47 protein-coding genes (2 of these 47 cut by a window edge) are annotated in these 57,671 nt (G+C 66.3%); 28 read left to right on the top strand and 19 right to left on the bottom strand.

The genetic code is table 11. From position 1 onward, the window contains the following. The 5 genes from accD to GGD82_RS02380 all read right to left on the bottom strand — a co-directional run. On the bottom strand, window positions 1-1,004 hold the 5' portion of the coding sequence (gene accD / locus GGD82_RS02400) for an acetyl-CoA carboxylase, carboxyltransferase subunit beta (protein WP_150060369.1). It extends 88 nt beyond the left edge of the window; the window shows 1,004 of its 1,092 coding nt (coding positions 1-1,004); the start codon lies at window positions 1,002-1,004; its stop codon lies beyond the left edge, outside the window. Window positions 1,005-1,019: 15 nt separating this feature from the next. Further along, window positions 1,020-1,850: a tryptophan synthase subunit alpha gene (gene trpA / locus GGD82_RS02395; protein ID WP_150060370.1), complete on the bottom strand. Its 831-nt coding sequence runs from the start codon at window positions 1,848-1,850 to the stop codon at window positions 1,020-1,022. Then, on the bottom strand, window positions 1,850-3,076 hold the full coding sequence (gene trpB / locus GGD82_RS02390) for a tryptophan synthase subunit beta (protein ID WP_150060371.1): 1,227 nt from the start codon (window positions 3,074-3,076) through the stop codon (window positions 1,850-1,852). The genes trpA and trpB overlap by 1 nt, the downstream gene beginning before the upstream one ends. Window positions 3,077-3,212: 136 nt before the next feature. Beyond that, entirely contained in the window at window positions 3,213-4,760 is a 1,548-nt protein-coding gene (gene ubiB, locus GGD82_RS02385) for a 2-polyprenylphenol 6-hydroxylase (RefSeq protein WP_150060372.1), read from the bottom strand. 32 nt (window positions 4,761-4,792) lie between these two features. Then, a complete protein-coding gene (locus GGD82_RS02380; protein WP_150060373.1) occupies window positions 4,793-5,680 on the bottom strand; it encodes a class I SAM-dependent methyltransferase in 888 nt (295 codons plus the stop codon). 104 nt (window positions 5,681-5,784) lie between these two features. On the opposite strand from GGD82_RS02380, the gene mutM reads away from it, so the two are divergent. The 4 genes from mutM to rpsT all read left to right on the top strand — a co-directional run bounded on the left by mutM (window position 5,785) and on the right by rpsT (window position 8,480). Further along, entirely contained in the window at window positions 5,785-6,621 is an 837-nt protein-coding gene (mutM, locus tag GGD82_RS02375) for a bifunctional DNA-formamidopyrimidine glycosylase/DNA-(apurinic or apyrimidinic site) lyase (RefSeq protein WP_150060374.1), read from the top strand. A gap of 14 nt (window positions 6,622-6,635) precedes the next feature. Further along, a complete protein-coding gene (locus GGD82_RS02370; protein WP_150060375.1) occupies window positions 6,636-7,082 on the top strand; it encodes a hypothetical protein in 447 nt (148 codons plus the stop codon). Window positions 7,083-7,211: 129 nt separating this feature from the next. Beyond that, a complete protein-coding gene (locus GGD82_RS02365; protein WP_150060376.1) occupies window positions 7,212-7,988 on the top strand; it encodes an enoyl-CoA hydratase in 777 nt (258 codons plus the stop codon). Between the two features lie 225 nt (window positions 7,989-8,213). After that, window positions 8,214-8,480: a 30S ribosomal protein S20 gene (rpsT, locus tag GGD82_RS02360; protein WP_150060377.1), complete on the top strand. Its 267-nt coding sequence runs from the start codon at window positions 8,214-8,216 to the stop codon at window positions 8,478-8,480. Here rpsT and GGD82_RS21520 read toward each other — a convergent pair. Then, window positions 8,387-9,451, bottom strand: coding sequence for an ISAs1 family transposase (locus GGD82_RS21520; protein WP_375782111.1), 1,065 nt, complete (start codon window positions 9,449-9,451; stop codon window positions 8,387-8,389). The genes rpsT and GGD82_RS21520 overlap by 94 nt on opposite strands. A 229-nt stretch (window positions 9,452-9,680) precedes the next feature. Here GGD82_RS21520 and GGD82_RS02350 point away from each other — a divergent pair, with 229 nt between their 5' ends. The 13 genes from GGD82_RS02350 (at window position 9,681) to GGD82_RS02290 (ending at window position 25,549) form a co-directional block, all read left to right on the top strand. Beyond that, window positions 9,681-10,904 carry an LL-diaminopimelate aminotransferase gene (locus tag GGD82_RS02350; protein WP_150060379.1) on the top strand — a complete coding sequence of 408 codons (1,224 nt, stop codon included), beginning with the start codon at window positions 9,681-9,683 and terminating at the stop codon, window positions 10,902-10,904. Between the two features lie 5 nt (window positions 10,905-10,909). After that, window positions 10,910-12,202 (top strand): homoserine dehydrogenase, encoded by a 1,293-nt coding sequence (locus GGD82_RS02345; RefSeq protein ID WP_150060380.1) that lies wholly within the window; start codon window positions 10,910-10,912, stop codon window positions 12,200-12,202. Between the two features lie 168 nt (window positions 12,203-12,370). After that, the gene (locus GGD82_RS02340; RefSeq protein WP_150060381.1) at window positions 12,371-13,396 is read left to right on the top strand and encodes a fructose-bisphosphatase class II family protein; all 1,026 of its coding nucleotides are present in this window, start codon (window positions 12,371-12,373) and stop codon (window positions 13,394-13,396) included. Beyond that, on the top strand, window positions 13,393-15,195 hold the full coding sequence (gene recJ / locus GGD82_RS02335) for a single-stranded-DNA-specific exonuclease RecJ (RefSeq protein ID WP_150060382.1): 1,803 nt from the start codon (window positions 13,393-13,395) through the stop codon (window positions 15,193-15,195). Before GGD82_RS02340 ends, recJ begins: the two co-directional genes overlap by 4 nt. Before the next feature lie 177 nt (window positions 15,196-15,372). Then, on the top strand, window positions 15,373-16,596 hold the full coding sequence (locus tag GGD82_RS02330; protein ID WP_150060383.1) for a hypothetical protein: 1,224 nt from the start codon (window positions 15,373-15,375) through the stop codon (window positions 16,594-16,596). Window positions 16,597-16,699: 103 nt separating this feature from the next. Further along, the gene (locus tag GGD82_RS02325) at window positions 16,700-17,992 is read left to right on the top strand and encodes a lytic murein transglycosylase (RefSeq protein WP_150060384.1); all 1,293 of its coding nucleotides are present in this window, start codon (window positions 16,700-16,702) and stop codon (window positions 17,990-17,992) included. Window positions 17,993-18,201: 209 nt separating this feature from the next. Further along, the gene (locus GGD82_RS02320; protein ID WP_150060385.1) at window positions 18,202-19,089 is read left to right on the top strand and encodes a septal ring lytic transglycosylase RlpA family protein; all 888 of its coding nucleotides are present in this window, start codon (window positions 18,202-18,204) and stop codon (window positions 19,087-19,089) included. 84 nt (window positions 19,090-19,173) lie between these two features. Continuing rightward, the gene (locus tag GGD82_RS02315; RefSeq protein WP_150060386.1) at window positions 19,174-20,430 is read left to right on the top strand and encodes a D-alanyl-D-alanine carboxypeptidase family protein; all 1,257 of its coding nucleotides are present in this window, start codon (window positions 19,174-19,176) and stop codon (window positions 20,428-20,430) included. A 12-nt stretch (window positions 20,431-20,442) separates the two neighbouring features. Then, window positions 20,443-21,117, top strand: coding sequence for a dTMP kinase (gene tmk, locus GGD82_RS02310; protein ID WP_150060387.1), 675 nt, complete (start codon window positions 20,443-20,445; stop codon window positions 21,115-21,117). Between the two features lie 7 nt (window positions 21,118-21,124). Then, window positions 21,125-22,306, top strand: a complete 1,182-nt coding sequence (locus tag GGD82_RS02305; RefSeq protein ID WP_246163657.1) for a DNA polymerase III subunit delta' — start codon at window positions 21,125-21,127, stop codon at window positions 22,304-22,306. Between the two features lie 50 nt (window positions 22,307-22,356). After that, a complete protein-coding gene (gene metG, locus GGD82_RS02300) occupies window positions 22,357-23,913 on the top strand; it encodes a methionine--tRNA ligase (RefSeq protein ID WP_150060389.1) in 1,557 nt (518 codons plus the stop codon). A gap of 3 nt (window positions 23,914-23,916) precedes the next feature. Then, window positions 23,917-24,717, top strand: a complete 801-nt coding sequence (locus GGD82_RS02295) for a TatD family hydrolase (RefSeq protein ID WP_150060390.1) — start codon at window positions 23,917-23,919, stop codon at window positions 24,715-24,717. Between the two features lie 10 nt (window positions 24,718-24,727). Next, window positions 24,728-25,549, top strand: a complete 822-nt coding sequence (locus GGD82_RS02290; protein ID WP_150060391.1) for an MBL fold metallo-hydrolase — start codon at window positions 24,728-24,730, stop codon at window positions 25,547-25,549. 239 nt (window positions 25,550-25,788) lie between these two features. On the opposite strand, the gene GGD82_RS02285 is transcribed toward GGD82_RS02290, so the two are convergent. Continuing rightward, entirely contained in the window at window positions 25,789-27,300 is a 1,512-nt protein-coding gene (locus GGD82_RS02285) for a hypothetical protein (protein ID WP_150060392.1), read from the bottom strand. Window positions 27,301-27,345: 45 nt separating this feature from the next. Between GGD82_RS02285 and dnaE the strand changes: the two genes are divergently transcribed. Continuing rightward, a complete protein-coding gene (gene dnaE / locus GGD82_RS02280) occupies window positions 27,346-30,819 on the top strand; it encodes a DNA polymerase III subunit alpha (RefSeq protein ID WP_150060393.1) in 3,474 nt (1,157 codons plus the stop codon). Between the two features lie 6 nt (window positions 30,820-30,825). On the opposite strand, the gene ctrA is transcribed toward dnaE, so the two are convergent. Then, window positions 30,826-31,527, bottom strand: coding sequence for a response regulator transcription factor CtrA (gene ctrA, locus GGD82_RS02275; protein ID WP_150060394.1), 702 nt, complete (start codon window positions 31,525-31,527; stop codon window positions 30,826-30,828). A 340-nt stretch (window positions 31,528-31,867) separates the two neighbouring features. Here ctrA and fliI point away from each other — a divergent pair, with 340 nt between their 5' ends. The 4 genes from fliI to GGD82_RS02255 all read left to right on the top strand — a co-directional run bounded on the left by fliI (window position 31,868) and on the right by GGD82_RS02255 (window position 37,881). Then, window positions 31,868-33,220: a flagellar protein export ATPase FliI gene (gene fliI / locus GGD82_RS02270; protein WP_150060395.1), complete on the top strand. Its 1,353-nt coding sequence runs from the start codon at window positions 31,868-31,870 to the stop codon at window positions 33,218-33,220. Window positions 33,221-33,559: 339 nt separating this feature from the next. Next, complete coding sequence (locus GGD82_RS02265) at window positions 33,560-34,915, top strand: glycine cleavage T C-terminal barrel domain-containing protein (protein WP_150060396.1); 1,356 nt, start codon at window positions 33,560-33,562, stop codon at window positions 34,913-34,915. A 207-nt stretch (window positions 34,916-35,122) separates the two neighbouring features. Further along, window positions 35,123-36,070, top strand: a complete 948-nt coding sequence (locus tag GGD82_RS02260) for a methylenetetrahydrofolate reductase (RefSeq protein ID WP_150060397.1) — start codon at window positions 35,123-35,125, stop codon at window positions 36,068-36,070. 29 nt (window positions 36,071-36,099) lie between these two features. Continuing rightward, the gene (locus tag GGD82_RS02255) at window positions 36,100-37,881 is read left to right on the top strand and encodes a formate--tetrahydrofolate ligase (protein WP_150060398.1); all 1,782 of its coding nucleotides are present in this window, start codon (window positions 36,100-36,102) and stop codon (window positions 37,879-37,881) included. Window positions 37,882-38,049: 168 nt separating this feature from the next. Here GGD82_RS02255 and dapB read toward each other — a convergent pair whose 3' ends face one another. From dapB to GGD82_RS02240, 3 genes are all read right to left on the bottom strand, one after another. After that, window positions 38,050-38,850 carry a 4-hydroxy-tetrahydrodipicolinate reductase gene (gene dapB, locus GGD82_RS02250; protein ID WP_150060800.1) on the bottom strand — a complete coding sequence of 267 codons (801 nt, stop codon included), beginning with the start codon at window positions 38,848-38,850 and terminating at the stop codon, window positions 38,050-38,052. 70 nt (window positions 38,851-38,920) lie between these two features. Further along, window positions 38,921-40,297, bottom strand: a complete 1,377-nt coding sequence (locus GGD82_RS02245; RefSeq protein ID WP_170284085.1) for an HlyD family type I secretion periplasmic adaptor subunit — start codon at window positions 40,295-40,297, stop codon at window positions 38,921-38,923. A 76-nt stretch (window positions 40,298-40,373) separates the two neighbouring features. Then, on the bottom strand, window positions 40,374-42,143 hold the full coding sequence (locus tag GGD82_RS02240; protein WP_246163658.1) for a type I secretion system permease/ATPase: 1,770 nt from the start codon (window positions 42,141-42,143) through the stop codon (window positions 40,374-40,376). A gap of 646 nt (window positions 42,144-42,789) precedes the next feature. Here GGD82_RS02240 and GGD82_RS02235 point away from each other — a divergent pair. Continuing rightward, on the top strand, window positions 42,790-43,182 hold the full coding sequence (locus tag GGD82_RS02235) for a helix-turn-helix domain-containing protein (protein WP_150060401.1): 393 nt from the start codon (window positions 42,790-42,792) through the stop codon (window positions 43,180-43,182). A gap of 131 nt (window positions 43,183-43,313) precedes the next feature. Here GGD82_RS02235 and GGD82_RS02230 read toward each other — a convergent pair whose 3' ends face one another. From GGD82_RS02230 to epmA, 4 genes are all read right to left on the bottom strand, one after another. Further along, entirely contained in the window at window positions 43,314-44,699 is a 1,386-nt protein-coding gene (locus GGD82_RS02230) for a pyruvate dehydrogenase complex dihydrolipoamide acetyltransferase (RefSeq protein WP_150060402.1), read from the bottom strand. Between the two features lie 15 nt (window positions 44,700-44,714). Next, entirely contained in the window at window positions 44,715-46,157 is a 1,443-nt protein-coding gene (locus GGD82_RS02225) for a pyruvate dehydrogenase complex E1 component subunit beta (protein WP_150060403.1), read from the bottom strand. A 20-nt stretch (window positions 46,158-46,177) separates the two neighbouring features. Then, complete coding sequence (pdhA, locus tag GGD82_RS02220; protein WP_150060404.1) at window positions 46,178-47,206, bottom strand: pyruvate dehydrogenase (acetyl-transferring) E1 component subunit alpha; 1,029 nt, start codon at window positions 47,204-47,206, stop codon at window positions 46,178-46,180. 254 nt (window positions 47,207-47,460) lie between these two features. Further along, on the bottom strand, window positions 47,461-48,534 hold the full coding sequence (gene epmA, locus GGD82_RS02215) for an EF-P lysine aminoacylase EpmA (RefSeq protein ID WP_150060405.1): 1,074 nt from the start codon (window positions 48,532-48,534) through the stop codon (window positions 47,461-47,463). Window positions 48,535-48,635: 101 nt separating this feature from the next. On the opposite strand from epmA, the gene efp reads away from it, so the two are divergent. The 5 genes from efp (at window position 48,636) to GGD82_RS02190 (ending at window position 54,511) form a co-directional block, all read left to right on the top strand. Next, complete coding sequence (efp, locus tag GGD82_RS02210; protein WP_150060406.1) at window positions 48,636-49,202, top strand: elongation factor P; 567 nt, start codon at window positions 48,636-48,638, stop codon at window positions 49,200-49,202. A 1-nt stretch (window position 49,203) separates the two neighbouring features. Further along, window positions 49,204-50,055 carry an inositol monophosphatase family protein gene (locus GGD82_RS02205; protein ID WP_150060407.1) on the top strand — a complete coding sequence of 284 codons (852 nt, stop codon included), beginning with the start codon at window positions 49,204-49,206 and terminating at the stop codon, window positions 50,053-50,055. A 1,469-nt stretch (window positions 50,056-51,524) separates the two neighbouring features. Then, window positions 51,525-51,818, top strand: a complete 294-nt coding sequence (locus GGD82_RS21315) for an OmpA family protein (RefSeq protein ID WP_170284086.1) — start codon at window positions 51,525-51,527, stop codon at window positions 51,816-51,818. 35 nt (window positions 51,819-51,853) lie between these two features. After that, on the top strand, window positions 51,854-53,047 hold the full coding sequence (locus tag GGD82_RS02195; protein WP_150060409.1) for a flagellar motor protein MotA: 1,194 nt from the start codon (window positions 51,854-51,856) through the stop codon (window positions 53,045-53,047). Window positions 53,048-53,095: 48 nt separating this feature from the next. Beyond that, on the top strand, window positions 53,096-54,511 hold the full coding sequence (locus tag GGD82_RS02190) for a peptidoglycan -binding protein (protein ID WP_246163659.1): 1,416 nt from the start codon (window positions 53,096-53,098) through the stop codon (window positions 54,509-54,511). A 27-nt stretch (window positions 54,512-54,538) separates the two neighbouring features. Here GGD82_RS02190 and GGD82_RS02185 read toward each other — a convergent pair whose 3' ends face one another. The 4 genes from GGD82_RS02185 to cbbX form a co-directional block, all read right to left on the bottom strand. Continuing rightward, window positions 54,539-55,012 carry a DUF3429 domain-containing protein gene (locus GGD82_RS02185; protein ID WP_150060410.1) on the bottom strand — a complete coding sequence of 158 codons (474 nt, stop codon included), beginning with the start codon at window positions 55,010-55,012 and terminating at the stop codon, window positions 54,539-54,541. Between the two features lie 245 nt (window positions 55,013-55,257). Then, window positions 55,258-56,289 (bottom strand): hypothetical protein, encoded by a 1,032-nt coding sequence (locus GGD82_RS02180; RefSeq protein WP_150060411.1) that lies wholly within the window; start codon window positions 56,287-56,289, stop codon window positions 55,258-55,260. Between the two features lie 105 nt (window positions 56,290-56,394). Then, complete coding sequence (gene rpe, locus GGD82_RS02175; protein WP_246163660.1) at window positions 56,395-57,111, bottom strand: ribulose-phosphate 3-epimerase; 717 nt, start codon at window positions 57,109-57,111, stop codon at window positions 56,395-56,397. Further along, window positions 57,108-57,671 carry the 3' portion of a CbbX protein gene (gene cbbX / locus GGD82_RS02170; RefSeq protein WP_150060412.1) on the bottom strand. The gene runs 414 nt beyond the window's last position, so 564 of the gene's 978 nt are visible here — the last part of the coding sequence; its start codon lies off the right edge, out of view; the stop codon is at window positions 57,108-57,110. Before cbbX ends, rpe begins: the two co-directional genes overlap by 4 nt.

Below are 57,671 nucleotides of genomic sequence, written 5' to 3'. Positions count from 1 at the left end.
GCCTTGTCATCCTCCGAAGCCGACGCGAGGACCTCCACATCCGGATGCGGATCGTCGGTGTCGTCGACCGGTCCGGTGGGCTCGGTCTCGCGGTGCCCCTCGCCGTGATCGTTGGCAACGACGGTGGGCAGGTTCGGGTGGGCGATCGGCCCGACCGGAACCGTCAGCAGCCGAATGACGCGGGCCAGCGTGCCTTTCAACGCGTCACGCGGCACCACCATGTCGACCATGCCGTGTTCCAGCAGATACTCGGACCGCTGGAACCCCTTTGGCAGCTTCTCGTGGATGGTCTGTTCGATCACGCGGGCACCCGCGAAGCCTATGATCGCGCCGGGCTCGGCCATCGCCACATCCCCCAGCATGGCGAGCGACGCGGTCACGCCGCCGGTCGTGGGGTCGGTGAGGATGACGATGTAGGGCAGGCCGGCGTCCTTGACCATGTCCACGGCCACGGTGACCCGGGCCATCTGCATGAGGGACAGAATGCCCTCCTGCATGCGGGCACCGCCGGAGGAGGGGATCGCGACCAGGGGTGCGTTCAGCTCCACGGCCTTTTCGGCGGCCACCACGAAGCTCTCGCCGACCGCCATGCCCATGGAGCCGCCCATGAAATCGAAGTCGAATGCCGCCACGACCACCGTACGTCCCTCGATGGGACCGCTGGCCACGATCAGCGCGTCGGATTCACCGTTGCGCGCCTGTGCGTCCTTCAGGCGGTCGGTATAGCGCTTGACGTCGCGGAACTTCAGCGGATCGGCGGCCACCTTGGGCGTGGGGGCACGTTCATAGACCCCGTCATCGAACAGCATCGCCAAGCGGTGCTTGACCGGCAGGCGCATGTGCTGGCCGCACTGGGTGCAGACCCGGCGCGCCTTGTCCAGCTCCTTGTGAAAGATCATGTGCCCGCATTCGGAGCACTTGTGCCACAGGTTGTCTGGAACCTCGCGGGAACTGCCCACGAGGTTGCGGAACTTCGGGCGGACGTAGTCGGACAGCCAGTTCATCAGGGCATCTCGTTGTCAGGCGCGGGCGCCGCGCACACCGTCGGCAAGGGCGGAGACGTAGGCCAGGGCATCTTCGCCCTTGGCGATACGCTCAACCAGGGCAGATCCCACGACGGCAGCGTCGGCGACGCGGGCGATGCCGGCCGCCTGCTCCGGCGTGCGGATGCCGAAGCCGACAGCTATGGGAAGGTCCGTCTGTTGGCGAAGCCGCGCAACGGCCTCGGCCACCTGGGCTTCGTCGGCGGAGCGTGTGCCGGTGACGCCCGCGATGGAGACGTAGTAGACGAAGCCGCCCGCGTGGGACAGAACCACGGACAGCCGGGCCGCGTCGGTCGTCGGCGCGGTCAGCATGATGAGGTGCAGGCCCTGGGCGTTGAGAGCACCGGTCAGCTCCGGCGCCTCTTCCGGCGGCATGTCGACGATGATCAGCCCATCGGCACCAGCGGCGGCGGCATCGGCGGCGAAGCGTTCAACACCCCGGTTGTGGATGGGATTGAAGTACCCCATTAGCACCACCGGCGTTTCGGTATCGGTCTCGCGAAAGCGGGCCAGCATGTTCAGGGTGCCCTGGAGCGTCTGGCCGGCCGCCAACGCCCGGTGCCCGGCCGCCTCGATCGTCGGACCATCGGCCATCGGGTCGGAAAACGGCATGCCCAGTTCGATGACGTCGGCCCCGGCGGCGGGCAGACCGTTCAGGATCGCTTGGCTCGCCTCGCGGTCGGGATCGCCCGCCATGATGTAGGTCACCAGTCCCGCGCGCCCCTCCGCCTTCAACGCGGCGAAGCGCGTCTGGAGCCGGCCCGTGCGAGACGTGGTAGCGACCGTATTCACCGTGGCGGTTTCCATTACAGCGGCCCCCCCATGTCGACGCCCAACTCGCGGGCGACGGTGTTCACGTCCTTGTCGCCACGGCCGGACATGTTCACGACCATGACGTGGTCCCGGGGCAAGGTCGGCGCCAGCTTGATCACCTGGGCGACAGCGTGCGCGCTTTCGAGGGCGGGAATGATGCCTTCGAGGCGCGTTGTTTCCTGGAACGCGGCGATCGCCTCGGCGTCGGTGATGGGCACGTACTCCACCCGGCCGGTGTCCTTCAGCCAGCTGTGCTCGGGCCCGACGCCCGGGTAGTCCAGCCCGGCGGAAATGGAATGCGCCTCGGTCACCTGCCCATCGTCGGTTTGCAGCAGGTACATCCGGTTGCCATGCAGAACGCCGGGGCGGCCGCCCGTCATGGAGGCGGCATGGCGGCCGGTCTGGATGCCGTCGCCGGCGGCTTCCACGCCGACGATGCGCACATCCGGGTCGTCCAGGAATGGGTGGAACAGTCCCATCGCGTTGGAGCCGCCGCCGATGCAGGCCACCAAACTGTCGGGCAGGCGACCCTCCAGCTCCAGGATCTGCTCGCGGGTTTCGTTGCCGATGACGGTCTGGAAATCGCGCACCATGGATGGGTAGGGGTGGGGGCCGGCCACGGTACCGATGAGGTAGTACGTGTCCTCGACGTTGGCGACCCAGTCGCGCATGGCATCGTTCATGGCGTCCTTGAGCGTCGCGGAGCCGCTGGTCACGGACTTTACTTCCGCGCCCAGCAGCTTCATGCGGAAGACGTTCGGCGCCTGCCGCTCGATGTCCGTCTGGCCCATGTAGATGACGCATTTGAGCCCGAAGCGCGCACAGACCGTCGCGGTGGCGACGCCGTGCTGGCCGGCGCCGGTTTCCGCGATGATGCGGGTCTTCCCCATGCGCTGCGCCAGCAGGATCTGGCCCATGCACGAGTTCACCTTGTGGGCGCCCGTGTGGTTCAGATCCTCGCGTTTGAAGTAGATCTTCGCGCCACCCAGGTGCTCTGTGAGGCGCCGCGCGTAGTACAGCGGACTCGGCCGACCGACGAAGTGCTTCAGGTAGCCGTCTAGTTCGGTCTGGAACGCCGGATCGGCCTTGGCCGCCTGATAGGCCTCGTCCACGGCCAGGATCAGGGGCATCAGGGTTTCGGCCACATAGCGGCCGCCATAGATGCCGAAGTGGCCGTTTTCGTCGGCGCCACTCCGATACGTATTGAGTGCCTTGGTCATTGCTCGCCCATGTCCGTTCGCCCCGGCCTTATAACGCGCCGCCACGGGTCGGGCCTAGGGTAAATTCTCAGATGCGGGGCCGGCTCGACGACGCTCCGAACCCGGTATACGCGCACGGTCACACCGTCGGACGGCTCTATTTCACGAAGAGCAGGGTCGCCAGCACGATGACCAGACCCCAGGGCAGGACCTGAAGCAGCGGATTGCGGCGCGGCCGCATGGCCTTCAGCGTGTCGGGATGCAGGCGCAGGCCGTCGGCGCCCATCAGGGAGGCTGCGCGGTCGGCGTGCTCCAGAATGCGGGGCAGGCGCTCTGCGGCCTGACTCGCGGTTTCGAAGTGTTCGCGCAGCCGGCCGAGCGGCCCCAGGTTGCGCACCATCCAATCCTCGATAAGCGGGCGCGCCAGCTCCCACATGTTCACGGTGGGGGCCACGGTGCGCCCGACGCCTTCGGTGACCAGCATGCTCTTTTGCAGCATCAGAAGCTGCGGCTGCGCTTCCATCTGGAAGGTCTCGGTCACCTGGAAGAGCTGCCCCAGGAGTCGCGCGATGGAAATCTCGGCCAGCGGTTTGCCCATGATGGGTTCTGCGATTGAGCGGCAGGCCTGCGTGAACATCTCCACCGACTGATCGGCCGGAACCCAGCCGGCGACGAAGTGGGCCTCCGCCACGCGCCGGTACTCCCCGTTCAGGAAGCCCAGCAGCATCTCCCCTAGATAGCGGCGTGTGGCCTCGTCGATGCGGCCCATAATGCCGAAATCAACCGCGACCAGGGTGCCGTTCGGCTCCACGAACAGGTTGCCCGGGTGCATATCAGCGTGAAAGAAGCCGTCACGGAACACCATATTGAAGAACGCGTTGGCGGCGCGGCGAATGACCTCCAGCGGATCGAGACCGGCGGCGACAAGACGGTCGATTTCGTCGACGGGCACGCCGACGATCCGCTCCAACGTCATGACGCGCTGGCTGGTGCGGCCCCAATCGACCTCCGGCACCCGGAAGGTCGTATCGCCGGCAAAATTTTCCGCCATTTCGCCGGCGGCCGCCGCCTCGAACCGCAAATCCATCTCCATGTTAACGGAGTCTTCGAACATGCGGATGGTTTCGACCGGCTTCAGGCGTCGCAAAGAGGGTTGAGCGGCTTCCGCGATTTCTGCCAGCCAGTACAGGACGGCAATGTCGCGGCGAAACGCGGCCTCGACCCCGGGGCGCAGAATCTTGACCGCAACCTTGCGGCCCTTGGGATGTGCTGCGTCCGGCGGCGTGATCGCGAAATGCACCTGGGCGATCGACGCGGCCGCGACCGGCGTCTCGCTGAACTCGGTGAACAGCGATTCGAGCGGCTGGTCCAGCTCCGATTCGACGATGCGCCGAGCCTCGGCGAACGGGAAGGGTGGCAACTGGTCCTGAAGCTCAGACAGGTCGGACGCAACATCCTCGCCAAGAAGGTCGGAGCGGATCGACAGCGCCTGGCCGAACTTGATGGCTGTGGGGCCGAGCTCCGCCAGCGCGCGGGCCAGACGCTGGCCGGGGCGCCCCGGCGCGTGGCGGTTGACGAACAGGCGGGCGGCCGCCACGACGGGCGCGGCCACTCCCACCCGCTCCATCAGGAACAGGGCGTTGTGACGCGCCAGCACGCGGGCGATGACCCACAGACGGAGCAGAATACGACTGAGGCGAACCATAAGACCGGGCCGGATGCGGGGCGCGCGTTCGGTTAGAGACGCACGCCGGAATGGACGGCGGCGATACCGGCCGAAAGATTACGGTGCCGGGCGCGCTGCAAACCGGCCGCACTCATACGCTGGCACAGTTCGCGCTGCGACGGGAACCGGCGGATGCTCTCGGCGAGATACTCATAGGACTCGCGGTCGCCCGCGACGAACTGCCCCAACGTCGGCAGGACAGAAAACGAGTACGCGTCGTACAGCTTATCGAACCCTGGGAGGACGACCTTGCTGAACTCCAGACAGAAGAAGCGGCCGCCCGGCTTCAGAACCCGGCGCGCCTCAGCCAGCGCCGCGTCGATGCGGGTGACGTTCCGCAGGCAAAACGCGATGGTGTAGACATCGACGCTGTCGTCCTCGATCGGCAGTTTTTCCGCGTCCCCAACCATCCAGTCGAGGCCGTCGACCATGCCCCGGTCGAGGGCGCGGTCCCGCCCCACGGAGATCATGTTGGCGTTGATGTCGCAGACCATCACGCGGCCACCGCCGGCGGATGGCACGGTGATGGGCGCCGTGTCGCCGTCCGCATCCGCGCCGCTCATACGGGCACGCTGGCGGGCACGCGCTTCGGCCCGCTTGGTCATCTGGTCCATCAGGCGAAAGGCGATGTCGCCCGTCCCGCCCCCGACGTCCAGACAGACCATGCCGGGGCGCGGCGCGACCTGAGCCACGAACGAATCCTTCCACAGGCGGTGAACGCCGCCGCTCATCAGATCGTTCATCAGGTCGTAGCGCGAGGCCACGGAATCAAAAACGCCCCGCACCATCCCCGCCTTCTCGGCGGCGCGAACGGTGCGGTATCCGAAGTGTGTGGTGTCCGGGTCGGCCGCCGTCGCGGACGCGCCGGACTCCGGAAAGGCGGAGCGGTGCTGTGTCATGCGCGGCACCTTAGCCGAATGTGTCGGGTGGTGCTAGACATGTTGCACCGCCTCTTCGCACCCTTTTTTGTGCCGTTTGCCCGTGCCCGGAGACATACCCCGTCATGCCTGAACTGCCCGAGGTCGAAACCGTACGCCGGGGCTTGATTCCCATCCTCGGTGATCGTGTGCTGACGCGGGTTCTCGTTCGCCAGCCGATGCTGCGCTGGCCGGTGCCGCGCGACTTCGCGCAGGCGCTGACGGGGCGGCGTGTGGTCGCATTGGGTCGGCGGGCCAAGTACCTGCTGATGTATCTCGATGACGGCAGCGTGGTCATCGCGCACCTGGGCATGTCCGGCTCCCTGGCGGTGCGACCGGAGGGGCCGCCGGAGCCTCACGACCATGTTCTGTTCGACACGGACGAGGGGCGGCGCGTCACCTACCACGACCCACGCCGATTCGGCTCGCTTCATCTGACCACGGCGGCGGCGCTGCCCGAGCACCCGCTGCTGGCGCACCTTGGGCCGGAGCCGCTCGACCCGGACCTGGACGGGAACGCTCTCGCGGCGCGGCTGGCGGGCAAGCGGTGCACGATCAAGGCCGCGCTCCTCGATCAGCGCGTCGTTGCGGGTCTCGGCAATATCTATGTGTGCGAAAGCCTGTTTCACGCCGGTCTGTCGCCACGCCGTCTGGCCGGAACGGTGAGCGGGGAACGGGCGGACCGGCTCGCCACGGCCATCAAAACGGTGCTGCTGGCGGCCCTGGAGTCGGGTGGGTCCACGCTGCGGGATCACCGGCAGCCGAATGGCAAACTCGGCTATTTCCAGCACACGTTTTCGGTCTACGGAAAAGAGGGGAAACCATGCCCCGGGTGCGCCTGCGATCTCGCGCGGACGGGTGGTGTTCAGCGCCTTGTGCAGACCGGACGGTCCACATTTTACTGTGCCCACCGGCAGCGGTGATGTAGCGTTCGCCCATGCGGCATGTGTTCCTGCACTCGAAAGGCCTGATCGGCACGCTTCTGGTCCTGGTCCTCGCGGCCGGGCCTATCGGTGCGAGTCTGTCCAGGGCGGCGGATACAGCCGCGAACCGTCCCAACGGTGCGGTTCATCACGCGACGGCAGACGGTGCGGCTTTCGTGCGGGGCACGGAGGACGTGCCTCTCATGGCCGGCTTGCGCGAGGTGCCGGAACGCGGCGTGGTCTTTGAAAGCCCGGGGGGGCGGATCGTCGAAGCCTGGGCGGTTGGTTATCTGCCGCCGGACACCGTGCGGCAGTTCTACCGCGACAGCCTGCCGCAACTGGGATGGCAGGTCAGCGGGGATCTGATCTTCCGGCGCGAAGGCGAGGTTCTCACACTGGACTTTCCAGCCGGCCCCGACAGCCCCCTGACGGTGCGGTTCCGCATCGCTCCGGGTCGGTGAGGACGCGCGCGACGCCCGGGCACCCATCCGTCGGGTCGGATTCGGACCGGCCCACCCCATTCCTCGACACTCTACGATAGCCCTGATCGCCGCGCCGAGCGCGCGGACCAGAACGCGGAGCAAGACCCCATGGCCTACGAAAACATCCTGGTCGAGACCCACGGCAAGGTTGGCGTCATTATTCTGAACCGACCCAAGGCCCTGAACGCTCTGTCCCGGGGCCTGATGCGGGAGCTGACGCAGGCGCTCGACGCGTTCGAGGCGAACACGGACATCGGTGCCATCGTCCTGACGGGCAGCGAAAAGGCCTTCGCCGCCGGCGCCGACATCAAGGAGATGGCGAACAAGTCCTACATGGATGCGTACATGGAGGATTTCATCACCGCCGACTGGGAGCGCGCCACCACCTGCCGCAAGCCCGTCATCGCCGCTGTGTCCGGGTATGCCCTGGGCGGAGGCTGCGAACTCGCGATGATGTGCGACTTCATCCTCGCCGCCGAGAACGCCAAGTTCGGGCAGCCCGAAATCACCATCGGGACCATGCCGGGCGCCGGCGGCACCCAACGCCTGACCCGCTTCGTCGGCAAGGCGAAGGCCATGGAAATGTGCCTGACCGGCCGCATGATGGACGCGACCGAGGCCGAGCGGTCGGGCCTGGTCAGCCGCGTCGTACCGGTGGACGATCTGAAGGACGAGGCCATCAAGGTGGCCGGACGTATTGCCGATCTCTCCCTGCCGCTCGTGATGATGGTCAAGGAGTCGGTCAATCGGTCCTACGAGACCACCCTGCGGGAAGGAGTCCGGTTTGAGCGCCGGCTGTTCCACTCCACCTTCGCGACCACCGATCAAAAAGAAGGCATGGCCGCGTTTGTCGAGAAACGCCAACCCGACTTCAAGAACAAGTGAATCGGGGTGTTTGAGGGCGCCGTGTTTGTTGGCGGTTGACGGCATCCGTCCCCGCGCTTATAAAACGCGCCTTCCGATTTCACGCCAGCGTTGCCCCGGGGGCGTCGCGGAGACGGTCTGACGGACCGGCGCGGCGCGGAGGCGACGCCACCCCTGCCCAAAGGCGGCAGTGCCGTGCGGCAACACTGACATCAACCCGGACCTAGCCGAGGGAAACGAGTATCCATGGCGAACCATCAGTCGGCCAAAAAGCGCATCCGCCGCAACGAACGCCGTTATGCGATGAACCACGCGCGTATCGGCCGTATCCGTACCTACATCAAGAAGGTCGAGGTCGCGCTGGCCACCGGCAATGCCGAAGAGGCCCGCACCGCCTTCCGCGTCGCCCAACCGGAAATTCAGCGTGGCGTGACCAAGGGTGTGCTGCACCGCAACACGGCCGCTCGCAAGATTTCGCGTCTGGCCGCCCGTGTGAAGTCCCTGGACGCCTGATCCAAGAGGACCCCGTCCGGGTTGTTCTCGGCCTGCGGCCCGCGCCCCATACAACGGGGCGACGGGCCGTTGTCGTACGCGCGTGATCGGGACATACAGAAGATCCTGTTCGGGCCCCGCCGGGTCCGGGCTTGCCGTGCTCGTCCTTGACGAGCGAAGGCCCTGTCAGGTTTTCTCGTGCCAAGGCGCCAGCGGAGGTACGGTTTACGGGCGCCGCACCGAGGAGCGACAGGATGTCGGATCCTTCCCCCGGGTCCGTCATGTGGGTGCCCGATACTCACCCCAACGTGCCGGACAATGGACCCCGATCCGATATTCGTCGCGGCCTCGAAGCGAGGTCGAAGGCCGTCGCCAGTCGGTACTACGCCCTCTGCGGGCAGCGTGTGACGCGCCTTCAGCAGCTTTTGAATCAGAACGTGACGTGGGGGTACACGCACAACGGCTCCAGTTGGGCCGTGGACGTGGTCGTCGACGTCACCGGGGACGAGATCAGTTCCGATACCTGGATTTGGTTTATCGAGAACCCAGTATCCCTGAACAAGAGCATCCAGGCGCTGTGCCGAGGCCCAGGCCGAGACCACTTGAAGCGGTTTCTGGCCGCTCGCGCTGTCACCGCTGCGCCGTAGGGTTTTGCCATCCAGGGCAATCAGGGTCGGGGCGTCGGGACGAAAAGACGTGGCCCAGGCCATGAAGCAGGCCTCGAACCGCGTCGGGTCTATGCGATTGAGGACGGTTCGAAGCCAGTCTTCCTTGGGAGTGCCGAAGTAGTATTCTCCGTAGGTTCGGAGGAAATCCAGGTGATGAACGCCCCATTCCGCGATCTCGTCATAGTCTTCACACCCCGAAATGCTGGCGCGTGTTACGAGAAACAGAACCTCCCGCATCGGATACATCACTTTGGCAGGATCGTGCGGGTCCGTCACGTCACCGAAGTGCTTGAGAAGAAGGCGAAGGCGATCCTTAACGAACATTTCTTCCATGGGCGTCCGGCTCCGGGTGAGGGCAAGGCACCTGTTGAATCATCCCCGAATCCGGCACGCCACTGAAATCAGCCCCAGCCGTTAACCTGACCCCGTTGCCCTGGCTGTGGCGCCCCAATGCTTGACCCCGGGCACCGCCTGCGCCACTGTCTCGCGCTTCGCGTCCGCGCATGCCGCGTGGGCGCCGAGTCGTCCGCTGTTCCCCTGGGACCCCGCCATCATGCTCGAAACGGAATTTTACCGCGTTAAGCGGCTGCCGCCCTATGTGTTCGCTGAAGTCAACGCCATGAAAGCACGAGCGCGTGCCGCCGGCGATGACATCATCGACCTGGGTATGGGCAACCCCGACCAGCCCACGCCGCAACACATCGTCGATAAATTGGCGGAGGCGGCCGCGAACCCGCGCGCCCATCGCTATTCGGCATCGCGCGGTATTCCGGGGCTGCGGCGAGCGTTGGCGGCATATTACGAGCGCCGGTTCAACGTGACGGTGGACCCGGACACGGAGACCATCGTCACCCTGGGCTCGAAGGAAGGTCTCGCCAACCTCGCCCAGGCGATCACCAGCCCCGGCGACATCGTGCTGGCGCCGAACCCCAGCTATCCGATCCACGCCTTCGGCTTCATCATCGCCGGGGGCTCGGTGCGCCACATTCCGTGCGAGCCCAATCAGGCGTTCCTGGATGCCTTGGAGCGGGGCGTGCGCCACTCGGTGCCGAAGCCGATCGCGGTGCTGCTGAACTACCCGTCGAATCCGACCGCACTGCTTGCGAACCTGGATTTCTATGGGCAGGTGGTGGACTTCTGCCGGTACCACGGCATCTGGATCCTGTCCGACATGGCGTACTCCGAAATTTACTTCGGGGACGAACCGCCGCCGTCCATTCTTCAGGTGCCGGGCGCGCGCGAGGTGGCCGTTGAGTTCACGTCGCTGTCCAAGAGCTACAACATGCCCGGCTGGCGCATCGGCTTCGCCGCCGGCAACCGGCACCTGATTGGGGCGCTGACGCGCATCAAGTCCTACTTGGATTATGGCGCCTTCACGCCGGTACAGGTCGCGGCCACGGCGGCGCTGAATGGTCCACAGGACTGCGTGGCCGAGATCCGCAGCCTGTATAAAGACCGGCGCGACGCCATGGTCGAGGCCTTCGATCAGACGGGCTGGTCCATTCCGTCGCCGCCCGCGACCATGTTCGCCTGGGCGCCCTTGCCGCCGGCGTTTGCCCACCTGGGCTCGCTGGAGTTCTCCAAGCTGTTGCTTCAGGAGGCCAAGGTGGCCGTGTCCCCCGGCATCGGCTTTGGCGAGCACGGGGACCAGCATGTCCGCATTGCCTTGGTGGAAAACCGGCAGCGGATCCGGCAGGCCGCACGGAATATCAAAACGTTCTTGTCGAATTATGACAAGGTTCTTGAAGACTCTGAACGTAAACGCACGGAGGTTTGAGGATTATGGGCGCGCCGCTGAGGATAGCCATCGCTGGTTTGGGTACGGTCGGGGTCGGAACGGTCCAGTTGCTCCAGGAGCACGCCCAGACTATTGCGATGCGCTGCGGGCGCCCGGTTGAAGTGACCGCCGTCAGCGCGCGGGATCGTTGCAAGAACCGGGGCTGCGATGTGTCGGGCGCCGTCTGGTACGACGATCCCGTGGCGATGGCGCGCGAGGCTGAGGCCGACGTGATCGTCGAACTGATCGGTGGTTCGGATGGCGTGGCCCGCGACATGGTGGCGGCCGCGCTCAAGGCCGGTCGCGACGTGGTGACGGCGAACAAGGCGTTGCTCGCCATCCACGGGACCGAATTGGCCCGCGCGGCGGAGGCCTCCAACGTTCATTTGACTTATGAGGCCGCCGTTGCGGGTGGGATTCCCATCGTCAAGGCGTTGCGGGAGGGCCTCGGTGGGAACCACATTCGGCGCGTCTACGGCATTCTGAACGGCACGTGCAATTACATCCTCACGACAATGGAGGACACGGGCCGCGACTTCGACGATGTCTTGGAAGAGGCGCAGGAGCTGGGCTACGCTGAAGCCGACCCGTCGTTCGACGTGGACGGGATCGACACCGGGCACAAGCTCGCCCTGCTGACCAGCATGGCGTTCGGCTGCCCGGTCGATTTCGAGGCTGTTTCCATGGAGGGGATCCGCCATGTGACGGCCATGGATATCCAGCATGCCGACGAACTCGGCTACCGGATCAAGCTGCTGGGCGTGGCCGAGGAGACGGAGCATGGGATCCTGCAGCGCGTCCATCCGTGCATGGTGCCGAAGAACGGTCCCATCGCCTCGGTCGAGGGCGTGTTCAACGCGGTCGTGGTCGAGGGGGACTTCGTCGGACGCTCCAAGTTGGAGGGGCGCGGCGCCGGGGCCGGCCCAACCGCGTCGGCCGTTGTGGCGGACATTATGGACTTGGCCGCCAAGCGAGGTGCGCCGACCTTCGGGGTCCCCGTGGATGGCTTGGTCGAGCGACCGACCGCCACGATCGATACGCATGTTGGCGCGTATTACGTGCGGCTTATGGTTCTCGACCGCCCCGGTGTGTTTGCCGAAATCGCGGCGGCGTTGCGCGATGCTCAGGTCTCCATGGAGTCGATCCTTCAGCGTGGGCACGATCCGGGTGCCGTGGTGACCGTCGTGATGACGTTGCACTCGACTGTCGAGGCGGCCACGACCCGGGCTTTGGAACGGATCGGGGGGATCGACGCGGTGGTCGAACCGCCATGCATGATCCGCATTGAAGATCTTTGACAACGGCAGTCCGCTCGGACGGGTCGTTCCGACCAAGCTGTGGTACGATCGTGGCAGAGAGGAGAGGGGGCATCGTGCGATGCGGCCTCCTCGGGCGTCGGCGGAGCATGATGCCGTTGATGTTGCGTCTCCGCCGAGGCCTTTTGTGATGGTCGAGGCTTGAGGTCAATGACTCCCGAAGACAAGTATCACGTGTTCGAACGCAATCTGGCGCTCGAAATGGCCCGCGTGACGGAAGCGTCCGCGCTGGCCGCCGCCATGCACCTGGGACGCGGGGACGAGCGCGCCGCGGCCCGGGCGGCCAGTCGTGCGATGCGAACCGCACTGAATGGGGTCGGGATCACCGGACGGGTGATCTTCGGCGATCACGACCCCGGTCTGGATGAGGAGGACGACGACGGCGGCCTGGGCGATGGCGTGTCCGTCGGCACCCAGGATGGACCCGAGGTGGAAGTCGCGGCCCACCCGTTGGAAGGCGCCACGATTTGCGCCACGGGAATGCCGAACTCGCTATCGCTGCTGGCGATGGCCGAATCCGGTGGCTTCATCGACATGCCGCCCGACCTGTACATGGAAAAAATCGCGGTCGGTCCCCGCGTTCCGGACGGCGTGCTCAGCCTGGAGCAAACCCCAGCCGAGAACGTGCAGGCGCTGGCGCGGTTGCGTCAGGCCGATCCCAGCGACCTTGTGGTCTGCATTCTGGATCGCCCACGGAACGAGAATCTTATCGGCGCAGTGCGAACCGCCGGGGCACGCATCCAGCTCATTCAGGACGGCGACGTTTCGGGTATCATGGCGACCACCGACCCGCGCAGCGGCGTCGACATGCTGATGGGATCCGGCGGGGCCCGCGAGGGAGTGCTGTCGGCTGCCGCGCTGGCCTGCATGGGCGGTTGGATGCAGGGTCGGCTGATCGTGCGGTCCGAGGCCGACAGGGCCGCCCTCCGCGCCACGGATTTTGGTGATCCGGACCGGATTCTGGCGCTTCCCGATATGGTGAAGGGCGATGTCATGTTCGCCGCGACGGGGGTGACCGACGGGGCGATTCTGCGGGGCGTGCGGGTTTGGCCCGGCGGCGCAAGCACCCATTCTATGGTCGCGCGGTCCACGTCAGGCACGGTGCGGCGGATTGAATCCCGCCACGACCTGCGCCGCAAGGCTGCCCTGGCGCGGTCAACGGCGGGGGCCGAATGACGACGGCCGAAGCGGCACCGCCGACCGGTCTTTTCGACGATCAACGATCCGTTCTCGGTCGACGGTGGCGCTTGCGCCCAGTGGACGAGCGTCTTGCCCTGACTCTGGCGCAGCGGCATGACCTGCCGGATGTGGTTGCCCGCCTCATGGCGTCGCGCGGCATTGATCTGGATGCGGCGCCCGGGTTCCTGTGCCCCACCATGCGCGATCAGCTTCCCGATCCCAGCCACCTGCGGGATCTGGATACGGCGGTCGCACGCCTGGTCTCGGCGGTGCAGGGCGGCGATACGATTGCCCTGTTCGGGGACTACGATGTCGACGGTGCCACGTCCAGCGCTCTGCTGATGCGCTATCTGCGGGCGGTCGGGGCGCCGCCAGTGCGCGTGCACATCCCCGACCGGCTGGAGGAGGGGTACGGCCCCAATGCGCCCGCCCTGCTGGGGTTGCAAGAGGCGGGCGCGAGTGTCTGCGTGTGTGTGGATTGCGGCATGACCGCGTTCGAGCCCTTGGCGGCCGCACGCGAGGTGGGGCTTGATGTGGTCGTGGTCGATCACCACGCGCCGGGGGATCGCCTACCGGATGCCGTCGCCGTCATCAATCCGAAGCGGCGCGATGAGTCCACACCGCATCGGGATCTCGCGGCGGTCGGCGTGACGTTCTTGCTCACGGTCGGCCTGAACCGGGCGTTGCGCGCAGCAGGGTGGTTCACGGCGGAGCGGCCGGAGCCCGATCTGAAGGGTCTGCTCGACCTGGTCGCGCTCGGCACTGTGTGCGACGTCATGCCGCTGACGGGCCTCAATCGGGCGTTCGTGACGCAGGGTTTGAAGGTCATGGCCCGGCGGCAGAACGTCGGGATTGCCGCTCTTGCCGACGTGGCCGGCCTGACCGAGGCGCCGACGGCGTTTCATCTGGGGTATATTCTCGGGCCACGGGTGAACGCGGGCGGGCGCGTGGGCGAAGCGCCGATGGGCACGCGGTTGCTCAGCACGGACGACCCGGACGACGCCCGGCGGATGGCCGAGGCGCTGGACGGCTTCAACGCCGACCGCAAGGAGATCGAGGCGCAGGTCCTGCTGGAGGCGCTGGAGCAGGTCGAGGGCCGGACGACGCCGCTGGCGGGGCCGATGGTCCTGGCGGCGGGCGAGGGGTGGCACCCGGGCGTGATCGGAATTGTCGCCAGTCGCCTGCGGGAGCGATTCGATCTTCCGGCGTGCGTCCTGGCCATCGAGGGCAATCAGGCGAAAGGCTCCGGTCGGTCGATCCCGGGACTCGATCTTGGCGCGGCGGTCATCGCGGCGCGGGAGGCGGGCATTCTCACGCTCGGCGGGGGCCACGCGATGGCGGCGGGCTTCAGCCTCCACCCCGATCGGATCACGGATCTGGAGGGCTTTTTGTCCCGCCATCTGGCTGATCAAGTGGGGGACGATGGGGCGCTGGACCCCGTTCTTGACCTGGACGGCGCGCTCGCCGTTGAGGGAGCGTCCCTGGACCTCCTCGGACACCTCGACCATATCGCGCCCTTCGGCGCCGGAAATCCGGAGCCCGCGTTCGTGTTGACCGACGCCAGAGTACTGCGCGCCGATATCGTCGGCATGGGGCATGTGCGGTGCCAGCTTGGCGGATCGGCGGGCGGGCGCTTGAAAGCCATCGCCTTTAAGGTCGCGGACGGCGACCTCGGGCAGGCGCTTCTGACGGGCCAAGGGCGCACGATGCATATCGCGGGAACGTTGCGGGTCGACCGGTGGCAAGGCCGGACGACGCCGCAGTTCGTCATCGACGACGCCATTCTGGCCGGATAACTTACGTCTCCTCCCTCAAAATAATACTGTTCTCGAAACAAATGGGCCTGGGGCGCCCTTTTCCGGGACGACCGCAATCGGATAGACTCGCCGATGAGGTCCCGGGGCGCGCCCCGGGGCGCCGGCACGGAGGGCGCGGCTGGCGCGAGCACGGACCCTGGGAGCAGAGGACAGGCCATGACCGCGACATCCAAGGCACGCCAAAGCACGGCCCGCCAGGGTAAATCGCCCTCCGGTCAGGGAGGCGGGGCACGTGCCCAGAACAACGCCATTCGGGCGATCAACGAACAGTTGAGCGGTCCGGTTCTGGACGTCTACAGATCCCTTTTGCCCGACCTCGCGTCCCGCAGCTACGACGACATCCTGGCGTCGCCGGAGCTGGTCAATGGGTGCCTGCTGATCTTTGAAAAACAGCGGTCGCTGTTCGACGCGCTCTTGAAGGATTCGGATGGGGCGCCGGTGCCGAGCGATGAGGCGCCGTTATGGTGTGGGCGCTCCGTCAACGACGTCCGCGTCCTTGTGATTCGCACGACAGCCAAGAAGTATTTCCGGACCCACGGCGACCACGCAACCGACGTGTCCGAGCACACCGGAAAAGCGGATACCAGGGTCAACACATCGCTGCTGGCGCGCTTGTTCGAGCTCGTGGCCAGCTTGTGGCATGGCGAATCCGCCCACGTTTCCGGCGGCAAGGGCCAGAAGGCAAAGCGTCACAAACGGGCCGATGCCTTCTATGAGACGATCGCACCGCATCTGTTGTACCGCTGGCAAGTGCCCCTGATCCCGTACTACGCCACCTTGCCACGCTCCCTCGTGACGGAGATGGGCGAGGGGTTGCTGAAATTGAGCCGTCCCGAGGATCTTGAGTTTCTGCTGAAGATCGGCCGCGACAGCTTCAACGAGGCCCAGCACATCGCCGGCGACCTGACTCGCGAAATGCTGGATACCGATCCGCGGGCGGCGGTGGGGGTCTCACACGCCGGACGCTCGGAATATGAACGCCTTCTCGAGGGCCTGCACCAGACTATGGGCGCTCGGTTCTGGACGGTGTTTACGTCGCCCGCGCTGCTGGACAGCCTTGAGAACAAGAGCACGGGCGATATCGTCGAGATGGCCGGTCATCTCGATCGCATGGGGCCGGAGGCGGTCGACAGTCTTGTGGAGTTTCTGCAACGGCCTCAGATCGCGCCGTTCCTTCGGACAGCCGAATCCAACTTGGATACCAAGACGTTCGAGGACATTTTTGGCATTCCAGGTCAACCGAGGCTGGCACGCCAGTTTGCGCAGAAGGCCGCGCAGCTCCGTCCGGAGGGGGACGACGTGGCGGAGTTTGAAAAGCGTTTGTCGTTCGTGTTCAAGGCGTACACGACGGCTCCACAGGATTTTGCCAAAGGGCTTTAAGGGGGCGGGAGCCGCGCGTGGTCCCGGCCTGATGGCCGGGGGCCGTTGCGCACCGCGAAGGGATATGGCACATCCGGATCAATCTCAGTCTGGAGGCCATCCCATGTCCCGTTTCTTGGTGCGTCGTGATTTCTTTCGTGTTGCGCTCGGCGTGGCGGTGCTGGGGGCCGTTCCCACCCTGACGGCCTGCGCCGGGTCGTCGGCGTCGACCGCGGCGTCGCCATCGGGCGCCCCGTCCGCTCCGCCGGCGGCCGCGGAGCCGTTCGAGACCTGGCTGGCGGCTCTTCGGGTCGAAGCTCGCGGTCGGGGCATCTCAAACCGGACACTGGACCGGGCGCTGGCCAATATCCACCCCAACAGGCGGGTCATTGAACTCGACCGGCGCCAGCCGGAATTTACCAGCACGTTCTGGGGGTATTTTGATTCGGCCGCATCGGACCAGCGTGTGGCTGACGGGCGGGCGATGCTGGAGCAGCACAGCAGTCTGTTGACGGCCGTAGCGCGTGACACGGGCGTTCCCGCCCATGTGCTGGTCGCGTTCTGGGGCCTGGAAACCAACTACGGCCGAAACATGGGCGGCTTCAACGTCATTGAGGCGCTGGCTACACTGGCGTGGGAGGGGCGTCGGGGGGCGTTCTTCCGGCAGGAATTGCTGACCGCGCTCACCATTGTGGAGGAGGGCCACATTGCGCCGGAGGCCATGGACGGATCCTGGGCCGGCGCCATGGGGCACATGCAGTTCATGCCGAGCACCTTTGTCGGCTATGCGACCGACCGGAATGGCGACGGCCGCAAGGACATCTGGGGCTCGCTTCCAGACGCCTTCGGGTCGGCGGGCCGCTTCCTGGCCGCCATGGGCTGGCATAGCGATGAGCTCTGGGGGCGGCAGGTGCGCCTGCCCGCCGGGTTCGACTACGCGCAATCGGACCTGGACCTTCGTAAGTCGTTGGCGGAGTGGGCGGCGCTCGGCCTGCGCCGGGCCGATGGCGGCGCGTTGCCGGTGGTGGCCGGCATGACGGCGTCGCTTCTTTTGCCGGCGGGCCATGAAGGTCCCGCGTTCCTGGTCTACGACAATTTCCGCGTCATCATGCGGTGGAACAATTCGAGCTTCTACGCCCTGGCCATCGGCCATCTGTCGGATCGCATCGCGGGGCATGGGGACCTGGTCGGGACCTTCGATCACACACCGCACCCGCTGCGCCGGACCGAGGTCGAGGCCATGCAGGGCCTCCTCAACCGGCTCGGGTACGACGCCGGCCCCGTTGATGGGCTGGTCGGACCCAGCACGCGCGCCGCGATCCGAGGCTTTCAGGCTGCTCAGGGGCTTCCTGCCGACGGGTATGCCGACCCGGCGCTGTATGCGCGCTTGCGCCGCGCGGCCGGAATGGCGAACTGACGCGCGGCGGCGCCGACGGTAGCACGACCGGTGGCGGGTACCGCGTGCTTGCGAGCGGTCGACGACGCGGGTACAGTCCCGCCGCCGGCTCAATATTTCGGACCCGTTCGGTCGGGGTCCACACGATCTTGGAGGCTTGGCGTCGTGCGTGTTCCCGAACTACGACCTCGACGCGGCCGACCGGGACATAGCACGGAGAACGACAGCCGATGGACAGAGCGCAGGTCGCCCGCGCGATTGGCTTGGTCTGTACCCTTATGGGTGCGTTGGTCCTGAGTGGATGCGCCGAGACGGCGCTGACGGCCAACACAGCGAAATCCCTTAACGACGCGCTGTCGGACCCCTGGCAAGGGGGGCACTACAAAGTCGGATCTGCGTATCAGGTATCGGGGCGGTGGTACACGCCGCACGAGGACTTTGAATACGACGAGGTGGGTGTTGCCTCGTGGTACGGTCCCAACTTTCACGGCGGGCGGACCGCCAATGGCGAGCGCTTTGATCAGAACGGTCTGAGCGCGGCGCATCGAACCTTGCCCCTGCCGTCGTTGGTGCGGGTCACGAATCTGGAGAACGGTCGTGCCGTGACGTTGCGCGTGAACGATCGCGGGCCGTTTGCTAACGACCGCATTTTGGATGTCTCGAAGAAGGCGGCCGAGCTGCTCGGGTTTCGCAACAAGGGCACCGCGCGCGTGCGCGTCGTGATCCTCCCCGAGGAAAGCCTCGCCTTGCGAGCCGGTCTGGAGCCGTCCTTCTCACGGGCGACCACCGTCCGGCTGGCTTCAGCCGTTCCGGCCCAGGCTCCCATGCTGATGCCGCCCACCATGCCACCGAACCGGGCCGCCGTGATGCCAGCGTTGGTGGCCGGCACGCGGGGATGGTTCGTGCAGGCCGGGGCCTTTTCGGACGCCGAAAACGCCCAGCGGGTCGCGTCCGATCTGGCCGGTATTGGTCCGACGCGGGTGTCCGCCGTCGTCCGAAACGGCCGTGATTTGGTGCGGGTCCGCCTCGGGCCGGTGACGGAAGGCCGCGACGCCGCCCGATTGTTGCAGCGGGTTCAGGCGTCGGGGTATCCTGACGCCCGTCTTGTGGCCAACTGATCCACCGCCTAAGGGCCGGTCCGTCCAGGACCATTCGCGGGTCAACGTGGCCCGTGTCGTGTCACTCCCCAAAGCAGGTTCCCGATGCTGATAAACACCCGACGCGACGCCGCACATGGGTTTGTCGGTCTGTTCCAGTCGGTTCGGGCCGTGGCCTTCTTGGTTGCTCTTGTGGCGGTTTTCGTTCCCCGGCTGCCTGCGCACGCGATCGAAACCAGCGCGCGCGAAGCCTTGCTGCTGGATTTCGATACCGGGACGGTGCTGCTCGACAAGGACTCCGACGTCTCGATGCCGCCGTCGTCCATGAGCAAGCTGATGACCGTGTTCATGGTCTTCGAGCAGCTCAAGGCCGGCCGTCTGTCGTTGGACGACACGTTCACGGTCAGCGAGAATGCTTGGCAGAAGGGTGGGGCGGCCAGCGGCGGCTCGACGATGTTCCTGGAGCCGCATTCGACGGTGCGGCTGGAGGACCTGCTGCGGGGCATCATCGTGCAATCCGGCAACGACGCCTGCATCGTGCTGGCCGAGCATCTGGCCGGGACGGAGGACGCCTTTGCCGACGCCATGACCCGACGAGCGCATGAAATCGGGTTGACCCACAGCAACTTCCGGAACGCCACCGGCCTACCCCATCCAGATCATGTCATGACCGCGCGCGATCTTTCGACGTTGGCACGACGGATCATCACTGATTTTCCCGAGTATTACCCGTACTACTCCGAGAAAGAATTCACGTACAACGGCATCACCCAGCACAACCGCAACCCCCTTCTGTACAAGAACATCGGGGCCGATGGCCTGAAGACCGGGCACACGTCCGTGGCCGGGTACGGCCTGACCGCATCGGCGATGCAGAACGGACGCCGCCTGATCCTGGTACTGAACGGCCTGGAGAGCACACGCGCCCGCACGGAGGAGGCGGATCGCCTGATGTCGTGGGGGTTCCGGACCTTCGAAAACGTCGAGATGTTCCGGCCCGGCGCCACGGTGACGGAGGCCTCGGTCTGGCTGGGGCAGACGGAGACCGTGCCGTTGGTGCTGCCGGAGGGGCTGACCGTAACGCTGCCTCGCAATGCGCGTCGGACCATGACGGTGACGGTGCGGTATGATGGCCCAATCCCGGCGCCCATTTCGCGCGGCGACCAGATCGCCACGCTGGCGATCGAGGCGCCGGACATGCAAGCCCTGACGTTCCCGCTGGAGGCGGGCACCAATGTTGAGCGCATGGGCGTGGTCAACCGCATGTTCGCGGCGCTGCGCCACATCATCGTCGGGCTCGCGTTGCCCGATCCGGCCGCCGAGGCGGCCGGCGATGTGCCGGTTCCGGCCGACAGCGAGTAGGGACAGCCCACCATGACCCGAGGCCGGTTCATCACCCTGGAAGGCGGCGAGGGCGCCGGCAAATCGACACAGGCCAAGCGTCTTGCCGAAACCTTGCGGCGGCGGGGCCTTGAGGTGATCGAGACGCGGGAGCCAGGCGGAGCGGACGGGGCGGAGCGGCTGCGCGACGTGCTGCTCGATGCGCCGAAGGAGTGGTGGGACCCGGTGGGCGAGGCGCTTCTGCTCGCGGCGGCCCGGCGCAATCACCTTCAGCACACGATCCGGCCGGCGCTCGACCGGGGTGCCTGGGTCATCTGCGACCGGTTTGCGGACTCCACCATGGCCTATCAGGGTCACGGCCACGGTGTGCCGGAGGGCACGCTGGAAACCCTGTATGATGTGGCCGCCGGCCCGTTCGGCCCGGACCTCACGCTCATCCTGGACGTGCCGGCCGAGACGGGGCTGGCGCGGGCCGCCTCGCGGGGTACGGTGAATCGCTTCGAGGCCCTGGATCGCGCGTTTCACCTGAGGGTCCACCTCGGCTTTCACGACATTGCCGCCCGGGAGCCGGAGCGTTGCATGCTGATCGATGCGCTGGCCGACCAAGACACCGTGGCAAGCCGCGTTCTCGCCGCCGTGGACGCGCGCATCGCAGAGTGGGCGGCCGACGCGGACGCCGTCGACGGCAGCCAGCCGGTCGTGGAGTAGGGCGGTCGTGGCGCGTGCCGCCAGTGGCGGGTCCCGGGTGCGGGCCGCACCCGATCCGGGCGACGCGGTCCCCCGTCCGCGCGGCAATCCACACCTGATCGGCCAGGAGGCTGCTGAGGCTGAGATCCTCGGCGCGTGGCGTACCGGTCGGATGAGTCACGCGTGGCTGCTGACCGGCCCGGAGGGCATCGGAAAAGCGACCCTAGCCTATCGGATCGCCCGCTTTGTTCTGTCTCAGGATGCGGCGGAAAGCGGGGCGCCAGGGCTGTTCGGCGCCCCCGTCGCGGAGCCGGTGGCGGACAGCCTCTCGCTGCCCCCCGAACATCCCGTGTTCCAGCGCGTCCATGCCGGCAGCCATGCCGACCTTCGGGTTATCGAACCCGGCTTTTCCGACGCGAAACAGGCCGCACGCGAGATCGAGGCCGGGCGGACGCCGCGTCGCCGCGCTGAAATCGTCGTGGACGATGTGCGCGGCCTCGGCCAATTCCTGTCCCTGACTCCAGCGGAAGGCGGCTGGCGTGTGGTCGTCATCGACTCCGCCGATATCATGAACCGCAACGCCGCCAACGCCGTGTTGAAGGTGGTGGAGGAACCTCCGCGTCGCGCCTTGCTTCTGCTGGTCTCGCACAATCCTGCCCGATTGCCGGCCACGATCCCGTCCCGGTGTCGCCGGTTGCCGCTCCGTCCTTTGGCCCCCGACGCCATGGACGGCTTGCTCGAGCGCTATCGGCCCGATCTGGAACCGGAGGCGCGGGCGACCCTGACCGGGTTGTCGCGGGGCAGCATCGGGCGGGCGCTGGCGCTGGCCCGCGCGGGCGGGTTGGATCTGTATCGGGACCTGATCGATCTGCTCGGCCAGACACCCCGCATGGATGTGGCGCGCTGCCACGCCCTGGGCGACCGGGCGGCCCGCGATGACGAGGTCTGGCGTTTTTTCCGCGACATGATGCCCGGGCTGCTGGCGCGGATCGCGCGGCTCGGGGCGATCGCGAACGGTCCGGCGGACCCGGCCGCCACCGACAGTGCCGTGCTGGCTCGGCTGGCCCGATCCGCGCCCCTTGATCGCTGGGTCGCGGTGTGGGAAAAGACGAGCCACCTGCTGGGCCGGACCGAGGCCGTACACCTGGATCGCAAACAGGCGGTTCTGGCGACGCTGCTGTTGTTGGAGCGGGCCGCCGGGCGGACCTGACGAGTCCCTCGGTCCCTTCGCCCGCTTCCTCTGTTCCGGAGCACGTCCCCATGTCGGGCCGCCCCCCGTTCTACATCACGACGCCGATTTACTATGTGAACGACAGTCCGCACATCGGGCACGCTTACACGACACTCGCGTGTGACGTGACGGCCCGGTTCAAGCGGCTGGACGGCTTCGACGTCAAGTTCCTGACCGGCACCGACGAGCACGGCCAGAAGGTGGAGAAGTCCGCCCACGCACGCGGCATGGACCCGCAGGCGTTCACAGACATGGTATCGAAGAACTTCTTCGATCTGGCGAAGGCGCTGAACTTCTCCAACGATGATTTCATCCGCACCACGGAAGCCCGGCACGTCACATCCTGTCAGGCGCTGTGGGACGAGTTGATCAAGCGGGATGAGATCTATCTCGGCAGCTACGCCGGCTGGTATGCGGTGCGGGACGAGGCGTTCTACGGCGAAAACGAACTGACGGTCGGGACGGATGGCGTGCGCCGGGCGCCGAGCGGCGCCGAGGTCGAGTGGGTGGAAGAACCCAGCTACTTCTTCCGCTTGTCCCAGTGGGGCGATCGCCTGTTGGCGTTCTATGACAGCCACCCGGACTTCATCGCGCCGGACAGCCGCCGCAACGAGGTGATCAGCTTCGTCAAAAGCGGCCTGACCGATCTGTCCGTCTCCCGCACGACGTTCTCCTGGGGCGTGCCCGTCCCGGGCGACGATGAGCACATCATGTACGTGTGGCTGGACGCGCTGACGAACTACATCACAGCCGTCGGCTATCCGAACACGCAGGATGGCCAGTACGCGACCCACTGGCCGGCCGACCTGCATATGGTCGGCAAGGACATCGTGCGCTTCCACGCGATCTATTGGCCGGCGTTCCTGATGGGGGCCGGTCTGGAGCCGCCGAAGCGCGTGTTCGCCCACGGCTGGTGGACCAACGAAGGCCAGAAGATCTCAAAGTCGCTCGGCAACGTCATTGACCCGCTCGCGCTGGTGGAGACCTATGGCCTGGATCAGGTCCGGTATTTCCTGATGCGCGAGGTGCCGTTCGGCAACGACGGCGACTTCTCCCACCGGGCGATGGTCAACCGGATGAACGGCGAACTCGCCAACGATCTGGGGAATCTAGCCCAGCGCGTGCTGTCGATGATCGGCAAAAACTGTGGGGGCGCCGTGCCGACACCCGGGCCGTTCAGCCCTGAGGACACGGCACTGCTGGCGCAGGCGCACGGACTGCTCGGGCAGGTGCGCGACGCCCTGGACCGGCAGGCCTTCCACGAGGCCCTCGAGACGATCTGGGTTGTGATCCGCGCGGCCAATGCCTACGTGGATCATCAAGCGCCCTGGGCGTTGCGTAAGACCGACCCTGATCGCATGGCCACGGTTCTCTACGTCCTGGCGGAGACCATCCGTCACGTAGCGATCCTGATGCAGCCGGTGGTGCCGGACTCGGCGGCGCGGATGCTTGACCAGCTTGCACTGGACGCTGAGACGCGCGGATTTGAGACCCTGGGCGAGGGTGGGGCGCTGGTTCCCGGCACCCCGCTGCCGAAGCCCCAGGGGATCTTTCCGCGCTACGTGGATCCCGAAACCGAGGCCTGACCCATGCTCGTCGACAGCCATTGCCATCTGGACTTCCCGGATCTCGCCGAGGACCTGGACGAGGTGGTGGCGCGCGCGCACCGGGCCGGCATTGGTCACATGGTCACCATCTGCACCCACGTGACCCGGTTCGAGCGGGTACTGGCGACGGCGCGCCGGTTCGACACGGTCGACTGTACGGTGGGCATCCATCCGCACGAGGCTGGAACGGAACCCGAGACGTCGGCCGAGACGTTGGTGGCGATGGCCGACGATCCGAAGGTGATCGGCTTTGGCGAGACCGGGTTGGACTTTTTCTACGAGCACAGCCCGCGCGCGGCGCAGGAACGGAGCTTTCGCGAGCACATTCGCGCCGCTCGCGTCGCCGATCTGCCGGTGGTGGTTCACACCCGGGAGGCCGACGACGATACCGTCCGGATCCTCCAGGATGAAGCCCGTGCAGGGGCCTTTCCGGGCCTCATACATTGCTTTAGCTCTGGCCTGGACCTCGCTGAAAAAGCTCTAGAACTTGGCTTTATGATTTCGATCTCCGGGATCGTCACGTTCAAGAAGGCGGAGGCGTTGCGCGAGACCGTGCGCGCGGTGCCGCTCGACCGTCTGCTGGTCGAAACCGATGCTCCGTATCTGGCGCCAGTGCCCAAGCGCGGCAAACGCAACGAGCCCGCGTTCACGGCCCTGACGGCCGCCGTGGTGGCCGAGGTGAAGGGCGTGACGCCGGACGAACTGGCAACCGCGACCACGGACAATTTCTATCGGCTGTTCACCAAGGCTCGGCGCCCGGCGGCGGCCGCCGCAGCGGAGTAAACCCGACCCCATGCAGGTTACCATTCTCGGCTGCGGCGCGGCACCGGGCGTGCCAAGCATCGCCGGCGGCTGGGGCGACTGCGATCCCGCCGAGCCACGGAACCGGCGCACCCGTGCGTCCATTCTGGTGACACCCAACGGAGCGGGGCAGGGCGACGCACCCGATGATGCTGTCCCGGATCCCATTCTTGTCGACACCAGCCCGGACATGCGCGACCAGCTCCTGGCCGCCGGTGTGCGGCAGTTGTCCGCTGTGATCTACACACACGCTCACGCCGATCATCTGCATGGTCTGGACGACTTACGCGAGGTCAATCGCGCGTTGCATGGACCGCTCGACATTCATGCCGACACCGCCACGCTGAATGTGATCGCGGCGCGGTTTCCGTATGCCGTGGCGCCGTTGCCCGATGAGATGCGCTGGATTTCCCGGCCGCTTCTCGTACCGCGCCTCATGGACGGGCCCTTTACCCTCGCCGGTGTCCCCGTCACACCCTTTATTCAGGACCATAAGGTCATGAAGACCCAGGGTCTGCGGTTCGGGGCCGGATTTGCGTACAGCACGGATGTCGTCTCGCTCGACGAGGCGGCGTTTGAGGTCCTTCAGGGGATCCATACCTGGGTCGTCGGCTGCATTTCGTGGAAACCGCACCCGACCCATGCCCACGTCGATCAAGTGCTGGCGTGGGCCGAACGGGTCCAGCCGCGCCGGCTTATCCTGACCCATATGGGCCTCGGCCTGGACTATGCAGCCCTTCGACGCGCGCTGCCGGCCGATGCGGAGCCGGCGTACGACGGCATGGTGCTCGACATTCCGGATACGGCAGACTGAGGGCCGCCACTGACGCGCTATCTACTAGTAGATAAATCACAGGCAGCGGCCATCCTGGCCGATGGGCTCGGCCGAACGCCCGAAATCCGGTCTTTCTAACTATTCATAATATACATTATGCGACTTTCGGATCTGACACATGGACGGGTCCACCCGACCGCCCCCTGGCTATCTCCTTGATACAGCTTAAGAACGACCGGCCACGGGCAATCCCGTGGCCGGGTCCACTTTCGTCTTTTCTAATTTATGGGCGCGATGTTACCGGCATCGAGAATGGTTTGGAGCCGGCGCGTATCGTGAAGGCGTTTCAGGCCGGCATCAAAGGCCTCGATGACGGGACCTGGAACCCGGTCGCGGGCGAACCCGACCCGCAGGACCTGATTGCGGTCCGGCACCACGCCAAGCGCCGGAACGCGGCTGCCGAACCGCCGCATGGCCTGGGTCACGACGTGATAGTTCCCATACAGTGCGATCCGGTCCGTCGGTTGCAGTCCGATCAGGCGGCGGATCAGACTGTCGAGGTCCGGTCCCAGCACTACGGCGCTCTTGTCCAGGTGGCTCACGGCCTCCGCCGCATGCTGGGCCGCCTCGGACGGACCCCGCGCCATGATGACGAATTCGGTCAGGTCCCCAACCTCGTCGATCGACGTGTCGAGGGTAAAGAACGCAAGCCGGCTGTCCACGACCGGACGGGACACCGTCATGAAGCCGCGCGTGCTGGGCGCATCCTCGACCGGAAAGATCGCGTCGCATGGGCCGACATCGAGTTGGCCGCGGGGCCGGATCCAGGGCACCAGGGAGACCCGGCACCGCAAGCCGCCGGCTTCGCAGGCTGCCTGGACCACCTCCGTCATGGGCCCACCCGCCAAGCCCTGCGGCAGCAAGGCCCGTGCGGCAGGCGTTTGGATACCGTCGAGACCGGCCAGAGGCGCCCCGGCTGCCGGCGCAATCGGGTCTGGGAGTCCGTCATCGGTGGAGGTGGCAGCCTCGTCATCCGAGGTTCCATCATCGGGGGTGTCTGGATTGGCCGCCCTCGCCTCACCCGAGGTTTCGTCCATCGGGGGGGCTGACGCAACTTCGGCCTCCAATGGATCGAGATCGACCCTTCGCGTCGTCGTCGGTCCATCGTCGCTGGAATCAGGGCGCGGTGGAACAACCGAGGCCTCCGCCCTCTGACGGTCGAAGGCGTTCGCGACGGCGATCCGGGCCATGCTCTTGGACCAGGGGGCTTCGGGCGGCAGCACCTCGACGTCCGACGCGGGACCGGCGACCTCATGAGGCAGCTCCCCGGCATCGGACGCCGTGGGACGATCGGGCACGGGCGGAGGGTCCTGGGCGTCACCCGCCCCTGCCCCATCCGCGTCCGCCACCTCGACCTGTTCGGCGGCGGGATCAACCTCCGCTGGTATCGCCGTGTCGCCAGCGTCGGTCTGCGACGGTTGGCCGAAACCGAGGTTGGCGGGATCAGGCTTCGCGCCGGGCGGCACTGGAGGCGCCGGGGGTTCCGGCAGCGGCAAGGCGACCACGAACGGCGGCCACGGCGCGGTGCACAGGGTCACCGCCGGGCGCTCATCGGCCGTGGCGTCGACGTCTGATCCGGGATCGTCCGTGCTGGCAAGCGCGGGCGCGCCGAGCACAAGGACGGCAGCCCAAAGGCCCCATGCGGCCCACCGCACGGACCGCGTCCGCACATCGCTGTATCGCACTTCCTTGCGGGGATGGGCGACACGGCCGTTTGGGTTCGATACCATGCGCCGTCCTTCGTCCGCTGCACCGGTCGCTCCACGAGGAACCCCATGGCCCGTACCGATTTTGTCCATCTGCGCGTTCATACGGCCTATTCCATGTCCGAGGGGGCGATCCAGGTCAAGGATCTGGTCCGTCGGTGCGCGGAAAGCGCCATGCCGGCGGTGGCCATCACGGATACGGGGAACGTGTTCGGTGCCCTGGAATTCTCCACGGCCTGCGCGGATGCCGGCGTTCAGCCCATCGTGGGCTGTCAAATGGCGGTGCGGAACACCGACGAGCCGCGCCGTCGGGGTGTCGGCCCGCGCGATCTGCGGCGGCCCGAACCGGACTCGGTGGTCCTGCTGGCGCAGTCGGAAAGCGGGCTCACGCGCTTGCAGGCCCTCATCAGCAAAGCGTTCCTGGAAACACCGTCCGGGGAGCGGCCCCAGGTGGATTTCGCGGACCTCCAAGCCTCCAATGAAGGGCTGATCTTGCTGACGGGCGGAGTCGGGGGGCCGGTCGGGCGCCTTCTTTTGGAGGACCGACCGGAGGACGCGGCGGCCGCCCTCGCCCGACAAGCGGCGGCCTTCGATGGGCGCTGCTACGTCGAGATTCAACGCCACGGCATGGCCACCGAGGACCAGATCGAGTCGGCGCTCATCGATCTGGCCTATGCCCAGAACATCCCCCTGGTCGCAACCAACGAGCCGTTCTTTCCCGGCCGGGACATGTTCGAGGCGCACGATGTTCTGATCTGCATGGCGGAAAAGACCTTCGTGGATGAGTCGGATCGGCGCCGGTTGACCCCCGAGCACTATTTCAAGACCGCCGACGAGATGCGGGAGCTGTTCGCCGATCTGCCCGAAGCCTGCGACAACACGCTGACCATCGCCCGCCGGTGCGCCGTCATGGCGGTGCGGCGCAAGCCCATCCTGCCGCATGCGCATCAGGCCAGCGGCCGGACCGAGGCGGAGGCCTTGCGCGCTCTGGCCGATGATGGGCTCGCCAAGCGCCTGCACAAACACGTGTTCACGGACGACATGACCGAGGAAGCGCGGGAAACGACCGCCCGCCCCTACCGCGAGCGCCTCGATTATGAACTCGGCATCATCGAGTCGATGGGCTTTCCCGGGTATTTCCTGATCGTTGCGGACTTCATCCAGTGGGCGAAGGAGCACGACATTCCCGTGGGTCCCGGGCGTGGCTCCGGCGCGGGATCGGTCGTCGCCTGGGCGCTGACCATCACCGACCTGGATCCGATCCGCTTCAACCTGCTGTTCGAGCGGTTCCTGAATCCCGAACGTGTGTCCATGCCGGACTTTGATATCGACTTCTGCCAGGACCGGCGCGGTGAAGTCATCCACTACGTCCAGGGCGTCTACGGCGACGACAAGGTCGCCCAGATCATCACCTTCGGGAAGCTTCAGGCCCGCGCCGTGCTGCGCTCCGTCGGCCGCGTGCTGCAAATGCCGCTCGGGTTCGTGGACAAGATCTGCAAGATGGTCCCGAACAACCCGGCCAAGCCGTGCACTCTGCCCGAGGCGATCCGGGGTGAGCCGCGCCTTCAGGAACTGCAGCGCGAGAACGAGCAGGTGGCCCGCATGCTCGATATCGGCGTCAAGCTGGAGGGCCTGTACAGCCACGCCTCGACTCACGCCGCCGGCGTGGTGATCGGCGACCGACCGCTGTCGGAGCTGGTGGCGCTGTACCGCGATCCCAACGCCGACATGCCGGTGACCCAGTACAATATGAAGTGGGTCGAGCAGGCCGGTCTGGTGAAGTTCGACTTCCTCGGCCTGAAGACGCTCACGGTGCTGGACCGCGCCGTGAAACTGCTGCGGCCCCGCAACATCACCGTGGACCTGTCCGCCCTGCCCCTGGACGACCGGGACAGCTACGCCATGCTCGGGCGCGGCGAAACCGCCGGCGTGTTCCAGTTGGAAAGCACGGGCATGCGCGACGTGCTGCGGAACATGAAGCCGGACTCCCTGGAGGATATCATCGCCGTCGTGGCTCTGTACCGCCCCGGTCCGATGGACAACATCCCCAGCTACATCCGCCGCAAACAGGGTCTGGAGCCCGTGCACTACATGCACGAGAAGCTGGAGCCAATCTTGCGCGAAACCTACGGCATCATGATCTACCAGGAGCAGGTCATGCAGGCCGCGCAGTTCCTGGCGGGATACACCCTGGGCGGCGCCGATCTGCTGCGCCGCGCGATGGGCAAGAAGATCCAGGCCGAGATGGACAAACAACGATCCATGTTCTGCCAGGGCGCGGAGGCCGAGGGCATCTCGGCGGCAAACGCGTCGGAAATCTTCGACCAGATCGCCAAGTTCGCCGGTTACGGCTTCAACAAGTCGCACGCAGCAGCCTATGCCCTGGTGGCCTATCAGACCGCCTATATGAAGGCGAACTATCCGGTCGAGTTCATGGCCGCGACCATGACCTACGACATGCACAACACCGACAAGCTGGGCGCGTTCAAGACGGAGCTGCAACGGCTGGGCATCGCCTTGCTCGGTCCCGATATCAACCGGTCGGAGGTGGCGTTCTCGGTCGAGGACGGCGCCGTCCGCTACGCCCTCGCTGCGATCAAGAACGTGGGCGAGGCTGCCATGGCCGCCCTGGTGGAGGAGCGCGAGCGGGGCGGCCCCTTCAAGGATCTCAGTGACTTTGCCCGCCGGCTCGACACCCGAGCCGTCAACAAGCGCTTGCTGGAAAATCTGGTCAAGGCGGGTGCGTTCGACAGCCTGGACGGCAACCGCGCGCGCGTGTTCGACGCCATCGACACCATCCTGCGCCATGCCCAGAGTGCGGCGGAAGAGCGGACCTCCAATCAGGTGAACCTGTTCGGCGGTGCTGACCAGACTCCTGCCCTGCCCTTGCCGAAACGGTCCGACTGGCCGCCGATGGAACGGCTGGCGATGGAACGCGATGCGGTAGGCTTTTATCTGTCGGCCCACCCGCTGGACAGCTACGCCACGGGGTTGGAGCGTCTGGGCGTGGTGCCGCTGGCCGCCCTCGCCCGTCACGTCCGACGCGGCGAGACGCGCGGCGCGATCAAGGTGGCCGTCATCGCTGGTGCCAAGAAGGAACGCACCGGCAAGACCGGCAAACGCTATGCCTTCGTGGAGCTTTCGGACGCCAGTGCCACGCTTGAAGCCGTCGTGTTCTCCGAGGTCCTGAATACCGCCCGCGATATGCTGGAATCCCAGCAGCCGCTTCTGGTCGGGGTCGATGCGCGGGTGGAAGGGGAAGGCGACGACGTCCGCCTGATGGTCCAGTCCGTGGACAGCCTCGACGTTGCCGTGGCGAAGACCGTGGCGCAGCTCAAAATCTACTTTGGCGAGTCCGGCCCGCTAAGCCGAGTGAAGGAGATCCTCGACACGGATCCGCCCGGGAAGAAGCGCGTGTTTCTGGTGCCGCGCTCTCCAGAACGGGATGTCGAGATCGAAGTGCCCCGGCGCCACGGACTGGCGCCCGAAACGCTGATCGCCTTGCGGTCCGTGCCCGGGATCCTGGACGTCCGAGAGGTGTAGCGGCCGTCACGCGGACTGCGCGGCGGCCTCCTCCATGGGTTCGCACAGGCGGTAGCCCCGGCCCCAGACCGTTTCGACGTAGGTGTCGCCGCCGGTGGCCTTGGCGATTTTCTTGCGCAGCTTGCAGATGAAGACGTCGATGATCTTCAGTTCCGGCTCGTCCATCCCACCGTAGAGGTGGTTCAGGAACTGCTCCTTGGTCAGCGTGTTGCCACGCCGCATCGCCAGCAGTTCAAGGATGCCGTATTCCTTGCCGGTCAAGTGGAGGGGCTGACCATCCACATCGGCGGCCCGCGTCTCCAGATTCACGGCCAGACGGCCAACCTGCACCACGGGCTGCGCATGGCCCCGCGATCGCCGCACGATCGCCTGGATCCGTGCGAGCAGCTCGCCACGGTCAAAGGGCTTTGTCAGGTAGTCGTCGGCCCCGATGCCCAGACCTTTGACCTTGCGCGAGGCCTCGTCGATGCCCGACAGGATCAGCACCGGCGTTTCGACACGCGCGGCCCGCAACCCACGGATCACGTCCAGGCCATCCATGTCCGGGAGCATCAGGTCCAGCAGTATGATGTCGTATTCATACAGCTTGCCGATCTCCAGGCCATCCTCGCCCAGATCCGTTTTGTCGGAAACCCACCCCTCGCGCCGAAGGATAACTGCCAGCGCTTCGGCCGTAACCGGGTCGTCTTCAATAATAAGAACCCGCATGTTGCGCGGTCCTCTTTCCGTGAGACCAGTGCCCCCCAGCCCCTCCGAATAACATTCTCGACACGGTCTCTGGTCTTCCCCCGCGCCCCCCATCAGACCCCGAGCTTTACGACCCTTGATCCGAAAAGCGACCCTGAGAGAGGCCATGTCCCGCGCCCATGCTGGGTTCGGTGCGCCACCCGGTGTCCCGCACCCTACCTCTTCACCCAGCTTTAACCATTCTTAATCACTATCACGCCGGTACGCGGCACGTCAACGCGACCGGATGTGTTGTGCGTGTGCTTGGATGCGTTAAGAGTTTGGGAACGGTTCCGGCGGATGCAAGGGGGCGGTAGGACGTATGTCCAACCTGATGGCCACTCTGATCGGTGAAATCGAACGTCTTCCGACCGAACGCCTGTTCGGCCGGGTCGCTAGCGTGCGCGGCCTCGTGATCGAAATCGGCGGGGTTCAGGGCAACCTGTCGGTCGGCGATCGCTGCCAGATCATGGCCCGGGACGGGCGGACGGTGCCCTGCGAGGTGGTGGGGTTTCGATCGGGCTGCGCTTTGCTTCTTCCGTTCGGCGGGTTGGATGGGATTGGCCTGGGGTGCCGGGCTGAACTGACCGAGAGTGCACCCATGCTGCGGCCCTCGGACGAATGGCTGGGGCGCGTCATTAATGCGTTCGGCGAGGCCGTCGACGGCGAGGGCCCGATCCCCCTGGGGGACCGGGCCTATCCCGTGCGCGCCCAGCCACCGCCCGCCCATCAGCGCCAGCGTGTCGGCGGCAAGCTGGACCTGGGTGTGCGCGCGCTCAACACCTTCCTGACCTGCTGCCAGGGCCAGCGCATGGGCATCTTCGCAGGGTCGGGCGTCGGCAAGTCCACGATCCTGTCGATGCTGATCCGACACTCGCACGCCGAAGTCGTCGTCATCGGGCTGGTCGGGGAGCGCGGCCGTGAGGCCCGCGAGTTCATTGAGGACGACCTCGGCGAAGCCGGCATGGCACGCAGCGTCGTGGTCCTGGCCACGTCGGACGAAAGCCCGCTGATGCGCCGTCAGGCCGCCTACGCCACCCTAACCGTCGCTGAGTACTTTCGCGACCAGGGCAAGAACGTCCTGTGTCTGATGGATTCCATCACCCGCTTCGCGATGGCACAGCGCGAGATCAGTCTCTCGGCCGGCGAACCCCCAGCCAGCAAGGGCTATACGCCAACGGTATTCGCGGAACTGCCGCGCCTGCTTGAACGCGCGGGACCGGGCGTTGCCGGAAGTGGATCCATCACCGGGCTGTTCACCGTGCTGGTCGAGGGCGACGACCACAACGAACCGATTTCCGATGCCGTGCGCGGCATTCTCGATGGTCATATCGTGCTGGATCGGTCCATTGCCGAGCGCAACCGCTACCCGGCGGTGAACATCCTGCGGTCGGTCTCCCGGACCATGCCCATGTGCAATACGGACGAACAGAACGCGCTGGTCAACACGGCGCGTCAGATCATCACGACCTACGAGGACATGGCGGAACTGATCCGCCTGGGCGCCTACCGCCAGGGCTCCAACGCGGACGTCGATGCCGCGATCCACTATTACCCGGCCATCGAAAATTTCCTGGCCCAGCGCAAGGACGAGGCCACCGATCTGGACGCCGGCTATGCCAAGCTGCGATCCATCCTCCAGACGCGCCCGCCCGACGCTTCAGAGTCGGGCTGAGGGCCCCTCCCCGACCACCGAAGCGACGAAAAGCCGACGCCCCGGCGCGGATATGGGGGTCCGAAACGCCGCATTGGCGACCATGAGCCGATCGTCTCCGTGCGTCTTGAGAGTCCGACGGGATCGCTCGGCAATTCCTCTCGAACCCAGTATGTCCCGCCGTGGCTCCGCCGTTCCGCCCTTCGATAGGCGGCGGACTTCCGCTGCACCTGCGAAATCGGTCGCTCTCTGTTCCGCGATGACGGAACTGAGACAATGTACGTCGGATTTGGGCGATCGCGGCCGGAATGAACGCGGCAACCTTCCAGGGTCAAGCCCAACGCAGTGGAGCACGGACCCATGGACACACCGCTTGCCCCCGGAGCCGCCCTTGCCGCGACCACCGACCTTACCAACCGCCAGTGCCTGACCGTTGACCAGTCGGACCGGACGGTTCCGATCAACCTGCGTCAGAGCGGCCCGACGCCGGTGCAGATGCTGATTTCCACGCGCGTCCGAAAGTCGCCCTATTGGCACCTGGCCCACCAGGCCGGATGCTGGCGCGCGACCGTTTATAATCGCATGTATCACCCGCGCGGCTACGTCCGGCCCGAGGACGGGGGCGCCATGGTCGAGTATGACGCGCTGGTCAATCATGTGACCATGTGGAACGTCGCCGTTGAGCGACAGATTCAGGTCAAGGGGCCGGACGCCGAGGCGTTCGTGAACTACGTCGTGACCCGCGACGTCACTCGTATCCAGCCGATGAACGGCAAGTACGTGATCCTCTGCAACGAGGCGGGCGGCATCCTCAACGATCCGGTGCTGTTGCGGATCGCCGAGGACGAGTTCTGGTTCTCGCTGTCGGACAGTGACCTGGAGCAATGGCTGTGCGGTGTGAACGTCGGCCTGAAGATGAATGTGTCCATTCGGGAAATCGACGTCGCCCCGGTCCAGATCCAGGGACCGAAGTCGCTGGCCCTCATGGAGGATCTGGTCGGTCCGGCCATTCGGGATGTGCCGTATTACGGCCTGCTCGCGGCCCGGGTCGGGGGGCGCGACGTGGTCATCTCCCAGACTGGGTTCTCGGGCGAGGCCGGCTACGAAATCTATCTTCGCGACGCGACCCTGTACGCCGATGACATGTGGAATGCGGTCCTGGAGGCCGGCGCAAAGCATAACCTGATGGTCATCGCCCCAGCCCACCACCGCCGGATTGCGGCCGGTATCCTGTCTTGGGGTCAGGACCTGGACCAGGAAACCCTGCCCTTCCAGTGCAACCTTGGCTATCAGGTGCCGCGCAAGAAAACGGCCGACTACATCGGCAAAGCCCGCCTGGAGGCGGTACGCGCGGACCTGGAGAGTGGGGGCGCGCCCTATGCGCTTCAGCTCGTGGGTATCGTTCTTGGCGGGGAACCGATCACGGACTACGCGCCCGACTTCTGGCTGATCTCCGGTGAGGATGCCGGCACGCCGATCGGGTTCGTGACCTCGCCCTGGTACTCGCCGGAGCTGGGCACCAACATCGCCATGGGCTATGTGCCGTATGGGATGCGGCACGAGGGCACGCGCCTGACGGTCTGGTTGCCCGATGAATACGCGGAGCGTGCCGGAGAGCCCGTCAACGCGCAGGTGGTGCCGATGCCGTTCCGGGCGTCGGCCAATCCGAGCGCGCGCGAACTGGCGCGCTCCCACGGGCGCGATACCGCGTACTGAGCAAGGGGACACCGGAGCCGGCGGGGTCCGCCCCAACCGGCTCCGGCCCCCTGCCCGGCCCACGCGCAACGGGCCAGTCGGACACGCCAAATACGGTGTCGACACGCGATGTCGAAACGCGGGGCTCAAAGGATGCCCCGGAGAACCCTGACACGCGTCCCCAGCTCCGTGTGACCGCCTTCAGTGGCGGCGGGAGAGGCACACCCCATGCCTTACGACAGCCTTGGTCTCCGCACATCCACCGACGCGGCGTCGGCGCGTGCCGGCGCGTGCCTGCCATCCTTTTCCCTGGAAGTGACCCCCGGCGCTGCGCGGAAAGTTCCGTCCTTCGCGGCCCTTCTGCCCGCCGGCACGGCGGTCTATATCACCAGCCTGCCCGGGACGGACCCGGCCGAGGTCATGGCGTTGTGCCGGCGCCTTCGCGGCGAGGGCCTTCGCCCGGTGCCCCACCTCGCCGCTCGCAGTCTGCGAAACCGGGCCGATCTCTCGGACTGGCTTGGCCGCGCCGTTCATGAGGTTGGGGTGCGCGATATCCTGTTGCTCGCCGGATCCGCCGACCGCCCGGCCGGACCGTTCCAGGACACCCGGAGCGTGTTGGAGAGCGGTCTGCTGGACGCGGCCGGGCTGTCCGGATTCGGTGTGGCGGGTCACCCAGAGGGGCACCCGCAGGCAAACCGGGGCGCTTTGTGGGACGCTCTGCGTATGAAGCAGGCCTTCGCGGAGGCCCATGGGTTGAACGCCTGGATCGTGACGCAATTCACCTTCAGCGCCAAACCCGTCTTGGCGTGGCTCCGCACCCTCCCGCAGGAGGGAATCGCGCTGCCGGTGCGGGTCGGCCTGCCCGGCCCGGCCAAGCCCGCGACCCTCATCACCTACGCCCGGCAGTGCGGTGTCGGGGCATCCTTGCGGGTGCTGACCCGGCGGCCGGACGTGTTGGCGGGTCTGGTGAAGGCCTGGGCACCCGATGCCATTGTCGACGATCTTTCGAAAGGGCACACTCGGGACGCCGTCTGGTCGGTGGCCGGCGTTCATCTGTTTCCATTCGGTGGCTTCGCCAAGACAGCCGCTTGGGGCACGACACGCTGGGCCACCGGGACCGGGCATACCGTTCCGAGCCCTCCGGCGTCGGACGCCGCGCAATCGCCCGCGATCTGAGGGTCCGGCGGGCCCCATGGAGACAGGGCATGTCGCAACACCGTTCCACCGTCCGTCCCGCCTCCTTCGACCTAGAGTCCGGGACGGCATCCTGCGGCGCGTCCTGTGCGTCGGCGGGGGATGGCCTTCCGCCGCCCGGCACCCCGGATATCGAGATCGCGCGCGCCGCCCGCCCGCGCGCGATTCTCGATTTGGCGGCCGACACTCTTGATATTCCTTCGGAATCGCTTATTCCCTATGGCCACACCAAGGCTAAGATCACGCTCGACTACATAGCGGGCCTGCGCACCCGACCGCGCGGCCAGCTGGTGCTGGTCACGGCCATCACACCGACCCCGGCGGGTGAAGGCAAGACAACCACGAGCGTCGGCCTGAACGACGGGCTGAACCGAATCGGTCTGAATTCAGCCGTCTGCCTGCGGGAGCCCTCCCTCGGGCCGTGTTTCGGCATGAAGGGCGGCGCGGCCGGGGGCGGTCGGGCGCAGGTCATCCCCATGGAGGACATCAACCTTCATTTCACGGGCGATTTTCATGCCATCACCGCGGCGCATAACCTGCTCGCCGCGCTGATCGACAACCATCTGCATTGGGGTAATGCGCAACACCTCGACGTCCGCCGCGTGTCCTGGCGGCGCGTGATGGACGTGAACGACCGCGCGTTGCGCAACATCACCCTCGGACTCGGCGGTCCGGCGCACGGCATCCCGCGCGAGGGTGGGTTCGATATCACCGTGGCGTCGGAGGTGATGGCCGTCCTGTGCCTCGCCACGGATCTGTCCGACCTGCAAGAGCGGTTGGGCGGGATCGTTATCGGCCTACGCTCCGACAAAAGCCCGGTCTTCGCCCGCGACATCGGCGCGGACGGGGCCATGACGGTGCTGCTGCGCGATGCGCTGGCTCCCAATCTGGTCCAGACACTGGAGCACAACCCCGCCTTCATCCACGGCGGTCCGTTCGCCAACATCGCCCACGGCTGCAACTCGGTCATGGCGACCGACACGGCGCTGCGCCTGAACGACGTGGTCGTGACCGAGGCCGGGTTCGGCGCCGATCTGGGGGCGGAGAAGTTCTTGCACATCAAATGCCGGCAATCCGGCCTGCGACCGCATGCGGTGGTCGTCGTGGCGACCGTGCGGGCGCTTAAGATGCACGGCGGCGTCGCGAAGGGCGATCTGGGCATCCCCGACCCCGACGCGGTTCGCCGCGGCACCAGCAACCTGCAGCGCCATGTAACCAATCTGCAGGCGTTCGGCCTGGCACCGATCGTCGCCATCAACCAGTTTTCCGGCGATACACGCGCGGAGCTCGACGCGGTGCGCGCGGCCTGCGACGCCGTTGGCGTGCCCGTGGCCCTCGCCTCGCATTGGGCCGACGGCAGTCGCGGCAGTGAGAACCTCGCCCGCTTGGTGGCCGAACGCCTGGATGCTCCCCCGCCGGAGGTCCGTTTCCTGTACCCGGATTCCATGCCGCTGCCCGACAAGATCAGGACCGTGGCCCAGCGGGTCTACGGCGCGGCGGACATCACCCTGGACTGGCTGGCGCAGCGTGGTCTGGAGGACATTGCCGCGCAGGGATACGGCCATCTGCCGATCTGCATTGCCAAGACCCAGTACAGCTTTTCCGCCGATCCCGGAGTGAAAGGCGCGCCGGAGGGCCATGTGCTGCCGATTCGGGAGGTCCGCCTAGCCGCGGGCGCTGGCTTCGTGGTGGCGATCTGCGGCGACATCATGACCATGCCGGGCTTGCCCCAAAGCCCGGCCGCCCTTCATATCGGCTTGGGGCCGGGCGGCGAGGTCGTGGGTTTGACGTAAAGTCTCGGCCGGAGGTCTCAGCCGGCGTTCGCGGGGGGCTCAGGGCTGGAGAGCGGACGCCGGCAGGCGGAGCGCCCAGGCGGCCAAGGACCGCTCACGGTGGGCCCACAAGGCCGGCCGACGGCAGCACATGGAAGCCGGTGCAACACCGGTATGGAAAGAGCGCGCTTACCCGAGGCCAAGCACATCCGCCATGCTGTACAAGCCGTTGGGCCGATCCTGCGCCCACAGGGCCGCGCGCAAGGCACCGCGGGCATAGATGCCCCGGTCACTGGCCTTGTGAGTCAGCTCGATACGCTCGCCCGGGCCGGCGAACATCACGGTGTGATCGCCCACCACATCACCGCCCCGCACGACGGCGAAGCCAATATGGCCGTCCTCGCGTGCGCCGGTATGTCCGTCCCGTGCCCGATCCGACACGGCATCAAGATCCACACCCCGGCCTTGGGCGGCGGCCTCGCCCAGCCCGAGCGCAGTGCCCGAGGGCGCATCAACCTTGTGGCGGTGGTGGTGCTCGACGATCTCGATGTCGTACTCCTCGCCCAAGGTGGCCGCGACCGTACGAGTCAGGGCCATCAGCAGGTTGACCCCCACGCTCATGTTAGGCGCGCGTACGATCCGTGCGTCGGCCGCCGCCTCGGACAGGAGCGACAGATCCGACGCGCCCAGGCCGGTGGTGCCGATCACCAGAATCGAACCCCGCGCCGCCGCCTGCTCGGCGTGCACAGCCGTGAGTGCGGGTGTCGTGAAGTCAATCACCGCGTCGCACGCTGCCACTAGGGCCGCTGGATCGTCGGTGATGACCGCGCCGACCGGCGCCGCGCCGACCACCGAGGCCACATCGGCCCCAACCAGATCACTTCCCGGCCGCTCCGACCCGGCCGCCAACAGCACGCCCGGTGTGTCCAGGGTGTGCCGGACCAGCATGCGCCCCATCCGACCGCCACAGCCCGCGATTCCAATCTTCAGCATTGATCCCTCTTTGACCGCACGGGGGCGGGTCGGCCGCGCCCGCCCGTATACACCTTCAGGAGCGTGGTTATTGCTCGGTGAACGCCTTAGCGAAGTAATCCGTCATCGGCTTGACGATATAATCCAGCATCGTTCGCTCGCCGATCTTGACCACCACCTCGGCCGGCATGCCGGCGGACAGGGTCTGGTCGCCCAGCTTCGCCAGTTCCTCGTCGGGGACAACGACCTGAATGCGGAAATAGGCCGTGTTTTCCCGCTCGTTGACGATGCGATCCGAGGACACGGTGGTGACCGTTCCCAGGATGATGGGTGTGCTGCGCATCGACAGGGCGCTCAGCCGCACCTCCGCCTGAAGGCCCGCATGGACGGCGTCAATATCGATGGGCGACACCTGCCCTTCGATCACCAGGCGGTCGTCGGTCGGCACAACCTCCATCAACGTGTCGCCCGGGCGGATTACGCCCCCCTCGGTGTGAACCTTGATGTTCTGCACCGTCCCCGCCAGGGGCGATCGGATGTCGACCCGTTGCAGGGTATCCTCGGCCACCACGAGCTTTTCGCGAACCTGTCCCATCTCGTTGCGGGTTTCACGCAACTGGGCCACGACCTCCTCGCGGAACTTCTGTTTGGTCTGGATGATCTGCAGATTGGTTTCGCCAATTCCCTTCTCGGCGCGCGCAATGTCGGCCACCGTCGCCCCGATGGTCCCCTCCAGGCCCGCAACCTCACGCTCCATCGCCAGGATGCGCGTGCGCGGATAATACCCTTTCTCGAACAGCTCCCGCAGGCCCACAAGCTCATCCTTGAAGATTTCAAGCTGGCGAAGCTGCGAGTCGTGCTGCGCCTTCAGGCCCGTGATTTCCTGCTGATACTGGGAAATGCGTTGTTCCAGAATCGCGATCTGTCCTTCCAGGGAGCGCCGGCGTTCAACAAACTGTTCGGTCTGGTTTTCCATCAGATCGCGGACATCGGGGTCCGACACCTTGGATCGCAGGTCGTCGGGGAAGTCGATGGTGTCCGCATCGCTCTGTTCGGCCAGGAGGCGCGCCTCTAGCGCCACGAGTTCATCCATGTTCTTCTGGTAAAGTGCGGCGTTCGCGCTGGCCTTGGTGGCGTCCAGACGCAGCAGAACGTCGCCCGCCTGGACGACGTCGCCCTCTTCCACCAGAATTTCGGAGACGATCCCGCCTTCAAGATGCTGGATGGCCTTGCGGTTGCTTTCCACGATCACCGTGCCGGGGGCGATAATGGCGCTGTCGAGCGGCGCGGTCGCCGCCCAGGTGCCGAGCCCGCCGAACATCACCAGCACCACCAGAATGCCGAGCAGGATGATCGGGCGCGCGTCGGTCGGGGGGCCCGGCTCTTCCGGCTGCGGCGGCGGGGTGTAGCGTGCCGGCAGGCCGCCCCGCTCCTGCAAGGGGACGATGTTGGCTTGGGATGACATGACGCGAGACGTCTCCTTCACATCGGACTCCGGCGGGCGGCGGACCCGGCCGCGCTCGGGAAGCATAGTGGCGCAATCAAGCTCCGCGACCGCCGGTCGGCCCCATCGAGGCGCCAGGGAGCGATCGGGGCGCGGCGCCATCTCCTCCGCCCGGCCCTGACGCCACGGCCTTCGGCTGCATCACCTTCGCCAGAACCTCCTTGCGCGGTCCGATGGCGTCCACCATGCCGTTCTTCAGCACGAGAATCGTGTCCACGGCGTTGAGCAGCGTCGGGCGGTGCGTGATGACCACGACGGTCTTGCCTTCCCGCCTGAGGCCGTTCAAGGCTCCCATCAGGGCGTGTTCGCCCTCCGAGTCAAGGTTTGCGTTCGGCTCGTCCAGAATAATGAGCTGCGGTTCGTTGTACATGGCGCGGGCGAGGGCCACCCGTTGGCGTTGCCCGCCGGACAAGACCGCGCCGCCGGCGCCGATTTGCGTATCGTAGCCTTCCGGCAGGGCAAGGATCATGTCGTGCACGCTGGCGCGTTGGGCCGCGCGCACCACGGCCTCCGGATCGATCTCCGTGAATCGGGCGATGTTCTCGGCGACCGTTCCATCGAACAGTTCGACGTCCTGAGGCAGATAGCCGATATGCTGACCGAGCAGCAACTTATCCCAATGGGCCAGATCGGCCTCGTCCAGGCGCACCGTGCCCTGATAGGGTGGCCAGACACCGACCAGAACCCGCGCAAGCGTTGATTTGCCCGCTGCGCTGGGGCCGATCACACCGAGGACCTCGCCGGGGCTTACAGTGAACGACACCCCCTTGAGGACAACCGTCCGGGCCAAGGGCGGCCCGGCGACGACTCGTTCCATTGCCAGATGCCCCTCGGGGCTTGGCAGGGCCATCCGCTCCTGATCCGCCTGGGTCGAGTTCAACAGCTCACGTAGGCGGCCATAAGCCGCGCGCGCGTTGGTGAAATTGCGCCATTGCGCCACCGACTGCTCGACCGGAGCCAGAGCGCGCCCCATCAGGATGGAGGCGGCGATCATCACGCCGGGGCTGGCGTACCGGTGAATGACCAGATACGCCCCCGTGCCGAGAATGGCGATCTGCAGGAACATGCGCACGGCCTTGGACAGCGCGACGATGACCCCGGCCCGGTCACTGGCCTGGGATTGCAGGGCCAGTACCTTGCGATGCTTGTCGTTCCAGCGGCGGAGGATCCCAGGCATCATGCCCATCGCCTCCATGGCCTCGGCATTGCGAACGCTGGTCGAGACGTAGGCGTTGGCGTTGATGCTGGCCACATTGGCCCCCTTCAAGGGCTCGCGCGACCACAAGGCGTTGATGACGGCCAGCGTGAAGATGACGACGGCACCGCCGGTCGCGACCAGCCCGAGCATGGGATGCAGAAGGTAAACCGCCGCAAGAAACAACGGAACCCACGGGGCGTCAATGAACGCGAGGAGCCCCTGCCCGGTCAAAAACTCGCGGACGGAATCCAGATCGCGCAGGGCCTGGGTCTGCCCGCCGCCGGGGGCCACGACGCTGCGCCGGAACACGGCCGAGAACAGCGTGGCCCCGAGCCGCTCATCGAGCTTGGCCCCGGTGCGCACCAGAATGCGGGCCCGGAGCGTTTCCAGAGTCCCCATGACAATCAGCGTGCCGGCGGCAATGACGGTCAGGCCGACGAGAGTCGGCACTGAGCGGCTGGTCAGCACCCGATCATACACCTGTAGCATGTACAATGGCGCCACAAACATCAAAAGATTGATAAAAAAGCTGAAGCCGAACGTAGCCACGAACACACCCCGAAAGGCGCGCAGCGCGCGGTCCAGTTCACTTCCATACGATTGTTTCAAAACCTGCTCCGTTGCCGGTTCCTCAGTGTCCGACGAAGTGGATCTCATCCCGAGTCGCAGGCGGCGCCACTACCCGCCCGCTCAACCGCGAGCGCACCCCAGGTAGAGCCCAGCCGCAGCGGGCCGCATAGGATAGCATTCGCAGCAATGACGTCCGAGACAACACTGTTCAGAACCTGGGCATGGACCGCGCCCATCGGACGGGCCGTCGGCAACTCCGCTGAACAATAGGGGGTCGCCACCCCTTTGTTAAGCGCCAACATATTCCCCAGAAATTCCACGAAACGAAGACGTTCAGACCCGGCCCACCGACACCGGCACCCCATGGTGGACTGGGGCGCGGCTTGGACGCAGGACCAATCGGAACCGGGGCCATCGGCCGAGGGGCGTCCGGCCCCTGTACAGTAACTGTTGAAGAGGCTCCATGCCCGGTTTATGGTCCAACGAGACCCAAACGGACGTATCTCATGCGAAGGATGTCATCTGAAAGCGGACGAACTTCCGGTTCCAGGGTCCAACGAAGGCTAGAAGATACCACATTGGGCGGAGCCGGCCGAGGTAGCGCCGTCATCATGAACGCGGGGGCCGTGCGGGTTCCCAAGTTCGCACTTTCGTCTTGACGTTCAGCCGTGGGGGACCTCTGTCCGTGTATTCCCATCCTCAGCAGGGTGCCGGTCCGGACGCGCAGAAGCTGCGGCGAGCGGCCGGCCGATGGCTCAAAGCACTGCGCGAGCGTCGCCAGCTTTCTCAGCGCCAGTTGGCCGCGTTGGTCCATGTAGAATACTACACGTTTATTTCGCAGATTGAGGCGGGGCGCGGCCGGATTCCGCCGGATCGCTATGAGCAGTGGGCCCACGCCCTGGATCTGCCGATCGTCGGCTTCGTCAAGACTCTCTTGAGTTTCTACGATCCGGTGACTCACCGCATTCTGTTCGCGGGCGAAGGGCCGGCGTTGCCAGCGGACCTGATGCCGGACGATGTGGAGACCGATGGTGCGGAGAGTACCCCCTCTCCGTCCGTCGCCAAGACGCGCGGCTGATCCTCTCAAGCGCTTTCGCGTGACATGCGGATGGCGCGGAAGGCTCGAGACCTGATTGGTCAGCATCGCCCCATAATGCACCGAGGCGTGCCCCGTGTATCGGGCACGCCTCGGTTCGGATCATCGGGCGTTTATAAAAGCAGCGACAACGGATCTTCGACGATCACCTTGAACGCGGCGAGGTACTCTGCGCCGACCGCCCCATCGACCGACCGGTGATCGACGGACAGGGTGCAGCTCATCATCGTGGCGATGGTCAATGCCCCGTCCTTGACGACCGGGCGCTGTTCCCCCTGCCCCACCGCCAGAATGCAGCTCTGCGGCGGGTTGATGATGGCGGAAAACTCCCGGATCCCATACATGCCCAGGTTGGAGACGGAGAACCCGCCGCCCTGGAACTCCTCGGGCTTCAGCTTGCCGTCCCGCGCGCGGACGGCAAGATCCTTCATCTCCGCGGCGATGGTGGCCAAGCCCTTGGTGTCCGCATCCCGAATGATGGGTGTGATCAGGCCCCGGTCCGTGGCCACCGCCACCGAGATGTCGACGGTCTCCAGCATCAGGATTGCCTCATCGGTCCAGACCGCGTTCGCGGCCGGCACACGGCGCAGCGCGGCGGCGGCGGCCTTGATGATGAGGTCGTTGACGGAAATCTTGTATTCGCCGTCCTTGGCCCGGGCGTTGAGCTGCTTGCGCAGGTCCAGCAGCGGGTCCAGCGCGCAGTCGATGGTCAGATAGAAGTGCGGCACCGTCTGCTTGGATTCGACCAGCCGGCGGCCGATGACCTTCCGCATCTGGGAATTCGGTACTTCCGTGTAGCTCTGCCATGGCTGCAACTGGCTCTTCACCGCCTTAGCCGGCGTCGCAACCGTCGGAGCCCCATCCTTGGCAGGCGGAGTTGCTGCCGCGTCGGCCGGTTTCCCGTCCTTGGTCGGCGTCGCGGCGGCGCCATCCTTGCGGGCCTTCTCGACGTCGGCGCGAACCACGCGCCCATGGGGGCCTGAGCCGCAGATCCCGGCGAGATCGAGGCCGGCCTCGGCGGCCAGGCGCCGGGCGAGTGGACTGGCGAACACGCGCTCTCCTTCCGCATCGGTCGGGGCAGGCGGGGCGGGGCGCACGGGACCGTCCGAAGCGGGCGCCGGCGTCTCGCGTTTCGCGTCCTTCGGTCCGCGGGCGCCCGCCGGCTCCTTGGGTGCTCCCGTGTCCTCGGATTCGGCCCCGGATTTACCCCCCGTTTTCGCCTCGGCCTCGGCGCTGTCCAGAGTGCTGGCATCCTCACCCTCGGCCAGCAGGAGGGCGATCGGCTGGTTGACCTTCACGCCCTCGGTGCCGGCGGGCACCAGGATGCGACCCAGCGTGCCCTCGTCCACGGCCTCATAGTCCATGGTCGCTTTGTCGGTTTCGATTTCGGCGATAACATCGCCGGATTCAATGGTGTCGCCCTCTTTCTTCATCCATCGGGCGAGCGTGCCTTCCTCCATCGTCGGCGATAGGGCAGGCATCAGGATCGGTGTCGGCATAGGCCCTTGCTCCCCTTACGCCTGGGACCGGTAACAGACGGCGCGCGCCGCCTCGACCACGTGCTCCGGCTGCGGCAGCGCCAGCTTTTCCAGGTTGGCCGCATATGGCATCGGAACATCTGCGCCGGTCACGCGCGTTACGGGCGCATCCAGCCAGTCAAACGCCTGCTCCATGCAGATCTGGCCGATCTCGGCGCCGATTCCGGCGAAGGGCCAGCCTTCCTCAACGGTCACAACGCGGTTGGTCTTGCGCACCGACTTCAGCAGGGTTGCCGTGTCGAGCGGCCGAAGAGTACGCAGGTTGATGACCTCGGCCTCGATGCCCTGCTCCGCCAGGGTCTCGGCGGCGGCCATGCAATGCCCGACCATGCGGGAGAACGCCACCAACGTCACATCGGAGCCGACCCGTTCGACCTTCGCCTTGCCGATGGGCAGCACGAAGTCCTCGACGTCCGGAACGTCGAAGGTCTGGCCGTAGAGGATCTCGTGCTCCAGGAACACGACGGGGTTGGGGTCGCGGATGGCAGCCTTCAGCAAGCCCTTGGCATCGGCGGCCGACCACGGGGAAATTACCTTCAAACCAGGCACGTGTGCGTACCACGAGGCGTAGCATTGACTGTGCTGCGCGGCCACCCGGGCGGCCGCGCCATTCGGCCCGCGGAACACCATGGGACACCCCATCTGTCCGCCGGCCATGTATAGGGTCTTGGCGGCCGAGTTGATGATCTGGTCGAGGGCCTGCATGGAGAAATTGAAGGTCATGAATTCGACCACCGGCTTCAGCCGCGCAAACGCTGCGCCGACTCCGAGGCCAGCAAAGCCCATTTCGGTGATCGGCGTGTCGATGACGCGCTTGTCGCCGAACTCCGACAAAAGACCCTGGGTGACCTTGTAGGCGCCTTCGTATTGTGCGACCTCCTCGCCCATGACGAAAACGTCGGGATCGGCGCGCATCTCCTCCGCCATCGCGTCGCGCAGCGCTTCCCGCACCGTTTGACGCTTGAACGAATCGTACGTGGGTTCGTCGGCGTCCGGCTGCGCGCCGTGATTGCCGGAGGACGGCACCGGGGGCTGAGCGGGACCCGACTTCGGTGCGGCTGGTGCCGTCTTCGGCGCCGAGTCCGCCTCGCCGTCCGACGCACCGCCGCCGGACTCGTTGCCAGACCCACCGCTCTGGCCGGCCTTCGCGGCCTCCTCCAGCGCGCTTTCGTCCTCGCCCTCCTCAAGCAACAGGCCGATGGGCTGGTTGACCTTCACGCCCTCGGTCCCGTCGGGGATCAGGATCTTGCCCAGAGTCCCCTCATCCACGGCCTCGAACTCCATCGTAGCCTTGTCGGTCTCGATTTCGGCGATTACGTCCCCGGCGCTGATCGTATCGCCTTCCTTTTTCATCCAGCGGGCCAGGGTGCCCTCCTCCATCGTCGGGGACAGAGCGGGCATCAGAATCTGTGTCGGCATAGCGCGCGTCTCCCCCGGCCTCAGGCGTCCACCAGAACATCGGTCCAAAGCTCCGACGGATCGGGCTCCGGGCTCTGTTGGGCGAACTCGGCGGCTTCGCCGATAATGCCCTTCACCTGCTTGTCGATGTCCTTGAGGTGATTCTCATCAAAAACGCCCTGGTCGAGCAGGCGCGTTTTGAGTTGGTCGATCGGATCGCTCTCCGAGCGCATCTTGGAGACCTCTTCCTTGGTGCGGTACTTGGCCGGATCGGACATCGAATGGCCGCGGTAGCGATAGGTCTTGAGGTCCAGCAGGTATGGCCCCTTGCCGGCGCGGACGTGCTCGACCGCCTCGGCGCAGTGCTCGATGACGTCCAGCACGTTCATGCCGTTCACCGACTTGCCGGGGATGCCGTACGCGGCGCCGCGCTGGCACAGATCCCCGGGAGCAGACGCGCGCTCGACCGAGGTGCCCATGCCGTACTTGTTGTTCTCGATGATGTAGACGATAGGCAGGCCCCACAGGGCCGCCATGTTGAAGCTTTCGTAGACCTGGCCCTGGTTCACGGCACCGTCCCCGAGGTAGCACATGCAGATGCCGCCATCCTCGCGGTACTTGTGGGCAAAGGCGAGCCCCGTGCCCACGGGCACCTGGGCACCGACGATGCCGTGGCCGCCGAAGAACCCCTTCTCGCGGCTGAACATATGCATCGAGCCGCCCTTGCCGCGGGAGTAGCCCCCGGCACGGCCGGTCAGTTCCGCCATAACCCCTTTGGGGTCCATGCCGGCCGCCAGCATGTGACCGTGGTCGCGATAGCTGGTCACGATGGAGTCCCCCGGGCGGGCCAGCTTCTGAAGGCCAACCACCACGGCCTCTTGGCCGATATAAAGGTGGCAAAAGCCGCCGATCAGGCCCATGCCATACAGCTGGCCGGCCTTTTCCTCGAACCGGCGGATCACGAGCATCGATCGGTACAGATGCTCCAGTTCGTCGGGCTCGAACCGCTTGGCCTGAGGTGTCCCGGACTCCTCCTTGCCGCCGCTTCGCGTCCGCCGTGATGCCGCCATGCCGTGGTCTCCCTAGCCGGTATCCTGTTGATCCAGGAGCGGGCGGCACCGACGCACGGGCCGCCCGACGGCGTGCGCATCCGCGCGCTCCGCCTGCAAAGAAGTAGCGGCTTTGCCGAGGCTTTCAAGGGGGAAATCGCCGTAACCCCTTGCTTCGCAACGCACAAATCATAGTTAACCGAATTTCGGTTAATCGCCTGAGTTCCGGGAAGAAAACCCGCCTCGACGCGGTGTTCGGGAGAGCGGTCTCCTGGTCAAGCGCGCTTATCGGCGACGGGCGCCCATAAGACATCCTCGATCCGACGCGCGCCGGCGCACAGCATCACGAGACGGTCGATGCCAAGCGCAATGCCCGAGCACTCCGGCAGGCCATGCTCCAGGGCGGCCAGAAAGTCCTCATCAATGGGATAACGCTCCCCATACAGGGCCTGCTTGAGATCCATGTCGGCCTCGAAGCGCGCCCGCTGTTCGCGGGCATCGGTCAGTTCGCCAAACGCGTTGGCCAGTTCCAGACCGCACACATAAACCTCGAACCGCTCCGCCAGACGGGCGTCGTTCGCCTTCGGCCGCGATAGCGCGGCCATGCAGATTGGATAATCATAAAGCAGGCAGGGAACACCGAATCCAAGGCGCGGCTCGACGTGCTCCAGGAAAATGCGGAAAAAGACGTCGTCGAAGCGGTCCCCCTCGTCCGTCGACAGACCAAGCCGCCGGGCTTCGGCGGCGAGGGGCGCCGGGTCTGGGTCCCGCGCTGGATGCGGCGGCAGGCAGGCCATGAGATCGACGCCCGCGTATTCCCGCATCGCCTCCGCGACAGACAGGCGGCGCCACGGCTGCACCGCATCCGCTTCGTGTCCGCACCATTGAAGCGGCGCGCCGCCGGCCGCCTGCTGGCAGGTCGCCACAAGGGCTTCCGTCTCGTCCATCAGATCGGTATAGGTGGCCCCCGTCCGGTACCACTCCAGCATGGTGAATTCCGGATGGTGAGTGGCCGACCGCTCGCCATCGCGATACACCCGCGCCATTTGGAACAACGCCGGAATTCCACCCGCCACGAGCTTTTTCATGGTGAACTCGGGCGAGGTGTTGAGATAGAGAGGCAGTGGAGGGCGGCCGTCCGGCGGCGTCCAGGCGGTGGCGAAAGCGCGCAGGTGCGGCTCCAGCCCCGGTGAAATCTGTAAGGCCGGCGTTTCGACCTCGACGTAGGCCCGCTCGGTGAAAAAGCGCCGTACCGCTGTCAGAACCTGGCCGCGCACGGCCAATATCGGCCTGCGGTCGGCCAGGACGTCCGGGTGCCACCATGGGCGCCCGCCCGCTGCTTCGGTCATGATAAATCCAGTTTAATCAAAAGGTTGTGGCAACGCCGCCGGGCAGTTGCCTGCCCGGCGCCAACCTGCTAGGGTCCGCCCGCATTCGAGGGAATGAACGCATGAAAATCAACGCCAATACCATCCGCCCCGGCATGGTCCTGGATCACCAGGGCCGGACGTGGTCGGTGCTTAAGATCCAGCTCATCCAGCCGGGCAAGGGCGGCGCCTTCATCCAGGTGGAGATGCGCGACATCCAGACCGGCAACAAGACGAACGAACGCTGGCGCACCGCCGACACGGTGGAGCGGCTGGACGTGCGCGAACGGGACTGCCAGTTCCTGTTCAAGGACGAGGTCGGCTGCCACTTCATGGACGATGAGACGTTCGACCAGTTCCAGTTGCCCGAGGAGGCGATGGGCGAACAGGCCCCGTTCCTGCAGGACGGCATGAAGGTCGCCGTGAACTTTATTGAAGGCACGCCCATTTCGGTCAAGCTGCCGCAGACGGTCGTGCTGGAAGTGGTCGAGGCCGACCCCGTGGTGAAGGGGCAGACCGCTGCCGCGTCCTACAAGCCGGGCATCCTGGAAAATGGCGTGCGCGTCATGATCCCGCCCTTCGTCGAGGCGGGCACGCGCATCGTCGTGAACACCGAAGACAGCACCTACGTCGAACGGGCCAAGGACTGACATGGCCGGTTTTCGCTCCGCCAACATCAATGTGATGGTCGCGGCCGCCAACAAGGCGGCGCGCGGCCTCGTGCGCGACTTCGGCGAGGTCGAGCAGCTTCAGGTGTCCGTCAAGGGGCCCGGCGATTTCGTCTCCAATGCCGATATGAAGGCGGAGCGGGTCATCAAGGCCGAGCTGAAGAAGGCGCGGCCGGACTGGGGCTTCCTCATGGAGGAAAGCGGTGCCGACGAAGGCCGCGATTCCCGTTTTCGATGGATCGTCGATCCCCTGGATGGCACCACGAACTTCCTGCACGGCATCCCACATTTCGCCATCTCCATCGGTCTTGAGAGAGAGGGTGAGATCATCGCGGGTGTGGTCCTGAACCCGATCACCGACGAACTCTATTGGGCCGAGAAAGGCCAGGGTGCCTTCGTCAACGATCGGCGGCTGCGCGTGTCGGCGCGCCGGGACCTGTCTGCGTCCCTGTTCGCCACCGGCATCCCGTTTAAGGGGCGTCCGGGCCACGCCGCGTTCCTGCGGCAAGCGGCCCAGGTGATGGCGGTGTCTGCCGGCCTGCGACGCATGGGCGTGGCTTCGCTGGATCTGGCCTTCACCGCCGCCGGGCGGTTCGACGGCTTCTGGGAAAGCGGCCTACACCCTTGGGACATCGCCGCCGGGATCATCCTGGTGCGCGAGGCCGGGGGCAATGTCACCGACCTCAAGGGCAACGCGGATCCCCTGAAAACCGGCACAATACTGGCTGCGAATCAGCCCTTGCACGCCACGCTGATGGATCTGGTTGGGCCGAAGGCGGAGCCGCCCGCCGCGCGGGCACAGACCGCCGACACTCCGGCATCGACCGGGTCCTGACGGCGGGGACGGCCTTGCGTATGGCGGCGCGTCTTGGCGTGTCCGCCTGCCAAGGGTCCCTGCCCGGTTGCCCCGTCCAATACCCGTCCACCACCTCTCCGACCCGTCCAGGCCAGACCGCGCTCAGCGCGCGCGTTTTCGCGCCGCGTGGCTGCGCTTGCCCCGGACTCCCCCCTGATATACGGTGTCGAAAATCGAGGGGTTTCACGGTCCTCCGGTTCGTGTGAACTCCCGTTGATTGTCGAGGCCCCCGGCCGACCGAACCCATTGGTCGCCTCGTCGTGTGCGGGGGGCGCCTCGGCCCCGCGACACGACCGCTCCGAAGAAGGCAACGGCCGATCATGCGCGCGAAGCGACACCCGACCCCGTCCGCCCAACACCGTTTTTGGACGCCCAGGACCTCTCCATACCGGCCGCAACGGAGCCTGTTGCGGTCCGCGCTGGTTGGCTCGGCGCTTGTTGCCCTGAGCATGCCGACCCTGGCCTGGGGCCAGGACCCAAGCATCGTGGTCAACCCCGCCTTTTCCTCGCCGCCTTCGGCTGGGGCCCTTCCCGGTCCCTACGGGAACCAGCCGTCGGCCAACGCGCCGCCGCCGCAGGTCGGGAGCCCCCTGCAACTGCCGCCACGCGGTATGCCCCGTTCGCAGCTCACTCTGCCTCCGGGAATGAGCGCGCCGGCGCCCGTCGCGGTCCCATCTCCGCCCCCCTCAACGACGCGGCCATCGACCACGCAAGCTCCATCGCCTGCGCCAGCACGCGCGACGGCTCCGCCGCCGTCCGAGCCCGAGCCGGTTCCGGATCCGTTTGTGCGAGAGGCTCCTGCGGGCACGCCACCCGCGCCGCCCGAAGTGGCCGAACCGACACCGCAACCCACGACCCCACCCGCAGTCACGCCGTCAGGGGCACCGCCACCGGTTCCTGAAACCGCGATGACCGAGCCGCCGCCGGAACCGGCGCCTGCACCACCGCCAGAGCCGCTCGCCTCGGACACGCCTGAGCCGGCGGAGCCCGTATCTGCGCCGCCGTCTGCGCCGGCCGGCCCCCCGGTGCCGTTCACGGTCACCATGGCCAAGCCGGAACCGCCGGCGCGCCCCGCGCGCCGCGACGGGGCCGCCCCGACGCGCACGCGCCTGTCCGTGGGTACAACCCGTTTGACGTCGGATGCACAGGGTCGCGTAGGGCCTGCGCCACCGCCGCTGGCGGTGCCGGGTACGGCTATGCGCCAGCCACCCGCGGCCGTGCGCCCCGCGCCTGCGCCAGCTCCAGCCGAGAGTCCGGCGCCACCCGCGCCGCCCGAGACCCAAAGCCGCTCGAATGACGCCCCGGCCTCGGGTCCCGCGCCCCTTGCTCTGACGCCACCGGCGGACAGCGCACCGGCGGACAGCGGTCCTTCGTCCGAGGGGACGACGGTCCCGCCCGCCGCGTCGGCGGCTGACGGCCAGGCTCCGTCCGTCGGTGGGACCGTCAGCGTGCCGTTCGACACGGACCGGACGGAACTGCCGGACGCGGCGCGCGCGGCCCTTGATGGCGTGGTGGCTGCCCTGGACGGCAACCCGCGTGCGCGAGCGACGGTCCGGGCCTATGCTGATGGTGGGGGCGATGCCAATCAGGCGCGTCGCACATCGCTGTCGCGGGCCCTGTCGGTGCGCGCCTATCTGATCGATCGAGGTGTGGCGAGCGCGCGGATCGACGTCCGTGCGTTGGGCAACCAAGCCGGCGAGGGACGCAAGGACCGCGTCGACATCGTCACGTCGGATCGGTAGGGCCCGCCGGTGATGCACGTTCAGGAGCCCCGTTCATGACCCGACCGCGCCGCTTTCTGACGCGCATGGTGTTGTTCGTCGCCATGGTGGCGATCGTGGCCGCCGTGCTGTTCCCGGCGCTGGCGTCGGCCTTCATGGCCAACCCGGCACTGAATGGACTGATCGTCTTCGTTGTGTTGTTCGGCATCGGCCATAACTTCCGGCAGGTCCTGCGGCTCGGCCCAGAAGTGGATTGGGTGGAACGGTTCCGCGCGGGTGAGGTCGGCCTGACGCAGGAGCAGGTCCCGCCCCTGCTGGGCGGCATGGCCCAGATGCTGACCGAGCACAAAGAGAAGTCGGTCGGGCGCGGCCGGTTCTCGATCTCCGCACCTGCGCTGCGCTCGCTGATGGATGGTCTGGCGTCCCGGCTGGACGAATCCCGCGATCTGGCACGCTACGTCATGGGCCTGTCGATCTTCCTCGGCCTGCTGGGCACCTTCTGGGGCCTGCTGGAGACCGTGGGTTCGATCGGCGGTGTGATCCGCGACCTTACCATCGCCGGCGACAACGCCCAGGCGGTGTTCGACGACCTGAAAGCCGGTCTTGAGGCCCCCCTGGCGGGGATGGGAACCGCGTTTTCCTCGTCGCTGCTGGGTCTCGCGGGATCGCTGATCCTGGGCTTCCTCGACCTCCAGTCGAGCCGGGCGCAGAACACCTTCCTGAACGACCTGGAAGAATGGTTGTCGAGCCTGACCCGGCTATCCTCAGGCGGGAGTTTGGGGGAGGTCGAGGGCGGCGGGTCCGTGCCGGCCTACATCCAGGCCCTTCTGGAGCAGACGGCCGACAGCCTCGACGAGCTTCAGCGGACCATAGCACGCGGCGAGGAAGGGCGCGTGGCCACACAGATCCAGATGCGGTCGCTGGTCGACACGCTGGGCACCCTGGCCGAACAGATGCGGACCGAGCAGGCGGTGCTACTGCGACTGGCGGAGAGCCACGCCGACCTGCGCCCCCTGATGCAGCGCCTTGTCGAGACGGCGGAGCACCGCCCCGACACCGGGGTCGACGAAACGACCCGGGGCCACATCCGCAACATGGACGCAGCCGTGACGTACATGGCCAACGAACTCGCCAGCAGCCGAGAGCAGACCGTCAAGGAGTTGCGGGCTGAAATCAAGCTGCTGGCCCGCACCATCGCCGCCGCAGCGGGCATGTCGGATCCGCCGCCCTCCCATCGACCGGGCGGATAAGCCCCGGAACCGGTCCAGACCGCCCCCTCCTCCACCTCAGGGACGAGCATGGCCACTCAGAGTCGCCGCCGCGCCAGCCACACCCTCGATATATGGCCCGGATTCGTCGATGTCCTGGCGACGCTGCTGATTATCGTCATCTTTGTATTGATGGTGTTCGTCCTGGCCCAGTTTTTTATGGGTCAGGCGTTGAGTGGCCGCGATGCGGCGTTGGATCGACTCCGGGATCGGATCGCGGAGTACGAGGATCAGTTGGCGCTGGAGCGCCAGGACAATGCTGACCTGCGGGCCAGCGTGGTGCAGTTGTCGGGCGACCTACAGGCCGCCAACGCGCGGTGGGAATCCCTGATCGGCACCGCTCGCGCCAGTGAGGCGACGGAGCTTGAACTGGCGGAGGCGCTGGATCTCGTTGACCGTCAACGCCAGCGCATCGGCGCCCTCCAGGAGGATCAACGCTCCCTTTCGGAGCGGCTGCGCGACGCCCTCGGGTCGCTCGATCAACGCGAAGCCGATCTGGAGGAGGCCTACGCCACCATCGCGGCGGACAAGGAGACGATCGAGTCCCGGGTCGCCGATCTCGCCCGCCTGGAGTCTCAGATCGCGGACCTGAAGGCGACGCGCGAGCGCCTGCGTCAAGAGTTGGAGGCGGCCAACCACACCATCAGCGCCGACAAGGAAACCATCGAAACCACCCTGGCCGAGATGGCGCAGCTCCGGCAGGACGTCGAAGCGCTCACCGCTCTCCGCAGCCAGTTGGAGGCGCGCATCCGTGACATGGATGCCACCCTCGGCGAGACGGAGGGAGCGCTGGCCGACCAGGAGCGCATCTCGGAACAGGCCCGCGCCCAGGCCGCCCTGCTGAACGAACAGCTCAAGCGGGTGCGGGCAGAATTGGCGCGCCTTGGCGATCTGCTGGACGCACGCGAGGTGGAAGCGGAAGCGCAACGGGCCACGATCGCCAACCTGGGTGAGCGCCTGAATACGGCCCTGGCGTCCCGGGTGCAGGAGTTGCAGCGGTATCGGTCAGAGTTCTTCGGCCGCCTGCGCGAGGTTCTCGGTGACCGCGAGGGCATCCGGGTCGAAGGCGATCGGTTCGTGTTCCAGTCCGAGGTGCTGTTCGGCGTGGGTGAGGCGACCCTGGGGCCGGCCGGGCGCGATGATCTGGCGCACCTCGCCGACACCCTGATGTCCATCGCCCAGCAGTTCCCCGCCGAAATCGACTGGATCCTGCGGGTGGACGGGCACACGGACAAGCGCCCCATTCACACGGCCGCGTTCGCCAACAACTGGGAACTGTCCACGGCCCGGGCGATTTCGGTGGTGCGCTTCCTGATCGATCAGGGTGTGCCCCCCGCACGTCTGGCCGCCGCCGGCTTCGCCGAGTATCGGCCGGTGGCCGAGGGCGATACTGAGGAGGCCTACGCCCGCAACCGCCGCATCGAGTTGAAGCTGGATCAGCGTTAGGCGCCCGACGGTTTCCCTACGCCGCCTTTAACCGGCCGTGGCGTGCATGGCGCTGGCCACGGCGGTGAGGGCGAGGCAGACGATGACGCCGGAGGTCAAGCCCAACCGCAGACCGAGCCACCACGCTGGAACCAGCCCCAGGTCCCGCATGCGCTTGTCGAGGGCAAGCTGGCCGATGAAGGCAAGGCCGAGCAGCGTAAAGCCATGAATCCCGTCCAGGAAAAGCGCCGACCAGCCAACGAGCGGCGGAATCACACTCAGCGCAAACAGCTCCGCGCTGCCCTCGCGGTCCAGGCGGTGTGTCGCGGCGGCGGCAACGCCCCAGACGATGCCCCCGAGGAAGGACAGGATGACGGCGCCATAGGTGAGGACGGCAAAGCTCGCCGTGGCGGCCGCCTGCCCCTTCCCCAACCAGGTCAGCGCGGTTCCGGCGACAAACGGCAACAACCCTGTGCTGCCGAGCCAGACAACGGCGGGGGGAACCGGCAAACCCGAACGCATAACCCAATACCTCCTCTGGGATGACACCGCCTGTCATCCTAGAGCAGATCCTGCGCGATCTGAAACAAATCTCCCCCGACACACAGGGAACGGTTTTCTTAGACAGCAGAAATATAGGACTTTTTTGCGCAGCCCAGATATTAAGCGATGCGCTTTGGACGGTCACGGCCAGGGCGGGAAACGCACGCGCCGTAAGCCACGGGCGGTGCGCCCCCCAATTCCATTGGGCGCCATCCAGGCGACGGTCAGACCAGGAGAGAGAGGGCCGGCATTGCATCGACCGTCCCAGCAAGCCCGCCCGCCCCGAGACCCGACAACGCGGCCTCCGCGGATCGCAAGGCCTCGTTCCCCGCTTGCACCTCATCGTCCACGGCGTCCTGTGCTTCTTCCTCCTCGAGGCGGCTGTGTCGCTTGGCGGCCTCCAGGATAGCCTTCAGCTGGGCCTTCAACCGACGCACTTCCTCCGCAAACTTGGCGTCGTCGTTGCCGGGGGTAGACTGGCTATCCCGTTTGCTCTCGTCGGCTTTCTTGGAGTCCGCCGCCCGGTTGGAGCCGGGGACGCCCTCCGAGGGGACGTCGCCCTCATCGCCTGCCCCCTCTCCAGCCGATGGCTCGTCGCCTGTGGGCGTGTCACCGGCCGGCGCCGCAGCAGACGAAAGGGACGGAACGGTGGGCGGCGGAGGAACAGCCGCCGACGTCCCTTCCGCCGGTGCGCTGGCGGTCGTTACGGCATCCCCGGCCGTCACACTCGCCGAAGCCGCACTGCCGGCGGACGCCGACATAGCGCCGCCAGCGGACGCGGGGACGGATGCACTTACGACCATACCCGCGCCGCCGACGGCACTGGCGTCGCCGCCGGCCGCCTTGTACTCGCGCACCGCCGAGGCCAGTTGGCGCGCAAGTCGGGCCGCCTGACGCGCCGCCGCTTCGGGGTTCGTGGCGGCCAGCATCCTCAGCGCCTGAAGCTGGGCCTTGATGCGTTCCACTTTCTCGCGGGCGGCCGCTTTGCGATTCGATTGCGCGTCCGATGCGACGCTTTTCAACTGTGTGTGCAGTTGATCCGCCTCTTCCGCCTTTTCCCTCAAGGTCTTGGCCGCATCCGGATCGAACTGATCCAGAATGTCGAGCAGAGCATCGCGCGCGCGTGTATGCGCCGTACTTGGGTCCGACTGCCCGCCATAGGCTTGTTGCGAGTCCGTCCTTTGGGACCCTGCCGGCCGCATCATCAAGGTCCGAGCCGTATGGGTCAGAACCGACGACGAGGAGATCGTGTTCATGGAGCACCATCCTGGTCCACAGTTGAGAGCAGAATTCGTCTGCTTCCGTACAGAATAGCACCCATCACAGGGCCAGAACAGCCTGTTGCCCGCAGCGGTGCGCCGTTACGCCGCCCGGGCGGCGGCCGCCACGCTCTCTCGAATGCCGCGCATGTTATCGCCATAGACCTCCGGTGTCGCCACGGATCCGCCCTTGAACACCGCGGATCCAGCCACGAGCGCATCCGCGCCGGCCTCGACCACAAGCGGCGCCGTCTTGGCCGTAACACCGCCATCCACCTGGATATGAATAGGCCGGTCCCCGATCATCGCACGCACGCGCCGCACCTTCTCGACTGCGCTCGGGATGAAGCTCTGCCCGCCAAAGCCGGGGTTCACGCTCATCACCAGGACCAGATCGATGGTGTCGAGCACGTACTCGATCACGGACTCGGGCGTGGCCGGGTTCAACGCCACACCGGCTTTGCACCCCAGCGACCGGATGAGTTGAAGCGAGCGGTCCATATGCGGCCCGGCCTCGGGATGAATCGTCAGGATATCCGCGCCCGCCTTGGCGAACGCCTCCAGGTACGGATCCGCTGGGGCGATCATCAGGTGAACATCCATGATCGTTTTGACGTGCGGCCGGATGGCTTGGACCATCGCCGGACCGAATGTGATGTTGGGCACGAAATGGCCGTCCATCACATCCACGTGCACCCAATCGCAGCCCTGCGCCTCGATCGCGCAGCACTCGGCGCCGAAGTTGGCGAAGTCGGCGGACAAAATCGAGGGCGCTATCTTAAGCGAGCGGTCGAAGGTCATGGTGCGAACGTCCCTCATTCATGGGTGTCTTGGCTGTTGCCGTTTCGATGTTTGAGCGCCGCGTCGGAGTCCAGCCCGCCCCGGAACACCCGGCTGGCCCGAATGTCCGGCGTGTCGATCGCGGACAAGGTCGCGGCATCGATCGGGCCATCGGTGTTTTCGAACAGGCGGTTGGCCTGCCTCAAACGGGCGCGGTCCAGCGCGTTGCGGATCGAGCGTGCGTTGGCGAAATGCGGCTGGGTGCGCCGAAGGCCAACGTATTCCTTCAGGGCCTCGGCTGCGCCCGGTGTCAGGGTGTAGTTCAAGTGCTTCAGCATCAGTTCGGCGATCTGGAACAGCTCCTCGTCGCTATAGTCCGGAAAGTCGATGTGGTGCGCGATACGGGACCGGAAGCCCGGATTGCTCTCAAAGAACTTTTCCATGCGGTCACCATATCCCGCCAGGATGACAACCAGATCGTCGCGGTTGTTCTCCATCACCTGCAACAGGATTTCGATGGCCTCCTGGCCGTAGTCGCGCTCGTTTTCGGGGCGGTACAGATAGTACGCCTCGTCGATGAACAGCACGCCGCCCATGGC

Origin of the sequence: Roseospira marina, from assembly GCF_014197855.1 — a bacterium.
GTDB classification, from domain to species: domain Bacteria; phylum Pseudomonadota; class Alphaproteobacteria; order Rhodospirillales; family Rhodospirillaceae; genus Rhodospira; species Rhodospira marina.
This window is presented reverse-complemented; position numbering and strand designations above follow the sequence as displayed.

Coding starts and splice junctions, on each gene's coding strand:
- trpA (WP_150060370.1), bottom strand. CDS start 1,850: ATGGAAACCGCCACGGTGAATACGGTCGCTACCACGTCTCGCACGGGC.
- trpB (WP_150060371.1), bottom strand. CDS start 3,076: ATGACCAAGGCACTCAATACGTATCGGAGTGGCGCCGACGAAAACGGC.
- ubiB (WP_150060372.1), bottom strand. CDS start 4,760: ATGGTTCGCCTCAGTCGTATTCTGCTCCGTCTGTGGGTCATCGCCCGC.
- GGD82_RS02380 (WP_150060373.1), bottom strand. CDS start 5,680: ATGACACAGCACCGCTCCGCCTTTCCGGAGTCCGGCGCGTCCGCGACG.
- mutM (WP_150060374.1), top strand. CDS start 5,785: ATGCCTGAACTGCCCGAGGTCGAAACCGTACGCCGGGGCTTGATTCCC.
- GGD82_RS02370 (WP_150060375.1), top strand. CDS start 6,636: ATGCGGCATGTGTTCCTGCACTCGAAAGGCCTGATCGGCACGCTTCTG.
- GGD82_RS02365 (WP_150060376.1), top strand. CDS start 7,212: ATGGCCTACGAAAACATCCTGGTCGAGACCCACGGCAAGGTTGGCGTC.
- rpsT (WP_150060377.1), top strand. CDS start 8,214: ATGGCGAACCATCAGTCGGCCAAAAAGCGCATCCGCCGCAACGAACGC.
- GGD82_RS21520 (WP_375782111.1), bottom strand. CDS start 9,451: ATGTTCGTTAAGGATCGCCTTCGCCTTCTTCTCAAGCACTTCGGTGAC.
- GGD82_RS02350 (WP_150060379.1), top strand. CDS start 9,681: ATGCTCGAAACGGAATTTTACCGCGTTAAGCGGCTGCCGCCCTATGTG.
- GGD82_RS02345 (WP_150060380.1), top strand. CDS start 10,910: ATGGGCGCGCCGCTGAGGATAGCCATCGCTGGTTTGGGTACGGTCGGG.
- GGD82_RS02340 (WP_150060381.1), top strand. CDS start 12,371: ATGACTCCCGAAGACAAGTATCACGTGTTCGAACGCAATCTGGCGCTC.
- recJ (WP_150060382.1), top strand. CDS start 13,393: ATGACGACGGCCGAAGCGGCACCGCCGACCGGTCTTTTCGACGATCAA.
- GGD82_RS02330 (WP_150060383.1), top strand. CDS start 15,373: ATGACCGCGACATCCAAGGCACGCCAAAGCACGGCCCGCCAGGGTAAA.
- GGD82_RS02325 (WP_150060384.1), top strand. CDS start 16,700: ATGTCCCGTTTCTTGGTGCGTCGTGATTTCTTTCGTGTTGCGCTCGGC.
- GGD82_RS02320 (WP_150060385.1), top strand. CDS start 18,202: ATGGACAGAGCGCAGGTCGCCCGCGCGATTGGCTTGGTCTGTACCCTT.
- GGD82_RS02315 (WP_150060386.1), top strand. CDS start 19,174: ATGCTGATAAACACCCGACGCGACGCCGCACATGGGTTTGTCGGTCTG.
- tmk (WP_150060387.1), top strand. CDS start 20,443: ATGACCCGAGGCCGGTTCATCACCCTGGAAGGCGGCGAGGGCGCCGGC.
- metG (WP_150060389.1), top strand. CDS start 22,357: ATGTCGGGCCGCCCCCCGTTCTACATCACGACGCCGATTTACTATGTG.
- GGD82_RS02295 (WP_150060390.1), top strand. CDS start 23,917: ATGCTCGTCGACAGCCATTGCCATCTGGACTTCCCGGATCTCGCCGAG.
- GGD82_RS02290 (WP_150060391.1), top strand. CDS start 24,728: ATGCAGGTTACCATTCTCGGCTGCGGCGCGGCACCGGGCGTGCCAAGC.
- GGD82_RS02285 (WP_150060392.1), bottom strand. CDS start 27,300: ATGGTATCGAACCCAAACGGCCGTGTCGCCCATCCCCGCAAGGAAGTG.
- dnaE (WP_150060393.1), top strand. CDS start 27,346: ATGGCCCGTACCGATTTTGTCCATCTGCGCGTTCATACGGCCTATTCC.
- ctrA (WP_150060394.1), bottom strand. CDS start 31,527: ATGCGGGTTCTTATTATTGAAGACGACCCGGTTACGGCCGAAGCGCTG.
- fliI (WP_150060395.1), top strand. CDS start 31,868: ATGTCCAACCTGATGGCCACTCTGATCGGTGAAATCGAACGTCTTCCG.
- GGD82_RS02265 (WP_150060396.1), top strand. CDS start 33,560: ATGGACACACCGCTTGCCCCCGGAGCCGCCCTTGCCGCGACCACCGAC.
- GGD82_RS02260 (WP_150060397.1), top strand. CDS start 35,123: ATGCCTTACGACAGCCTTGGTCTCCGCACATCCACCGACGCGGCGTCG.
- GGD82_RS02255 (WP_150060398.1), top strand. CDS start 36,100: ATGTCGCAACACCGTTCCACCGTCCGTCCCGCCTCCTTCGACCTAGAG.
- GGD82_RS02245 (WP_170284085.1), bottom strand. CDS start 40,297: ATGTCATCCCAAGCCAACATCGTCCCCTTGCAGGAGCGGGGCGGCCTG.
- GGD82_RS02230 (WP_150060402.1), bottom strand. CDS start 44,699: ATGCCGACACCGATCCTGATGCCTGCCCTATCGCCGACGATGGAGGAA.
- GGD82_RS02225 (WP_150060403.1), bottom strand. CDS start 46,157: ATGCCGACACAGATTCTGATGCCCGCTCTGTCCCCGACGATGGAGGAG.
- pdhA (WP_150060404.1), bottom strand. CDS start 47,206: ATGGCGGCATCACGGCGGACGCGAAGCGGCGGCAAGGAGGAGTCCGGG.
- epmA (WP_150060405.1), bottom strand. CDS start 48,534: ATGACCGAAGCAGCGGGCGGGCGCCCATGGTGGCACCCGGACGTCCTG.
- efp (WP_150060406.1), top strand. CDS start 48,636: ATGAAAATCAACGCCAATACCATCCGCCCCGGCATGGTCCTGGATCAC.
- GGD82_RS02205 (WP_150060407.1), top strand. CDS start 49,204: ATGGCCGGTTTTCGCTCCGCCAACATCAATGTGATGGTCGCGGCCGCC.
- GGD82_RS02195 (WP_150060409.1), top strand. CDS start 51,854: ATGACCCGACCGCGCCGCTTTCTGACGCGCATGGTGTTGTTCGTCGCC.
- GGD82_RS02190 (WP_246163659.1), top strand. CDS start 53,096: ATGGCCACTCAGAGTCGCCGCCGCGCCAGCCACACCCTCGATATATGG.
- GGD82_RS02185 (WP_150060410.1), bottom strand. CDS start 55,012: ATGCGTTCGGGTTTGCCGGTTCCCCCCGCCGTTGTCTGGCTCGGCAGC.
- GGD82_RS02180 (WP_150060411.1), bottom strand. CDS start 56,289: ATGAACACGATCTCCTCGTCGTCGGTTCTGACCCATACGGCTCGGACC.
- rpe (WP_246163660.1), bottom strand. CDS start 57,111: ATGAGGGACGTTCGCACCATGACCTTCGACCGCTCGCTTAAGATAGCG.